47 protein-coding genes, 2 tRNA genes and 1 pseudogene (1 of these 50 running past the window's edge) are annotated in these 57671 nt (G+C 59.0%); 30 read left to right on the forward strand and 20 right to left on the reverse strand.

Going from position 1 to position 57671, the window contains the following annotated elements:
• Positions 1 to 46 precede the first annotated feature (46 nt).
• Together rplU and rpmA are read left to right on the forward strand one after the other, a co-directional pair.
• Positions 47 to 355, forward strand: coding sequence for a 50S ribosomal protein L21 (rplU, locus tag JQS30_RS03615; protein WP_213172033.1), 309 nt, complete (start codon positions 47 to 49; stop codon positions 353 to 355).
• A gap of 11 nt (positions 356 to 366) precedes the next feature.
• Positions 367 to 627 (forward strand): 50S ribosomal protein L27, encoded by a 261-nt coding sequence (gene rpmA, locus JQS30_RS03620; protein WP_213172034.1) that lies wholly within the window; start codon positions 367 to 369, stop codon positions 625 to 627.
• Positions 628 to 973: 346 nt separating this feature from the next.
• Here the strand turns inward: rpmA and JQS30_RS03625 are convergent, their stop codons facing one another.
• The 3 genes from JQS30_RS03625 to JQS30_RS03635 all read right to left on the reverse strand — a co-directional run bounded on the left by JQS30_RS03625 (position 974) and on the right by JQS30_RS03635 (position 3713).
• On the reverse strand, positions 974 to 2221 hold the full coding sequence (locus JQS30_RS03625; RefSeq protein ID WP_213172035.1) for a radical SAM family protein: 1248 nt from the start codon (positions 2219 to 2221) through the stop codon (positions 974 to 976).
• A 157-nt stretch (positions 2222 to 2378) separates the two neighbouring features.
• Positions 2379 to 2729 (reverse strand): MGMT family protein, encoded by a 351-nt coding sequence (locus tag JQS30_RS03630; RefSeq protein WP_213172036.1) that lies wholly within the window; start codon positions 2727 to 2729, stop codon positions 2379 to 2381.
• A gap of 6 nt (positions 2730 to 2735) precedes the next feature.
• Positions 2736 to 3713 (reverse strand): hypothetical protein, encoded by a 978-nt coding sequence (locus JQS30_RS03635; protein WP_213172037.1) that lies wholly within the window; start codon positions 3711 to 3713, stop codon positions 2736 to 2738.
• Between the two features lie 743 nt (positions 3714 to 4456).
• Here JQS30_RS03635 and JQS30_RS03640 point away from each other — a divergent pair.
• Entirely contained in the window at positions 4457 to 4660 is a 204-nt protein-coding gene (locus JQS30_RS03640; RefSeq protein WP_213172038.1) for a cold-shock protein, read from the forward strand.
• 129 nt (positions 4661 to 4789) lie between these two features.
• On the opposite strand, the gene JQS30_RS03645 is transcribed toward JQS30_RS03640, so the two are convergent.
• From JQS30_RS03645 to JQS30_RS03655, 3 genes are read right to left on the reverse strand one after another with little or no spacing between them, the layout of a single operon-like run.
• The gene (locus tag JQS30_RS03645) at positions 4790 to 6316 is read right to left on the reverse strand and encodes a CBS domain-containing protein (RefSeq protein WP_213172039.1); all 1527 of its coding nucleotides are present in this window, start codon (positions 6314 to 6316) and stop codon (positions 4790 to 4792) included.
• Between the two features lie 22 nt (positions 6317 to 6338).
• A complete protein-coding gene (locus JQS30_RS03650; RefSeq protein ID WP_213172040.1) occupies positions 6339 to 9554 on the reverse strand; it encodes an ATP-binding protein in 3216 nt (1071 codons plus the stop codon).
• On the reverse strand, positions 9551 to 10222 hold the full coding sequence (locus JQS30_RS03655) for a hypothetical protein (RefSeq protein WP_213172041.1): 672 nt from the start codon (positions 10220 to 10222) through the stop codon (positions 9551 to 9553). Before JQS30_RS03655 ends, JQS30_RS03650 begins: the two co-directional genes overlap by 4 nt.
• Before the next feature lie 524 nt (positions 10223 to 10746).
• Here JQS30_RS03655 and JQS30_RS03660 point away from each other — a divergent pair.
• From JQS30_RS03660 to JQS30_RS03670, 3 genes are all read left to right on the forward strand, one after another.
• A complete protein-coding gene (locus JQS30_RS03660) occupies positions 10747 to 11688 on the forward strand; it encodes a hypothetical protein (protein ID WP_213172042.1) in 942 nt (313 codons plus the stop codon).
• A gap of 593 nt (positions 11689 to 12281) precedes the next feature.
• Positions 12282 to 12869, forward strand: coding sequence for a type IV toxin-antitoxin system AbiEi family antitoxin domain-containing protein (locus JQS30_RS03665; protein ID WP_213172043.1), 588 nt, complete (start codon positions 12282 to 12284; stop codon positions 12867 to 12869).
• Positions 12869 to 13771 carry a nucleotidyl transferase AbiEii/AbiGii toxin family protein gene (locus JQS30_RS03670; protein WP_213172044.1) on the forward strand — a complete coding sequence of 301 codons (903 nt, stop codon included), beginning with the start codon at positions 12869 to 12871 and terminating at the stop codon, positions 13769 to 13771. The genes JQS30_RS03665 and JQS30_RS03670 overlap by 1 nt, the downstream gene beginning before the upstream one ends.
• Before the next feature lie 59 nt (positions 13772 to 13830).
• On the opposite strand, the gene JQS30_RS03675 is transcribed toward JQS30_RS03670, so the two are convergent.
• Positions 13831 to 13914 (reverse strand) — tRNA-Ser (locus JQS30_RS03675).
• A 439-nt stretch (positions 13915 to 14353) separates the two neighbouring features.
• On the opposite strand from JQS30_RS03675, the gene JQS30_RS03680 reads away from it, so the two are divergent.
• Both JQS30_RS03680 and JQS30_RS03685 read left to right on the forward strand, forming a co-directional pair.
• Positions 14354 to 15127, forward strand: coding sequence for a CdiA C-terminal domain-containing protein (locus tag JQS30_RS03680; RefSeq protein ID WP_213172045.1), 774 nt, complete (start codon positions 14354 to 14356; stop codon positions 15125 to 15127).
• Positions 15128 to 15130: 3 nt separating this feature from the next.
• Positions 15131 to 15607 (forward strand): hypothetical protein, encoded by a 477-nt coding sequence (locus JQS30_RS03685; RefSeq protein ID WP_213172046.1) that lies wholly within the window; start codon positions 15131 to 15133, stop codon positions 15605 to 15607.
• Positions 15608 to 15781: 174 nt separating this feature from the next.
• Here JQS30_RS03685 and JQS30_RS17635 read toward each other — a convergent pair.
• Together JQS30_RS17635 and JQS30_RS03695 are read right to left on the reverse strand one after the other, a co-directional pair.
• Positions 15782 to 16168, reverse strand: a pseudogene (locus JQS30_RS17635) (type I restriction endonuclease subunit R); the annotation flags it as partial.
• An 81-nt stretch (positions 16169 to 16249) separates the two neighbouring features.
• Positions 16250 to 16390, reverse strand: coding sequence for a hypothetical protein (locus JQS30_RS03695; RefSeq protein WP_213172048.1), 141 nt, complete (start codon positions 16388 to 16390; stop codon positions 16250 to 16252).
• A gap of 1379 nt (positions 16391 to 17769) precedes the next feature.
• Here JQS30_RS03695 and JQS30_RS03700 point away from each other — a divergent pair.
• From JQS30_RS03700 to JQS30_RS03710, 3 genes are read left to right on the forward strand one after another with little or no spacing between them, the layout of a single operon-like run.
• On the forward strand, positions 17770 to 21471 hold the full coding sequence (locus JQS30_RS03700) for a LamG-like jellyroll fold domain-containing protein (protein WP_213172049.1): 3702 nt from the start codon (positions 17770 to 17772) through the stop codon (positions 21469 to 21471).
• A 2-nt stretch (positions 21472 to 21473) separates the two neighbouring features.
• Positions 21474 to 28235: an RHS repeat domain-containing protein gene (locus JQS30_RS03705; protein ID WP_213172050.1), complete on the forward strand. Its 6762-nt coding sequence runs from the start codon at positions 21474 to 21476 to the stop codon at positions 28233 to 28235.
• Complete coding sequence (locus JQS30_RS03710; RefSeq protein WP_213172051.1) at positions 28228 to 29169, forward strand: hypothetical protein; 942 nt, start codon at positions 28228 to 28230, stop codon at positions 29167 to 29169. Before JQS30_RS03705 ends, JQS30_RS03710 begins: the two co-directional genes overlap by 8 nt.
• A gap of 435 nt (positions 29170 to 29604) precedes the next feature.
• On the opposite strand, the gene JQS30_RS03715 is transcribed toward JQS30_RS03710, so the two are convergent.
• Positions 29605 to 29850 (reverse strand): hypothetical protein, encoded by a 246-nt coding sequence (locus JQS30_RS03715; protein WP_213172052.1) that lies wholly within the window; start codon positions 29848 to 29850, stop codon positions 29605 to 29607.
• A 523-nt stretch (positions 29851 to 30373) separates the two neighbouring features.
• Here JQS30_RS03715 and imm40 point away from each other — a divergent pair.
• The 6 genes from imm40 to JQS30_RS03740 all read left to right on the forward strand — a co-directional run bounded on the left by imm40 (position 30374) and on the right by JQS30_RS03740 (position 34589).
• Positions 30374 to 30724 carry an Imm40 family immunity protein gene (imm40, locus tag JQS30_RS17905; protein WP_484555216.1) on the forward strand — a complete coding sequence of 117 codons (351 nt, stop codon included), beginning with the start codon at positions 30374 to 30376 and terminating at the stop codon, positions 30722 to 30724.
• A gap of 319 nt (positions 30725 to 31043) precedes the next feature.
• A complete protein-coding gene (locus JQS30_RS17640) occupies positions 31044 to 31352 on the forward strand; it encodes a CPCC family cysteine-rich protein (RefSeq protein WP_343076170.1) in 309 nt (102 codons plus the stop codon).
• 645 nt (positions 31353 to 31997) lie between these two features.
• The gene (locus JQS30_RS03725) at positions 31998 to 32420 is read left to right on the forward strand and encodes a hypothetical protein (protein ID WP_213172054.1); all 423 of its coding nucleotides are present in this window, start codon (positions 31998 to 32000) and stop codon (positions 32418 to 32420) included.
• A 365-nt stretch (positions 32421 to 32785) separates the two neighbouring features.
• Complete coding sequence (locus JQS30_RS03730; protein ID WP_213172055.1) at positions 32786 to 33298, forward strand: hypothetical protein; 513 nt, start codon at positions 32786 to 32788, stop codon at positions 33296 to 33298.
• Between the two features lie 59 nt (positions 33299 to 33357).
• Positions 33358 to 33666, forward strand: a complete 309-nt coding sequence (locus JQS30_RS03735; RefSeq protein ID WP_213172056.1) for a hypothetical protein — start codon at positions 33358 to 33360, stop codon at positions 33664 to 33666.
• Positions 33666 to 34589 carry an aminoglycoside phosphotransferase family protein gene (locus tag JQS30_RS03740; RefSeq protein ID WP_213172057.1) on the forward strand — a complete coding sequence of 308 codons (924 nt, stop codon included), beginning with the start codon at positions 33666 to 33668 and terminating at the stop codon, positions 34587 to 34589. The genes JQS30_RS03735 and JQS30_RS03740 overlap by 1 nt, the downstream gene beginning before the upstream one ends.
• Here JQS30_RS03740 and JQS30_RS17770 read toward each other — a convergent pair.
• Entirely contained in the window at positions 34561 to 34923 is a 363-nt protein-coding gene (locus tag JQS30_RS17770) for a helix-turn-helix domain-containing protein (protein ID WP_213172058.1), read from the reverse strand. The genes JQS30_RS03740 and JQS30_RS17770 overlap by 29 nt on opposite strands.
• 338 nt (positions 34924 to 35261) lie before the next feature.
• On the opposite strand from JQS30_RS17770, the gene JQS30_RS03750 reads away from it, so the two are divergent.
• Complete coding sequence (locus JQS30_RS03750; protein ID WP_213172059.1) at positions 35262 to 36617, forward strand: hypothetical protein; 1356 nt, start codon at positions 35262 to 35264, stop codon at positions 36615 to 36617.
• A 66-nt stretch (positions 36618 to 36683) separates the two neighbouring features.
• Positions 36684 to 38177, forward strand: coding sequence for an IMP dehydrogenase (locus JQS30_RS03755; protein ID WP_213172060.1), 1494 nt, complete (start codon positions 36684 to 36686; stop codon positions 38175 to 38177).
• A gap of 1129 nt (positions 38178 to 39306) precedes the next feature.
• On the opposite strand, the gene JQS30_RS03760 is transcribed toward JQS30_RS03755, so the two are convergent.
• From JQS30_RS03760 to JQS30_RS03770, 3 genes are all read right to left on the reverse strand, one after another.
• Positions 39307 to 39379, reverse strand: a tRNA-Trp gene (locus JQS30_RS03760).
• Between the two features lie 34 nt (positions 39380 to 39413).
• The gene (locus JQS30_RS03765; protein ID WP_246498034.1) at positions 39414 to 40823 is read right to left on the reverse strand and encodes an MFS transporter; all 1410 of its coding nucleotides are present in this window, start codon (positions 40821 to 40823) and stop codon (positions 39414 to 39416) included.
• Positions 40824 to 40950: 127 nt separating this feature from the next.
• Entirely contained in the window at positions 40951 to 42060 is a 1110-nt protein-coding gene (locus JQS30_RS03770; protein WP_213172061.1) for a flavin-containing monooxygenase, read from the reverse strand.
• A 76-nt stretch (positions 42061 to 42136) separates the two neighbouring features.
• On the opposite strand from JQS30_RS03770, the gene JQS30_RS03775 reads away from it, so the two are divergent.
• Together JQS30_RS03775 and JQS30_RS03780 are read left to right on the forward strand one after the other, a co-directional pair.
• Positions 42137 to 42505 carry an ArsR/SmtB family transcription factor gene (locus tag JQS30_RS03775; protein ID WP_213172062.1) on the forward strand — a complete coding sequence of 123 codons (369 nt, stop codon included), beginning with the start codon at positions 42137 to 42139 and terminating at the stop codon, positions 42503 to 42505.
• A gap of 150 nt (positions 42506 to 42655) precedes the next feature.
• Positions 42656 to 43588, forward strand: coding sequence for an aldo/keto reductase (locus tag JQS30_RS03780; protein WP_213172063.1), 933 nt, complete (start codon positions 42656 to 42658; stop codon positions 43586 to 43588).
• A gap of 79 nt (positions 43589 to 43667) precedes the next feature.
• On the opposite strand, the gene JQS30_RS03785 is transcribed toward JQS30_RS03780, so the two are convergent.
• The 3 genes from JQS30_RS03785 to JQS30_RS03795 form a co-directional block, all read right to left on the reverse strand.
• The gene (locus JQS30_RS03785; protein ID WP_213172064.1) at positions 43668 to 44510 is read right to left on the reverse strand and encodes a MetQ/NlpA family ABC transporter substrate-binding protein; all 843 of its coding nucleotides are present in this window, start codon (positions 44508 to 44510) and stop codon (positions 43668 to 43670) included.
• A gap of 178 nt (positions 44511 to 44688) precedes the next feature.
• Positions 44689 to 45342 (reverse strand): methionine ABC transporter permease, encoded by a 654-nt coding sequence (locus JQS30_RS03790; RefSeq protein WP_246498035.1) that lies wholly within the window; start codon positions 45340 to 45342, stop codon positions 44689 to 44691.
• Positions 45342 to 46127 (reverse strand): methionine ABC transporter ATP-binding protein, encoded by a 786-nt coding sequence (locus tag JQS30_RS03795; protein ID WP_213172065.1) that lies wholly within the window; start codon positions 46125 to 46127, stop codon positions 45342 to 45344. Before JQS30_RS03795 ends, JQS30_RS03790 begins: the two co-directional genes overlap by 1 nt.
• Before the next feature lie 244 nt (positions 46128 to 46371).
• Here JQS30_RS03795 and JQS30_RS03800 point away from each other — a divergent pair, with 244 nt between their 5' ends.
• From JQS30_RS03800 to nudC, 3 genes are all read left to right on the forward strand, one after another.
• Positions 46372 to 47682 carry a M16 family metallopeptidase gene (locus tag JQS30_RS03800; RefSeq protein WP_213172066.1) on the forward strand — a complete coding sequence of 437 codons (1311 nt, stop codon included), beginning with the start codon at positions 46372 to 46374 and terminating at the stop codon, positions 47680 to 47682.
• Positions 47683 to 47702: 20 nt separating this feature from the next.
• Positions 47703 to 49028 carry a M16 family metallopeptidase gene (locus JQS30_RS03805; protein WP_246498126.1) on the forward strand — a complete coding sequence of 442 codons (1326 nt, stop codon included), beginning with the start codon at positions 47703 to 47705 and terminating at the stop codon, positions 49026 to 49028.
• A gap of 281 nt (positions 49029 to 49309) precedes the next feature.
• Positions 49310 to 50161, forward strand: a complete 852-nt coding sequence (gene nudC, locus JQS30_RS03810; protein ID WP_213172068.1) for an NAD(+) diphosphatase — start codon at positions 49310 to 49312, stop codon at positions 50159 to 50161.
• A gap of 515 nt (positions 50162 to 50676) precedes the next feature.
• Here the strand turns inward: nudC and JQS30_RS03815 are convergent.
• Positions 50677 to 50916 carry a mycoredoxin gene (locus tag JQS30_RS03815; protein WP_213172948.1) on the reverse strand — a complete coding sequence of 80 codons (240 nt, stop codon included), beginning with the start codon at positions 50914 to 50916 and terminating at the stop codon, positions 50677 to 50679.
• A gap of 167 nt (positions 50917 to 51083) precedes the next feature.
• On the opposite strand from JQS30_RS03815, the gene JQS30_RS03820 reads away from it, so the two are divergent.
• The 4 genes from JQS30_RS03820 to JQS30_RS03835 all read left to right on the forward strand — a co-directional run bounded on the left by JQS30_RS03820 (position 51084) and on the right by JQS30_RS03835 (position 54778).
• The gene (locus JQS30_RS03820; protein WP_213172069.1) at positions 51084 to 53237 is read left to right on the forward strand and encodes an ATP-dependent DNA helicase UvrD2; all 2154 of its coding nucleotides are present in this window, start codon (positions 51084 to 51086) and stop codon (positions 53235 to 53237) included.
• Between the two features lie 216 nt (positions 53238 to 53453).
• Positions 53454 to 53879 carry a hypothetical protein gene (locus tag JQS30_RS03825; RefSeq protein WP_213172070.1) on the forward strand — a complete coding sequence of 142 codons (426 nt, stop codon included), beginning with the start codon at positions 53454 to 53456 and terminating at the stop codon, positions 53877 to 53879.
• Positions 53880 to 54152: 273 nt separating this feature from the next.
• A complete protein-coding gene (locus tag JQS30_RS17495; RefSeq protein WP_425498849.1) occupies positions 54153 to 54554 on the forward strand; it encodes a WhiB family transcriptional regulator in 402 nt (133 codons plus the stop codon).
• Positions 54554 to 54778: a hypothetical protein gene (locus tag JQS30_RS03835; protein WP_213172071.1), complete on the forward strand. Its 225-nt coding sequence runs from the start codon at positions 54554 to 54556 to the stop codon at positions 54776 to 54778. The genes JQS30_RS17495 and JQS30_RS03835 overlap by 1 nt, the downstream gene beginning before the upstream one ends.
• A 117-nt stretch (positions 54779 to 54895) precedes the next feature.
• On the opposite strand, the gene JQS30_RS03840 is transcribed toward JQS30_RS03835, so the two are convergent.
• Positions 54896 to 56224 carry an ABC1 kinase family protein gene (locus tag JQS30_RS03840; protein ID WP_213172072.1) on the reverse strand — a complete coding sequence of 443 codons (1329 nt, stop codon included), beginning with the start codon at positions 56222 to 56224 and terminating at the stop codon, positions 54896 to 54898.
• 139 nt (positions 56225 to 56363) lie between these two features.
• Here JQS30_RS03840 and JQS30_RS03845 point away from each other — a divergent pair, with 139 nt between their 5' ends.
• Positions 56364 to 56528 carry a DUF5679 domain-containing protein gene (locus JQS30_RS03845; protein ID WP_246498037.1) on the forward strand — a complete coding sequence of 55 codons (165 nt, stop codon included), beginning with the start codon at positions 56364 to 56366 and terminating at the stop codon, positions 56526 to 56528.
• Between the two features lie 431 nt (positions 56529 to 56959).
• A complete protein-coding gene (locus JQS30_RS03850; protein ID WP_213172074.1) occupies positions 56960 to 57481 on the forward strand; it encodes a M48 metallopeptidase family protein in 522 nt (173 codons plus the stop codon).
• Positions 57482 to 57600: 119 nt separating this feature from the next.
• Here JQS30_RS03850 and JQS30_RS03855 read toward each other — a convergent pair whose 3' ends face one another.
• Positions 57601 to 57671 carry the 3' portion of a zinc-dependent metalloprotease gene (locus tag JQS30_RS03855; protein WP_246498038.1) on the reverse strand. It continues 1207 nt past the right edge of the window, so the window shows 71 of its 1278 coding nt (coding positions 1208–1278); its start codon lies beyond the right edge, outside the window; it ends in the stop codon at positions 57601 to 57603.

Genomic DNA, 57671 nt, shown 5'->3' on the forward strand with positions numbered 1-57671 from the left:
GGATTGTTCCCCGCATACGGGGAGGACCCAAGGAGACCACGTCGACATGTACGCGATCGTCAAGACTGGCGGAAAGCAGTACAAGGTTGCCGAGGGCGACGTCCTCGACGTTGAGAAAATTGAGGGCGAGCCGGGCGACAGCCTGACGCTGCCTGCGGTGATGTTCGTTGACGAAGGATCTGTGGTCACCGACGCTAAGGCTTTGGCCGGCGTCACGGTGAGCGGCGAGCTTCTCGAACACACCAAGGGCCCGAAGATCAAGATTCACAAGTTCAAGAACAAGACTGGCTACCACAAGCGCCAGGGTCACCGCCAGCCGTTGACCCGCGTCAAGGTGACCGGAATCAGCAAGTAGGGGGTTGAACGATGGCAAGTAAAAAAGGTGTATCCAGCTCCCGTAACGGTCGCGATTCCAATTCCAAGCGCCTCGGTGTGAAGCGTTTCGGCGGCCAGCACGTCAACGCCGGAGAGATCCTGGTTCGTCAGCGAGGTACCAAGTACCACCCGGGCGAGCTTGTGGGCCGTGGCGGCGACGACACCCTGTTCGCGCTGTCCGAGGGCGAAGTGAAGTTCTCGCAGCGTCGTGGTCGCAAGCTCGTGAACATCGTTCCGGCCAACGCTTCCTAGCGAGGTGACCAGTTTCTCCTCAGCCAGTGGCTGACAGAGACGCTAATCGTAAATGGGAGGGTATCCCCCGCGGGGGATACCCTCCCATTTCGTATCTGGGTTGCGGCCTGCGATGGCGAGTGAGCGCCCAATAAGCTCAGGTGGCTCCAGGGACGATCGGCGCGTCGGTGGATGATGTGAACAGCCGACGAACCCCGCTGCGGACTTTAAGGCCAGCCCGATACTCACGAGACCGGTGGTCGGCCTGTTCGACACCTCATCACGACCGGCCCTGTCCGGTAAGCGGACTGCTCACAGGTTGGTCGACTCGCGTCGGGTCAGGTTTGAAAACGAACGGGCAACCCGTCTATACCCAAGGGCCAGGTAGCTTGCCGCTTGCGTGCTCTCGGTACCACAGACCCCGGTAACAACGCCATGGCTGCGGCCGTAGCTGGGTGGGCGCGAAGATCTGCTCAAGCAGACTGCGGGCCTGCAAGAAGAAGTCCAGCCGCTCCTCAGGTGCCGCCACGTGCTGCGAATCGTCCGCCGGCGTCTCGGCGGGAAGAATCGTCAACGACGGCCACACTGTGGTGTACATCGCCAGCGGCAACAGTTGATCACGCAGCTCGTCCAAGGGCTCGTATCCCACCGTGTAGGTGAAGGACGTACGATGCCCGACGTCTTTGGCCGCGGCTAGCACCTCGGCGATTTCCTCGACGTTCATTTCGGCCACTCGGATGCTTCCGGTGTCATCGGAGGCCACTCGTCCCGACACCAGCTGTGGCATGACGGTCTCTGTTGCGAAGAAGACCAGCACCTCGCCAGCGCGCTCGTACAAGTCGGCAAATCCCTCAGGGCTGCGAATGGCGGAGGTCAGCACGCCGATCGTCGCCTCGGAAGTGATGCCTTCGGCCGTCATCGCCTCGCGCAACGCCACGAGGTGCTCGATCACGAGTCCTTCGTCGCGGATGGCGGCGGCGGTCAGCATGACTTCGCGCAGTCCTTCTTCGCTGGCTGGGCTGTACTTGACGTCGTCGCCCAGTAGTTTCAGGATGCTGCGGTAGTGCTTGGGAAGTTCGTCGGTGGCCACCTCAGAGGCCAGCTGCATGGTGGCGGCAGTGCCTCCCGCACGCAGGTAGCCAGAGACGTCCTCGCCTTCATGGGCCTCGACAATGCTGGCCACTCGGGTGCCGTCGACACACAGTTCGCTCTCGCCGTGGTGAGGAGAGGAGGGATCGACGTACGCTCGCAGGCTAAAGGGGGAGGTGGGGCGGTCGGCGGGGAGCACTGTCATGAACGACAAGTCAATGTCGCCATCGGCGCTGGACTCCACAGCGCTCACTTGGGTGGTGGCTGTGGCGGTGGGCTCGGCGGCGGCCTCGTCGTGGTTTTCGGCCGGTGGCTCAGTGCCGTCTTCGTCCAGCTCTTGGGCGATGTCTTTGTCGGTTTCGATTCGCAGGCGCATTCCTCGGGGGTTGTCACCCCGTAGTCCGTAGAGGTTGAGCGCGATGAGAAGCGTTTCGCTCCAGCCTATTTCGTGCCGACGTGCTAGCCGACGCCAGCGGCGCACAGTCGACGATAGGGCAGTCGCCTCGGACTGTGACTGCTGCTCCATGGGCCTCGGTGCTTCCTAATCGGGTGTCGTAAACGTCGCCTACGAGTGAGACTATACGTCGTCGGGATATGGGTGCCATCATCCGATGGTGCCAATTGTCGTCTGGGTAATTGGTAACGGTATTCGGCCTTGTCAATATGCCGGTGTCTGGCGTAACTCAACTATGTGCCTCAAAATCGGGCTTGAGCAACTCTCTCAATTCTTCGGCGTCGAGCCGTTGCGCGGAATCGGCTACTCGATTGGTCGAAAGTCTTATCCCAGCGCAGCGCAATGCGTCGTGGACATCGGGATAAGTCGGGTTCGACCATCGAAACCCGTCGGACACCGTTCCGTTGCTGCGCAGGACCCGAAATGCGTTCGCTACGCCATACCCTTGGGCCAAAAACCGCGCGACCTGCCGGGGCCCCGTGCCGACGAGCTCGGCAAGCTCCCCATAGGAGGTCCACGTGCCCTCGGGCAACCGGTTGAGGACCTCCTCGACCTGCTCAGACCATTCGTGTTCTTGCATCAGTGCCTATTCGGAAAGATCGGACAACCGCAACTGCCACCATTCTCCCTCGGTGGTGATCAAATGCAACGTACCGCCACGTCCCGCCTGACGCAGCACACTTGCGGGAATCGGCCTCTCACCCAGGGTGATCGAACTGGTGCGGGACAGGGTGAAGCGGCCTGCCCGGAACCGGCCGATGCTGATACGGTCCGGCAGCGAGTAGCCACCCACTAGCGCGCACCGGGTTCCGTCGGTGATGAGAGCGTGGGCACCGGTGACCTCGTTGGTCCACACGCTCATGGAGCCGAAGCGAAGTCGCAGGATGGGAAACTGGTCGTATGGATATACCCATACTTCGGTACCCGAGACGTTCAGCGCGTAGCAATCGTCGATTCTGATCGCGTCGTTGGCGCTTCGGAACTGCCATTTAGGACGAAGCTGATCGTCGAACTGCACGAGCCCGCTAGAGCCGATGGGAGGATCGGGCCATCCCCATCCGTGACTCCCGTACACTCCTTCGTCGAAATAGGACACATATAGTCGCCCTGAGCTGGTGGCCTGCACGTCCTGCACCCCATCGCCGACCGTAGCTGTCAGCAGGGGCCGACCTTGGGCCGAAAACACCGTGGCGTTGCGGTCGGGATTGCCCTTGTTGTACCGGCAGCGCGCGCCAACCACCAGGTATCGGTCGCCGGGAAGGGGCTGCACGTGGGGGTTGCGCACATTGATGCGCATGGGTCCCAGGGATCGGACATTGCCATTGGGTTGGTGTCGCGTCAGCCGTACCAGAACTGGCTCGTCCAGCATCGGAACCTGTGGACTCGTGCCATGGTGCCGGTTGAGCCATCCCAGCTGTGGAGCGTCGTCGGTGCTGGCCCAGATCGCTAGGGCTTCACCTCCCGGGCCCACATCGGCGGAAATGAGCACGTCGGTGGGATGCGGGGGCCTAAGGGTGGCGAAGTGCCGCATGGAGACGGTTGCGCCAGAGGTACTGGTGGTCATGGTGTGACGATGACTGTGCTTTCGTGGGTGGCGATCGGGTGGCCTGGTGCTGTGGGGTGGTCCGTGGACGCCGGGTATGGGCGGCGGAACCGCCGTCGCGGCCGCGCGCTCTAGGGGGTCTCTCCTGCGCGGCGGGTCCGGCTGCGGCAGAAACGACGTGAGGCAACTATACGTCGGGCATCGAAACAGCCGCCGCCTCGATCCGAGAATTCAAGTGCCACAGGCGATCTGCCCGATTTTCCTTGGCGCTCTCGTCGATGGGGCCGCCTCAGTCAAGTGCGCTTGAGCGGCCACGCTCACGGCCGTGTGGATCGACGCTAGGGGCAAGGGCGTTCGCCTCTGTGCCTGCTGAGCCTAAACACAGAGTCTAGGCGGGCTCGGGCTTGCTTTGTGGCCGCCCGGCGGGTGAGACCGGGTTGTGCGTCGTCCTCCGCCAGGGAGTTCTAAGTCTCACTAGAGCCGCGCAGAGCCAGTCTGGCCCGGCCCGCGAGGGGGACGTTGAGGTAGAAGGGAGACAAAAGGGGATATGTTCCTGGGGTGCGTGTCACCTTTGTGGCCCGGTTGAGCAGGGGCGCGACAAGAACACGGCCCAGGCAGTCGCGTTCTGTACAGATATCAGGTAGAGTCGAAGTTGGCTCATGGAAGTCACCCGGCTACATAGCGGGAGCGGCAACGATTCCTTAGCAAGTGCTTTGGCGTCGCCCTGAGTTTCAAATTAAGTTCTACACAAAGTGGTAAAAGTAATGGCGCAAGGCACCGTTAAGTGGTTTAACGGCGACAAAGGCTTCGGATTCATCGCTCCCGATGGAGACGGACCGGACGTATTCGTTCACTTCTCAGCAATCTCCGGTTCGGGATTCCGCACCCTGGAAGAAAACCAGCGGGTGGAGTTCGACATCGAGCAGGGTCAGAAAGGGCCGCAAGCGGCCAACCTGGCTAAGATCTAATAAACTAGGTAGTTCGTTGTGGTTGCAGCCTACCTAGGATTCTCTCCTAGCGTTTAGCTAAGGACCTTGACTGAATTGCAAAAGCCTGGAAACGCATCGCGTTTCCAGGCTTTTTTGCGTGTGGGCGTACTATTTTGTTTCGCGTGATTTTAACCGCGCGAATCCGCCCGCCAAAGGACGAAGGAGTTCGAGAAGACCTGAAATCGCATCTTCTTGCGACTGCGGCAATGGATCAGGCGCGAAATGCATGAGTTCATTGCGGGCATCGCAAACTGTCTTGATCAGCCCCACCAGGTGATTCTTGTTTACGTTCCACCCCAGCTTCTGCCATAGGTCAGTCTTTTTGAAGATATATTCATAGCTGCCAAAACTGATGTCATCGATCTTGTTGACCGCGTCGGGATGAAGTAGGTGCGGCTTAACCTCCTCAAGGGTCAAATGCCGTTTTACGGTATTACGCAACAGGATTTCGGCTTCCTCTATGTCGATGAAGGGGCGGACGATGGCGTGAAAACGGTCGGCCAGGTCAGCGGCCGTGATGATTCCGCTAACCCCTCCCTTGTCGTTGGTGAGGAAGACGAATCCGTGTTGCACGATCACGTCGGCCTTATCCCGGACATCGGCGTCTGGCCGGACGGTCTCGGGAGTGTAGAGCGCATCGCGCAACGTGGGTTCCCGCCGCGCCAGCCGAGCCCGGCCGATGCTGTCCCAGCTGACGGCTCCGAGTAGGTGTTTCTTGTCGTTGACCACCGCGAGCTGAGAGAATCGCTTCTCCGTCATCCGCGACATGGCCAGATCGAGATTCTGCCCAAGGCGGATGGTGACAATCGGGGACGCGATGCTGCTGACCGGCTGCGTCATGCGGGGGGACGAGAGCGTTTCTTGCGATTGATCGTCACCACAACCCGATGGGGACTGCCGCGCCTTGACAATCGCGACCTCGTTCTCCAGCTTCGGCGGTTGGGCGAACGGCGGCCTAGTGCTGAGCTCGGACGTGGCGAGGCCATGGTTGATCGCAGACACTGCCGAGTCGGTGCGACGTTCGAACCCCCAGGTTCGCAAAAGCGCGCGGATGGTGACCGTCAGCGGCTTCTCAGGGGGCTGATTGAACGCCGCCTTAATCAGCAACTCTGGTGTTTGATACACCTGGTCTTGTCGGCCTGGGTCGTATCCGATGGCGACGAATTCGGCCAGACGATCGGCAATATGCGCATCCTCAACTCGCGCGACTCCCATCACACTGCGGACGGCACCACGAATGTCACTGCCGAAAGACGACACAGGAGCCTTGACGGTCAACCACTCGACCGGCCTCGCATGTCGCATTTCAGGAGGCTGTGACGCGTCATATGTGTAATCGCCGGTCACACGTCCGATCGACACTCGCGGTGGAGAACTCTGGCAGCACATGACAACCAAGTCGCCGGGCCTGATGTGGGTGTAGAAAGCCCATAGTTGAGATGCCCAGGCCGCTACGACGTCTTCGTCTCGCGAAGGTTCGTCGGCGGCCAGAGCGAAATGCAAAGCCTCGCGGCTTTCGAACCCGCGCAAGTCGCCGATGTTCTCCCATGCCACGATCGCTCGACCCATTTCCAACGAAGCTTCGACGCGCTCGGTGAGGTTAAAGCTGATCAGCCATACCGATTGTGATCCCATGTTCTCTCCCAACCTGGCGGCCTTAGCGGTCGCGTCGCGCGATATCGAGGACGGTTTCAGCGCTCGGAGCGCTCGGCGGATGGTGGCTTAGACACATGGGGGAGGAGAGCTTAAGCAAAGACGTGCCCTCGCTACCCGCATAAAACTCGCCCCGCTTCAAACGCGAGATGTCGAGTACATCGCTGGTTTTCGACCGCGCCATCTCCTTCACTGAATCGATCTGGGTAGGACTGTTGAGATAACCGAAGTATTGGGTAGCCGCGTTGCCAACCACCGTGTTGTCGATGCCTTTCGGCGCTTGGGTCGCGAAGATGAGCCCAAGGCCGTACTTGCGTGCCTGCGAAGCGAGCAGTTTGGTCGAGGCCGTGCAAGGGGTGGACTTGCCCGATGGGACGAAGGTCTGTGCCTCATCGAGCACGAAGAGCGCCCCAAGGTCTGAGGTCGCCGGATGTCGTTTCGCCCAACCGAAAACCGCTAGCTGCAGCTGATTGACGAAGTGCTGCCGCTGCTCTTCACCCGAAAGACCAACCAGATTGACCACCGACACCCGCGCACGCCGACCCGGCGCGGGACTCAGCAGTTCCGAAGGGTCCAGCGGCGTGCCGCTGCCGCCAAACAGCGGGTCGTTAATGGTCGCCGCCTGCAGATTCTGCGCCATCGCATGCGCGTGCTCCTCAGCCTTCGCCAACTCCACTACGCCCTCAGGCAGCTCGTTGAGCATGGCGATGAAAGCGCGCAGATGGCCAGAAGGATCGCGCCGGGCAAAGTGAGCCACCGCCGAACGCAAGACAGCTTCCCGCACCGCCGCGTCCTTTGTAGCGCGCCGACTGCCCGCACGCGGGGCTAGCACCTCCATAGCTGAGTCCACCGCATCGGTGAACTCATCGGAATCCGCCTCGATACCACGAAAGTCCGGCAACGGCTGCAACGCCAAAGGGCGTCCCTGTGATCGGCCCGGCGTCCACACCAGTACCTCCGTGCCGCTCAGGTACCGTTCCGCGCGGTCGCCGTCCCCAGCTAGCCAGCCCTCAGGTCGAGTCGGCCACGCCTGGCCCAACCGGGCCAGGTCATTATTGGAGTCGACCACAATTGCCGAGACTCCACGCAAAGCGCACTCCTCGATGAGCCGCCGCAACAAGACAGTCTTTCCCGAACCCGAACCGGCGAACACGGCTACATGCTTGCGTAGTGTCTCCAACGGGACCGTCATGGGCTTGCCTGATTTTTCATAACCAAGCGGGATGCCACTATCGTGGATGGCTTGTGATTCCGCCTGCTGAGTCTTAGATGAGGCGGTGCTCGCTGGGGAGGACCCGAACGGAGTCCAGTCACGTATGGCCGGGTCGCTCGGCGGGGTCGTGGGCATGGATGGGGTTTGAGGAGGATCGGCATCGGGCTCTGGCTGCGGTTCGCAAGGCGAGGCGTGGCCGGCCTCCTCACCGAAAATCTCACGGTACAGACCTGTTGCGCTGGCTGGACGGTAGCGCCTGAGCCACGTTTGCCAGCCGGGAGGTCGCTCCCTTTCCAATTGCTCGAGAGCCTTCAGCGTGCGAATATCGTTGCCCATCTCATAGTCGATAAATCGGCCCCCAGCGTGCTTGAACTGTTCCAGGGCCGCCACGACGCCGGGAGTTTGACTCCAAGCCCCAGTGGCGACAAGCAGCGCACGTCTTTTCTTCGTGCCTGGGTCAACTTTGGCGGTCGTGCGCAGGAGGTTGATGCGATTGATGATGGCCCGGCCATGGTCGTGGGCGTTGAAACCGATCGTCCAATGCAGCGGAGCGTCGGAGCCATCGTCCGCGTCAATGGAGAATTGCAGGTGCCATCCAAGAGGCTTTCTGCTTGGCTTGGCTCTCGTCAGCCGGTAGGACCCGGCTGGGAGCCCCCGTTCGCTCAGCATCGCCTCGACGCCACCGTGGAGAAGATCTGGGACGACAGAGTCTTCACTGTTCTTGTCGAGAACAGTTGAGATGTCCGCTTCGTTGCGATACCGCTGGAAGAGCGCTTCGACCGAAGCCACATCGTCTTCTGACGCGGCGTCTACCACAGGGTGCGAAGCACGTGCGGCGTGCAGAATGGAATTGAGTTCGACGACCTGGCCCGATTCGACGCACTGGTCAATATGCAGCTGCACGACTTCCAGAAGTTTGCGCGCGCCGAACTCCACCGCGTCAGCGAAGGCCTCCGATGCCACTGGCCAGGTGCTGTATGGCGGGGTGAATCCGATCGATTGGTACACCGGCGCCAGGTATGAGCGCACCATCGCGGCCGCAGCTTGCGGTGAGGGCAGAGGACCCAACTGGGAAGGCTCACGGAACCGGTGCCGCGCCGTGGCAACGGCATGCCGACGAAAGGCATCCCACATAGTCGGAAGACACGACAGGACCACGGCCGTATGACTCATGGTCTCGCGCACACTCATCAGGGCATTGCCAAAACGTGCCAGCGGGGCAGCCTCGAGGTCGGTTCCCGAACTGATTTGGCCGGTGGCTGTATGGGATTCCTCGGTCGTCTTATCGAACTGGTCGGCGCACAACAAGGTTGGACCGACCAGAGACAGCACTGTAGACAGCGCTTCGGCAAACCGGCGCGAATCCATATGCGATGGCGACATATGCCACTGCGATCGGTCGGTCACCAGATCGTCTTCGCCACGCAGGTAACTTTCGGCGACGTCGGCGATCGGGGATTCTTCGCAGTTGTAGACGGCCAGTGCCGCGAGTGTGTTCCCGGCGTCTTTCTTCACATGTGGGTGGGTGCGGCGCAGCGCGGTGACGAACTCGCCGACATGGTCGGCTCTGAGGCTTGCTCCCGACAAGACGGCCTTCGCCGTGTTCTCACTGACTTGGCATTGGTCGAGCAGCCTGCTGAGCAGAAAGTGGAGCTGGCTGTCGCCGTGTTCGTGTTGCTTGGAGAGACATTCGACCAAATACCCGCGAACCTCGTCCCAGAAATCTCGCTGTAGCCCCAGTTCCAAAATGAAAAAGAAGCCGTCGGCGCGTTGTATTCGCTGGCGGGCAATGGCCAGACAGTGTGACTTCCCCGCTCCCATATTGGCCACGATGGGCAGCCCCAGTGGGTCCTTTCTCTCAATGGACTCGCTGATGGTGCGGTCGATGGCCAGTAGCGCCTCGGCGTTGATGTCGGGCACATGCGGTACGTCGTCCCACACCCCGGAGCGGCTGACCGCCCAGCTGATACGGACCTCGCGCAGCGCGCGCAGCTGCTCTTGGCTCACAGTGGGCCTCCTATTGCTATGAGGTGTTTGTCTTCACCGCCGACAACGATGGCTGCCGCCCGGTCCTGTGGGGTGAGGGTCTTTTGATTTACCTCGGGAATGAGGTCGATTCTGCGAGCCCGGAAGAGCTGTCGCAATAGATCGTCTACTGTGCTGCGTTCGCCGGCGAGCTTGGAACGAAGCTGATGCAGTTGGACCCACGAACCGGGTGCCTCGGCCAGGCTCTCGTAGGCGGTGAAGAGCGCGGTGTCATTTGCGTGACCTGTGGTCGCTTCTGGTTCTGGGGCTGGCGTGGGGTCTGAAGGTGGGGCTGATTCGGTGTGGGCCGCCGTCGCGATATCGGCCAGATGGACGTTCATGGCTCGCATATGGGCGGCGAAGGCATTGCGCAGCGCGTAGTCGATCCGTTGTTGACGGGGTGTGCCCTTGGGTGCGGGGCTGCTCATTTCCTGTTCGACCCGGTGCCAGCCCTCATCGGTCAATTCACAGTGGAATGTTCGCCCGACTTTTCGGCTGGCGATGTAACCACTCTTTTCCAAGCGAACACGTTGCTTCCCGACAATGGTGAAACCGAACTGCTTTTCGAAGTCGGTATTGGAGATCTCGTCTCGAACGAGCATGAGCGCCAATAGCGCGTAGAAGTCGGCTCGGCTCAGTTGTGTCTGCATGGTGATCCTGTTTCACGAGGTAATAGATGGAGGCAGGGCTTTTCTTGGGGCACAAGTGATTGCCATAAATAAGGGCGGGACTGTCGGCATGGTATCGAAGAAATCGCAGGTGCGCATGGCTCGTTTGGTGAGACCCACAAAAGCACTGGGACGCACTGATGAGGGCTAATCGCATGTAGGAAGATGTCTTTCGCACGGACTCGAACACGAATACTCGCTAGTACCGCCAACGCAGACGCTCTTTTGTCAGATACTTTTCAGTGCCCAATATTTTGGGCCGGGGTAGGTGGTTTTCGGTTTACAAGGGCCAGATTTCCGCATGAGGGCAGGCGGCCCCAGGGAAGGTTGTGGCCGCATTGGCCCGGTGGCAGTAGACCGATGAGTAGCCGTGTGATCGTTCCCAGCGGGTGGACGGCCCTACCATCGCCCGGTCGCGATGACCTGAGGAGTGGTTTGGCGATTGGGTCAAAGACCCCATTGGCGAGCTGGCAGGTGTCGCGATCGACGGCCTGCTTGCACTGGTCATGCCACTTGACGATTTGTTGATGCTGGTCAGTGGAGACCCCGACTCAATGTCCGAGGCCGCAGATCCGTGGAACGAAGCCCGAGACCTGCTGGCCGTGGCCGGTCAAGAGACCGACAACATAGCGCTGACATTTCTCTCTCAGTGCAGTAGTGAAGACACCTCACGGGCGCGTGAAGTCGTGCATGGCTTGGCCGAAGCGCTGCGCTCGATGGGGAAAATCAGTAGTGGAATCGTCGGTTTGCTGCGAGCGGCGCAATTCTTGGCTACCGCCACTTACGAGATCATCAAAGACATCTTGGCCGAGCTGGCCAAGTGGCTGATCATTAAGGGGCTCATCGCCCTGGCAGCGGCATACCCGACCGCTGGCGCCCCGATTGTCAAGTTTGGTATCGGTGCCAAGATCAAAAGCTTGCATGCGTTTCTAAAGGGCTACTCAAAGTATGACAAGGCCTCGGATGCGTATATGACTTTGAAAGAGGCGCTGCTGGAAGCAATGGGCGACTCCATTACCCAGAACCTGAACGATCTGGTTCGCGCTGTGGCCAGCGGGACCGTAGGAGACCTCATCGGTGACCTCCGCAGTGCGCCAGCGAATGCTGGCGAGCAGGACAACTCGCTGAAGGTCATTGATGGCGACACATTCCGCAGTGCTGGAGAGGGTCTATCTGGCCTGGCAAGCGACATGGAACCCATCCGGGCTAAGGCGGCGGAGGTTCGGGTCATCGATGTGACGTGGCGTCTGTGCGGACTGCAATTCGCTGCCGCGTACTTTGCGTTCCAAGATCTGATGGCCACGATGTTTCGTGATACGCCAGCGGCATATCTGCGAGGTTCGGAGAATCTGCACGGAATGGCGGAGTCGTGGGAAGAGGCGGATGCGCAAGGCGCGCAAGATCTCTTGGAATGCGAAGGAATGGAAGCGCTGGGCAACCTGAGTTAACTCTGATTTGACCAGTGGGTGCGGTGGGGCCGTGGCCCCTGGCATTGGCCCGCTCATGTGAGAGGGGGGCCGCGCCAATTGGGGCCTCGCCTATCGGCACTCCACCGGCGGCATTTGCCCCAGGACCAGGACTGACGCCAGCTAGAAGACAGACCTCAATGGCCAGTCGAAACACCCCAACCCGGCGTAAATAGAACGAGTCGAACTTCACTGAGGCCTATGCAAAAGGCACTTTCAGCGTTCTCGTCGGCTCGTTTACCTGCGTAAACTTCGCCTCCTGCGGCCTTGAATTTGCACTTTTGCATAAGCCTCACTGTTGGGCTGGGGTTTTTGTCCCTGAATGCGAAACCCGACAAAAAATGGCCCTACAGGGCCGGATTCAGCCGTTTCAGCCGAACAAACCGGACATGGTCGTATGTCCACAAAGAGCAATACCTGACCAACAAAAATGCTGGTCAGGTATGTTTTTCCTGCTGATTATTGCCGGCCTTATCGATACCTATGCGAATTTGTTCCCCGGGTGAGAGCCGTGTGTGGCAACCTGGTGGCGAAAGAATCCATACCATAAATCAAAAAATGGTATGATTTTGTTCATGACTTTCCAACTGGATGAACTTCCAGCCACGTTCACGCTCCCGGAGGTCATCGCCGCAGGAGGGTCCCGACGTGCGGTGTATTCATGGCGAGATTCGGGGAAGGTCGTCCAGATCTCCCGAGGCGTGTACCGCAAAGCTGACGCGGCCGAGACCGCATACCTCGACGTCCTAGCAGCCGCTAGGCGCGCGCCGCGTGGGGTCGTTTGCCTGGTCTCAGCGTTGGCACTCCACGAGTTGACCGACGAGATCCCTCCAGCGGTGCAGCTAGCGGTGCCCAGGGGTGTCAATCCACCCAGTATTACCTATCCGCCGGTAGAGACGCACCGGTTCGATGCAGCCACTTTTGACATCGGCAAACAGCTCTTCGACGTGGCGCCTGGAGAGTCGGTGAACGTCTACTCGCCCGAGCGCGCCATCGCTGACGCGATGCGCCTTCGCCATCTGGTCGGGGAGAATGTTGCGCTCGCAGCGTTGCGGAGTTATCTCGCCGAGAAACGTGGTCAACCAGCGGAACTTATGAACGTTGCCAGGAGTCTCGGTCGCGCCTCCGTGTTGGCCGACGCGATGCGGGTGCTACTCAGCTGATGCCGACTCCCTCTCGAAACTCGACGGCTGGCCGTGTCTTCAACGATCTGCGAAACGCCGGACGACAACAGCAACGAGGCACCGACGAACTCTTGGTGGCCTACGCGCTAGAGCGCTGGCTCTACCGCGTCTCCGTCTCGTCCTATCGGGACCAGTTCATCCTCAAGGGCGGGTTGCTGCTGGCGGCCTTCGGCGCACGTAGGCCTACCCGCGATGCCGACCTGCTTGGGCGCATGGACAACGACGTCGAGCCACTCGTCGAACGAGTCGGTGAGATCGCCGGTATCGGAGTTGACGACGGTCTCGAATTCGACACCGACCAGATTCGCGCGGCAGTCATTCGTGAGGATGACCTGTACTCCGGCCTTCGGATCACGATGCCCGCCACCCTTGGAAAGGCACGGATCAAGTTGGCCTTGGACGTCAACTTCGGCGATCCGGTCACGCCGGGAGCGGTCCGCATTTCCTACCCGACCGTGCTCGAATCTCACAACTTCGAGATCCTGGCATACCCCATCGAGACCGTCCTTGCCGAGAAGGTCACCACGGCCGTGAACCTCGGGGAGATTAATACCCGGGAGAGGGATTGGGCCGACATCTGGCGACTCACCGGCGGGCACGATCTTGACGGCGGTACCCTCTCTGAGGCGCTGCGACGCACGGCCCAGTATCGGGGGATCCCGCTCAGCCCGCTTTCCCAGCGAATCGGCTCACTGGTCGACTCACGCGGAGGCAACTACCGGACCTGGCGCCGTAGGCAAGGCCCCGAAGCTGACAGCTACCCCAACGACTTCGAGACCTTGCTCGGTGGCGTCCTCCGCTTCGCGGATCCACTGCTGAGCGGCAAGGCCGCAAATTCGCGGTGGATCAGCCGAAGCCGAACATGGAAAGAGAAAGCCTGAGAAACAGAGAAGTCGAGGCGCGGCCGCCACAATGTGGCGGCCGCGCCTCGACTGATCATTTGCAGGGGCGACAGGACTCGAACCTGCAACCCTCGGTTTTGGAGACCGATGGATAACCCCTTCTGAGCAGCCAATACGCTGCACCAAACCCGCCATTGGCAAAAATCCGCCAAAAGCGCTAATGCAGTGGGGGTGGGCTAGTCCAAATAGCAGTGTGTCTGGCGTTGAGCATTCGGCATTGTCGCGGTAAAGCGTGTCGGGCGACGGCCTGTGCCTCTGATCGACCTCGGATTGTGGTGAGCCCCTGGTCCTCGGAGCCTCACTGATGATGGGTCTGCGGCTTGCGTCATTGCACCTGGGGAAGGGGTGTCGACATTCCCTATACTATTTCCGGATTCATGAGCGGGTAGGCGACCATCACGGCATTTGTGACAGCAGCGAAGTGTTCCTGCGTCACCTGCGCCTAGGCATTCGTTTCTTAATTTGGTTTCAGTGGAAGTTCTTGTGACACTTCCTGACGTTGGTAGGCGTGTCACAATCACGCCGTTCTGACCAGGTCCGAGGGGTTGCTAGCCTTTCAGAGTGAGTCAACTCGAAGAATTTTCCTCAACGGTGGACCATGGCTGTCAGCAAATCGAGGAAGTCACCGCCACCTGTGAAGGCGCGATGACTCAGGCTGAGGCAATTGCCTCAGCCTACGTCTCGTTGGGTGCTGAGACGCCAGCCTCTCAAGCAGAATCCATGCGGTCGAGAATTGAAGCCGCTGTGTCGCAGCTGGCGGCGGCAAGAAGCCAACTAGAGGAAGCCCAAAGCATCGCAATGGCCCTCAGCAGTGGTTTACTGGCCACAAAAGGTGTAACGCCCCCTACATCGACTGGGCGTTCGGCTACGCCTAACTCTTCGCCTGGGCTGTGGACGCAACCGAGTCTTGCCCCCTCTCCTGATCGATCTCCAAGGGGCGAACCCTCGGAGCTGTCAGGGGCGAGTGCGAAGAACCGTGCGATTACCCGGGAGAACGAGACGGCAAAAACTTTGGCGATGGCCGGGTACGACATCCAACAGAACCCACCGCCCAACGAGCATGGTAAAGAACCTGACTATGTCATCGAAGGTGAGTACTGGGACTGCTACGCCCCGACTTCTCACACAGAAGTCAAAGGTATACACGGGACTCTAGAGAAAAAGGCACGCAAAAAGCGGCAGGCAGAACGTATCGTTATTAACTGTGACGATAACGATGTGAGCCCGGTTCAGTTGCAGGAGCGGCTGCAACGCCTGCCTATCAAGCGATTGAAAGAAGTCAAGATCGTCAAGAATGGCACGATTATCGACGTGTACCCGGTTGAGAGGAAGTAGCTAATGTCCAGTGAATACACGTTGTACACTTCGGTGGATTCCCCCGATGTGCTTGGCGAGCGATTCGCAGATGCCCTTGAATGCCATGCAGTATTCAACGACGACCCTGATACTCTCTCCTATGCAGGAGAGTTTTTCGACTTGGATATTCTCAGCAACTTGTCCTCCTCGTTCGATGACCAGGCCGAACTCATCGATGCCACCCCCACTGCCGTTGTAATGACTCCACACAAAGGAACCGCGTGGGCAAGTGAGACGAGGATTGTCCGTCTATTTATAGATGCCGCGATTCAGTTGTGGAAAGACTTCCCGCTGAGCACCGGCATTGTCACTGACCTAGACGAGCGATGCCTCATGAGGAAACATGCTGGTTCTGGCATCGCAGTTGATCCTCTCCTGCTGAACCCCAACGAATATAATCAGACCTCAGAATTCGATGTGCTGGCTTCCTTTCCTCCACTGTCGGATTCTGACCGCTGACGATCACGATGTAGCTTCTTGGAAAAATAATGAGAGTAGGTGCCGCCGTAGTTGAGCGGAGTTGCGGCTCTATGGCGCAGTGAGGGTGTCGGTAGACGATCTTGCAGACCGTGGGCTGGTTGCTGAACAAGGGAGTGATTCAGTCATCAAAGTAAGTGCCTAAGCTGGCCTCGTTCAGGGGTTATTTGTGTGCTGGTCGTTCGCGGCTTCGTAGAAGGCGTCGGCGAGTGCTGCGATGACTGCGTTGATGGCGGGGCCGTCGCTGAAGAAGTAGTCGGCCATGGTGTTGTGGGCTTGTTGGTTGTTGGCTACTGATTCAACGACCGCTGTTTAGAAGTCTTGCGACTCCATGAATTGTTTCTTGGAGTTGACTTTGGTCTGGTTGACCAAATCGGGGTAGGTCAGCAAGGTGTCCACCAGTCCCTGTACGAACTCGCGGACCTGAGACTCGGTGAATGATTCTGCGCCGAAGAGGTCATTCATTTTGTCGATGACGACTCCGAGCGGCACGTACTTGGGGTCTTTTCGGGTGCCGGTACCGGCGGCGCTGATGCCTTTCAATTAACCGTCACCTTTTGCGCGTCGTCCGAGCAGGCACCGTGCATGTGGTAACAAACCACTGCGCTGCAAGAACACCAGCACTCATCCGACGCCCGCGTTCCGGGCGGCAGCTACGGCGACCAGCTCAGCGAATCCGTCGACTTCAGCGACATCCTCAGTTGGTTGGCCACGCGGTGGGCTGCGGGAAAACAGGCAGCGCAAGAAGCTTCTCAGAACCTCCATCGCGGTCCCAGGTTGGGTAGGTCAGGGCCTTGATGCGACAAACCACCCACCTCACAAACGTGCCGACTCTGCTCATTGGCGCTCGTCACGTCGCAGACGTTGCCTGAGGACACCCATCTCAGAACCGGTACCGCAGAGCGGCAACGCTGCGTCAACGAAGGTCGTTTCTCGATATCGGACGTCCTAAAGTGACCCTTTCGGCTTGGTCAGCCTCTGGGGTGCGAACTCCGGGACGAGTTCCCTTCTGAAGATCGTCACTGACGAATTACGCGGTTCACGACTGATACGCCGACGCCGAACCATTGAGGGATGTTGGGCTGAGGTTCCTTAGCCTGTCACACAGCGACAGACTCTTCTTTCTGGCTCTTGGTTATCCGGTGGCTCAACGCCCAAGAGCGTGCATTGAGCAAGTGGTCTTCGCGCTGGTAAGGGCTGGGGTCTCATCGCAAGCCAGTGGCAAGCTGGAAGGTGAGAACTTTATTGGCTCTGGGGTGGAGTCTGGTTCGGCGGTCGCAGGCACGACCTCCTGGCCTATCTGTGTCTGTCCTGTCTGGATTTGGCCAGAGCCTTCATATGGAGTCTTAAGGGACTACTGGGTTTCGGCCTTGGTCTCGTCGAATCATGCGACCTATCACTCCCCGGAGTGCTCGAGGTCACATAGAATTTTCGGTGGGATCTGATGCGAGCCGATTAGCAAGCGGGTGTCCTGCAATTGGGCTCTTGTGGGTTGTGGTTGCTGGTGGTTTTCACGTCACTGGACGGTGTATTGCTTTGCGGCTGTTAGTCCGTTTTGGATAGTAATGGAAGCCTGTTCGGTGTTGACAGACTTTTGTGTCCCAGCTAGCTTCTATCCCTGGCGAAGGCCTTTGTTTAAGGTTGTTGCTATTTCCGTGCCCCACATATAAATTCATTCAGGAGCCCCTGTGTTGCGTCTGCCCGGCCGCAAGCGATCTGTCGTGCCCTATTCTCGTGCTTGGCTTATCCAAGCGATGTGCTTTGCGTTGATCCTTCCCCTGGCTATCGGTGTTTCCGCGACAGCCTCGGCTGACTCGGCGACCAATTCAGCCAATGATTCGGATCAGTGTCCGGTCGATGATGCTGATGCGGTAGCGGCCTTGGAAGCCCAAGCAATTGAGCTTGCTGAAGCTTGTGGTTTCGAGGTGGAAATCGAATCGTCGCGGGATTTCAATTCCAGGGCCTATGCCCAGCCTCACGGAACCATTCGCTCAGACATTTCTGCACTGCCTCGTTGGGCGGTTACAGAGTCGGGGGAGTGGGCTGACATCGACACGGATCTCGTGTCTGGTGCGGACGGGTCTATTCGTGCGGTGGCGACGGTTTCAGAAATTGAGGTGTCGGCTGGGGGCGATGCGCCTTTTGTGACTGCTACGAGTCCTGAGGGTGGCTCACTGGCTTTGCGGTGGCCCGATTCGTTGCCCCAACCGGTTGTAGAAGGTTCATCTGCCACGTATGCCGACGTCTATCCGGACGTCGATTTGGTTGTTACTGCTAAACCAGATGGGTTTTTCTATGTGTTGGTGGTGCACACCCCCGAGGCAGCCTCGCTTCCTGAACTAGCCAACGTAGAGGTCGGCGTTGAGTCTGTCGAGCTTGATGTGAGTCAGGAACCGGAAACAAACGTGGTTGTGGCCCGTGATGACGAAGGCGACGTGGCGTTTGAATCGGGACAGGCTCTGATGTGGGATTCCTCGTCGATCGAGCATGAGTCCAAAACTGTTGAGGCCGAGGGGCTCCTCGGTGCTTTTGTGGACGTCACCGATGGAACTGACCCCATGGGAGCCGACCAGATTGCTCCGGGGCGGGTCAGCGAAATGGCTATGAGCTTGTCTGAGGAGACGTTGAGCGTTGTTCCTGATGCCGATTTGCTTTCCGACTCCGAGGCTGTCTATCCCATCTACATCGACCCACCGTTTCGGGGGGCACGAATGGGGTGGACGAATGTATTCCGTGAACAACCGAACTCTTCGCCGTCATGGTGGAACGACGGCGGTATGCGTGTGGGCTATCAAGGCTGGGAGTGCAGCGGAGACCCTACATGCGGGAGGTGGCGGTCTGTGGTCCGATTCAACACCGAGGGAATTCGCAACAAGCAAATTATCTCGGCCTCGGTGAAGGTGCGTCAGACTCATAGCGGTAACTGTTCGGGGACGACCCCGCTTCGGATCTGGCAGGTTCACGCCATCGATTCGAGTTCGACGTGGAACAGCGTCTCATGGCAGCACGGATCGTCATTGCAAACCCGTGACGTTGGGTCCTCCAACTCCAACTGTGGTGGCAGCAACCGTGTGGTCAATTTCAACGGTAGTGGCGTTCGCCAGCAGGTTCAACGGCATGCCAGCCATCCATATAACACCATTAGCTTCGGATTTCGCTCAGGCTCCGAGGGCGATCGAATGCAGTACCGACGACTAGGTGTCAATAGCAGCTATCCGCGCCTGGATGTGGAATACAACTCGTACCCGACGAGGCCTACCAGGCAGAACACGCATGGTCGTGGTTGTGCATCGTCCTCGCCTGGGCCGTGGATTAACACCCGATCCCCAAGTTTGCGGGGACGCCCTCACGACCCCGATGGGCGTGTGGGGTACCAGATCCGTGTCTATCCGCCCAACAGCACTTCTTCCATTCGGTCCTATACATCTGCGTCGCGCACTCTGGCCACCGGTGTTGACCGTAGTTGGAACGTCTCTAGTGATCTATCCGATGGTAACTATCGCTGGCGGATGCGCTCTCGTGACAACTACACAGGCAGCAATAACCAGTGGTCCAATTGGGCGTCCTTTTGCTACTTCAGGGTAGATACAACCCCACCGACGGCACCCGACATCACCAAGGATGGCCATGAATTCCTGGTTCCCGAACACGCCAACGTGGCACTGAATGTGGAGAGTAGTGATGAGGGCTCGGGTGTAGCTGCCTTTGAGTACTCGTGGAATTCCGATACCTATGACCAATCCGTTACGTCCTCAGGTATGGCTCAAATCACTCTTCACCGGGTCCCAGCGGGACGACACACAGTATACGTACGGGCGTTGGACCACGCGGGAAACTATTCGAACTCACAATCGTATTCGTTCTACGCTGGGCGATTCGGTACGGCTACTCCTACCGGTGCGTGGCAAATCGACGGGGATTGGTGGGACCAAACGGGAAACGGACACCACGTGAGTCCTCTTTCGGAGGCTGGGGTGGAGTTTACTGAGGATCGCCATGGTCGCGTTGACTCGGCTGCCACATTCGATGGCGAGGCTTGCGCTGGAACGGCCTCCGAGGTTGTTCGCACCGATGCGGCATATTCCCTGGCGATGTGGGCACGAGTTGATGACTTGGATACTGATCAGGTCTTTCTCTCTCAAGCTGGGGCGAACCGTTCGGAGTTCACCCTTGGTTACGACAGCCACAGTCAACGCTGGAATTTCCGCTTGGCTGAGGCAGATGTATCTGACCCCGCCACATTTGCGCAGGTGTCCTCAAGCCAGCCGGTGCAGGCGGGCCGGTGGTATCACGTGATGGTCACGGTCGATCCTGAAGTTGAGTATCTGCGCCTTCACATCGATGGTGAGTTCGACTCTGATGCGGACTATAACTTTGAGAACTGGCGGGCCCCAGTCGGTCAACGCGGAGGCGTTGGTATTGGTTGTGCTCTCCATGCTGGAGCCGATGGTCCATCGATGTCAGACTTTGTCACCGGTGCGATTGACCAAGTAGTGATCTGGCAAGGAGTAGCCAGCGACAGACTCTTCGACGAGGCTGCTGTTGAGGTGCCAGGGTCATTGCAGGCGGTGCGCTGGGAGTTCCGTGACTCAGGTCAGGACAGTTCGGGATTTGGTCGCGATGTCGACATTCCCGATCAGGCGACGGTGGGGGCAGATCCTTTTGAGCGTCCGCGTGGTTCGATGGAACTTTCAGGCGATAGCTGTGCTTCCTACCCTGAGCCTACGGTTGTGACAGACCGGTCGTTCGTTATTTCTGCATGGGTCAGACCAGATGACCTGGACAGCAACGCGACAGCGGTTTCTATTGCTGGTGATGACAATACTGCGGCCCGTTTGCGTTATCTCTCTGAGGAGGGACAATTCCAGTTCGCAATGTTGAGCGCTGATGCACCCTCTGGAGCAGGTGCGGACTGGATTACTGTTTTGGGCGATACGGAGATTGAGGCAAAGCGGTGGTACCACCTCACCGGAGTATATGACCGCCTCAACGGACATATACGCCTTTATGTTGACGGAGAAGCGCAGGGGTCACGTGAGGCCAGTGCGGACTTTTGGATCGCAGGCGGTCCGACACTGGTTGGTTGTGCCGGACGTGAGTCTGACAGTCACCGGTGGGAACACTGGAGCGGTGGAATCCACGATGTCCAATTGTGGAGTGGCTCTGATGTCCGTTTCGCAGAGGTTATGGGTGCCACGCCAGTTGAACTGCAGGCGTGGTGGGCACTCGATGGCGGTGGCGAAGACTGGACCGACAACGGCCGCCATTTGCAGGTTGAGGGCGACCATGAGTGGGTCGATGGCTGGGATGCCACCCCTGGGGGCGCTATCCGGTTTGAACGCGACGGTGCCGCCTGCGTTGAGTATGCGGATTTCGCGCCATCGAGCTCATTCACCTTCACCACATGGGTTCGGCTTGATCAAATTAGTTTTAGTAGTGGAAACTCAGGCCCGGGCACAGTTGTTCAATACACCGATGGTGATGAGGCCTCCTTCCACCTCTGGCACGGCGGAATGTTGCCATATTGGACATGGTCGATCGACACCGTCAATGGTCCTAACAATGGTAGTCACCCGGCTGACCGGGCAGGTATTGACGAAGAGTGGATCTTTCTTGCGGTGGCAAGCGACCATCAAGATGGGGCGCGGTTCTTCATCAATGGGCAGCATGTTGCCACGTTCGATACTCCGAAGCTGCCCATGGAGGGCTCGCTGTGTATCGGCGGCGGGGTAGGCGACTACGGTATGCCACTTCAAGGCGAGTTGGACGATGTCATCGTCTGGTCCGGTGTCGTTCCCGACCAGACCATCATGAACATGTATGACCCAAACCTGGTGGTGAACTAACCGTGCGTAACCCCCTCAGTTCCACTGTGCCTTTGGACGGCCGTTCGGGCCTTTTGCAGCCCAAGTATTCCCTGGGCGATCGGCTGCGAGAGAGCATGACTGTGTTCTCCGCAGCGTTGGTTGCCGTCGTGCTGATTGTGGTTTTCCCTTTGCCGTTCCTTACCGATGAGGGTGAGCGTTCTGCCCCGACGGTGCCGTCAGTACCTGTCGAAGACATCGGGGCCATAAGCCCTGACATGGCCGATACGGATTCCTGGCAGGGAGCGGATGCTGCCGCATGGCCGAGCGAGGAGGCGTTTTCGCTGCGAAGTGAGAATGGGTCCCAGTCCCGTTCGCACCGTTTCTCTACCTTGAATAGGCAACAGGCGACCGATGCCGGTTTCGCAGGCCCAGTCGTGGTGGCCCAGGGGCTACAAGGTGACGACGAGTTGACCTTCGAGGTCGACTATTCGGGATTTGCTCAATTGTATGGCGGTGGTTGGGCTGACCGGCTGACCGTAAGTGCCCTCATCGATTGCCAGATGGTCCGCGACCACCGTTCGGACTGTGAGCCAGTATCTGAGGTTAGTGTTTCGAAAGACCGTGTGGGCCAATCGTTGACCGCCACGGTGGGCCAGGGTTGGGGCAGCGCGGACAACCACGACGTGACGTTTGCGGTATCCGCGGCTGATTCTGGAGAGAGCGGATCATGGACCGCTACCGACCTCGCACCGTCGGGCACTTGGTCCCACGGTGGGTCCTCGGGAGGTTTCACTCATTCGTATGCGACCAGAACTCCTCCCTCTATTGGCCCGGTCCCCGAGGTTGGGCTCAGCTACAGCAGCCAATCACATGATGGCCGGACATCGGGCTCCAATAACCAGGCATCATGGATTGGCGATGGCTGGAACTACGATCCTGGCTTTATCGAACGTACCTATACGCCATGTGCGCGCGATGATGAGGACGGCAACAACGCCGACCACCCGTCAGGAGATCTGTGTTGGGACGGTGACTCACCTTCGTTGACTTTGTCTCTCAACGGTGGAGCACAGAGCCTGGTGCTTGACGATGCCACGGGGCAGTGGCGTACGGCCAGTGATGCGAATTGGCGCATCCAACATCGTGGTTCGCCTGCAAGCTCCGGCAGCGGAACAACCGAACGGTGGATCGTGACGCTGCCAGACGGCACGAGATATTTCTTCGCCGGGGAGGCCTCGTCCTCTTCTTCGCGGTGGACGGTGCCAGTGTATGGAAATCATTCTGGCGAACCGTGTTACCAGTCGAATGACTTCGAAGGATCGCGGTGTAATCAAGCTTATCGGTGGATGCTCGATAAGATTATCGATGTTCACGGAAACATGGCCCGGTTCTATTACGACACCGAAACCGGACACTATGCTGCAGCGGCTGACCAGGACAACCGTGTGTCCTATACGCGTTCCGGGTGGCCAACAAAAATCGAATACGGACTGCGAAGCGACGATTCTTCCATCAAACCGACCGGACGTGTCCTCTTCGATATCACTGATCGCTGCCTGGAAGACTGCTACGACTCATCGGATGAGCCTAAGCCCGAATCCTGGCCCGACACACCATGGGACTTGGCGTGCGAGGGCACACCGTGTGAACAGTTTAGCCCTAGTTTCTTCAGTACGAAAAAGCTGGAAAAGATCTCGACCCAGGTACGTACCGGCAGCAGCTTCACCAACGTTGATTCATGGGAACTTCGTCATGAGTTCAAGGATTACGGTGATGACTCTCAGGTTGTCCTGTGGTTGGCGGGTATTACCCATACGGGCCACTTCGGCGGTACCGCCTCAGTACCTGAGGTCACGTTTAGCTCTGAGTGGCTAGCCAACCGGGTCGAGACCGACGCGGGTATACCGTCGATCTGGCGACCGCGTATTAAGGGGATTCTCTCCGAGACGGGAGGTCTCACCGAGGTATCCTATTCGGATCGTGAATGCACACGAACCAATCTGCCTCAGTCCGATCACAACAACACGAAGCGCTGTTATCCGGTGTGGTGGACACCGCCGGGGTTGGACGAACCCGAAAAGGACTGGTTCCACAAGTACGTCATCGACTCGGTGATCGCTACCGATACCGTTGGTGGATCGCCAGAGGTCTACACCTTCTATGAATACTCCACCGACGGTGGCGGCACCGATGTCCTCTGGGCATGGGATGACAGCGAATTCAGCGACGAGGATCATCGCACCTACAACCAGTGGCGCGGATACACCCAGGTAGCCACCGTTATTGGTGACCCCTTCTACAACAACCAGTTGCGGTCCCACACCCGTCACTACCGAGGAATGGACGGCCAACCGCTACCCAACGGCGGAAAGCGAAGTGTGTCGGTCACCGACTCAGAAGGAAACTCCGTGACCGACCACCGGGCGCTAGCGGGCCAAGTGTGGGAGACGGCCTCCTATGATGGCAACTCCATAGTGTCATCGAAGACCACACGATTTTGGACCAACAAGACCGCCACCCGTAGCCACGAGGGCGGCGACATCGAAGCGTGGATGGTAGCCCCGTCTCGCGAAGACAGCCGGCAACGCCTCAACAGCAACACTTGGCAACGAGCCCAATCGCGCACCGACTACGACCAATATGGCCGCCCCACGACCTCCCATGACATCGGCGACCTCGCCGCTGATGACCAACGTTGCACCCGGACCTGGTACGCCACCAACACCAGCGCATGGATATTTGAGAGCATTCGCCGCACCGAGACCGTGGCAGTCGCTTGTGGGGCCACGGTCAGTAGGCCTGATGATGTCCTGGCGGACTCCCGAATCTACTACGACGGCAACACCAGCCTGACCGCCTCACCAACCCGGGGACTACCCACCCGTGTGGATACTTTGGTGGATTGGGACGACGGACCCCAGTTCATCACCGAGGCCACCACCATCTATGACAGTCAGGGCCGCCCCATTGAGGCAACCGATGCCACGGGAGCAACAACCACCAGCCAGTACGTGCCCAGTACCGGAGGGCCAGTAACCCAAACCACCGTGACGAACCCACTGGGGCACACCTCACGAACTGAACTCCATGTCGCTTGGGGCCAACCCCAACGCACCATCGACCACAACGGGGGCGTCACCGAAGCTGCATACGACCCACTCGGTCGTGTCACCGACGTATGGCTGCCAAACCGCAACCGCGGCAACCAAACCCCCAATAAGTCCTTCGAATACCTTATTCGTGGCAATGGCGCTACCGCCGTGACAACGAAGACGATGGTGGCGGGGGAACACTATGTCACCAGCATCGAACTCTACGACGGCATGCTGCGCCCACGGCAAACACAGGTTCAAACTCACGGGGGACGCCTCGTCACTCAAACCCAGTACGACTCACGTGGGCTCGTCGTGGTCGATTCAGGGGCCACCTTCAACAATGAATCCGGCCCCACGACCAACCTGGTAGCCGTCGAACGCACCAACGATATCTCTCGTACCGAACTCGAATACGACCTCGCGGGCCGCGTCACCGATGAAATCTTTCTCATCAAAGATGTCGAACAGTGGCGCACGAGAATGCAATACGGTGGTCATAGTTCGGCATGGATGGTGCGAATGACCCCTCCGGAAGGGGCCACTCCGACCGCCGAACTCACCGACGCACGCGGCAACCTCATCGAACTACGCGAATACCAAGGCAGTACCCCCAGCGGCCAATATGACGCCACTACCTACACATACACCCCGGCCGGTCACCTTGAGACAGTCACCGACTCCGAGTCAAACACCTGGTCGTTCGAATACGACATAGCAGGCCGCAATACCGCAACCGACGACCCAGACGCCGGAAGGTCAACCCACACCTACAACGACGCCGGACAAGTACTGACCTCAAAGGACGCTCGCGGCATAGAGCTGCACTACACCTACGATCAGCTCAACCGACAAACAGAAATGTGGGAAGGGCCCGTCCAGACAGGCCAACTCCTGGCCGAGTGGACCTTCGACACCGCCACCAACGGCATCGGCCTACCAGCAACCGCAACGACATGGATAGACGGCGAAGCATGGGTCGAAGAAATCGGCCGATACGACGAGGCCGGCCGCGTCATGCAAAACCACTGGCACCTTCCTGATACAGCAGGAGCGCTAGCGGGCAGCCACTGGAGAGCCACCACCTATCACGTCGATGGGTCAATCAACACCACCCGCAGCAGCGGTATAGGACAACTTCGCCCCGAGACGATGATCTATGGCTACAACGAACTGGGCCAACCCACCCGCACAGCCGGAACCGGCCCAGACTTCGGAGCCGGAAAAGTCTATGTCGACGCCGTCGAATACTCCCCCTATGGACAGCTGCTTCAAAGAACGCTGGGCGACCCCAACGACATCGGCGGAAGCACAGGCCAAGTCACACAAACGTGGGAATTCGAAGAAGGAACCCATCGGCGAGCCGCTTTCTGGCTGGACAAAGACTCACCGGGCGAATACGACGGAACCAGACACTCGGTAGCAGCGCTTACCTACGAGTACGACCAATCGGGCAACGTTCTCTCCGTTGCCGATGACGCCACCCACGTATCGATGAGCCCTGAACGACAGTGCTTTCAATACGACCACCTGCAACGCATCACCGCCGCATGGAGCCAATCAGGTATTGGCGACTGCCTGGCCAGCCCGACATCAGCAGACATCGGTGGACCGGCTCCATACTGGTCGAGCTACACCTACGACTCCACCGGGAACCGCACCAGCGAAACCCAATGGGGACCAAACGGCGAGACCATCCACGAATATGCCTTCCCCAACGATGGGGCGCAACCACACACATTGCAAGAAGTCCTCCGCACCGGAGCTGATGAAGGGCGCTCGGTATACACCTACGACGATTCGGGTAACACCACCTCGATCGACCGAGACGGTGACCTGACCATCCTCGCCTGGGGGCCAACCGGGCGAGTCGAAAAAGCCGAGAACGGCGAAGAAACAACCCGATTCATCGACACCATCGCCGGTGAACGACTCATGCGCATCGACCCCGACGGGTCAAGTACCGCATGGCTTGCCGAATACGAAGTCAACATCAAAAGTGACGGGGCCCTATCGGTCACTCGCTACTACCACCACGCAGGTGACGTGATCGCCACCCGAGCCGACCGAGGCGACATTGTCTGGATGGCCGGTGACCACCATGGCACCGCCCTGTGGTCGATCAACGGCTTCAGCATGATCGCCCAAACCCGGCGTATGGACCCCTTCGGAAACCAACGCGGCGACACACCCACCGCCTGGCCCGACCAACGTGGATTCATCGGCGGAATCGACAACGAACACCTCGGACTCACCACAATCGGGGCACGCGAATACGAACCAGCCACCGGGCGATTCATCTCCGTAGACCCCATCGCCACGTTCTGGAACCCCCAACAGCTCAACGGCTATGCCTATGCGGACAACTCACCGATCACCAAGTCCGACCCGACAGGACTATGCGCCGAATGCATATACTTCGCCAACCCCGATGGCGGAACCATCTTCCTGGCCCCCACCGCACCACGCAAGAGCGGACCGGGACCAAAACCACCAGCACCAAGCTGCATGGAAGAATTTTGCCCAACCGTTGATACATCGGGCAGCCAATGGACAAACTGGCAATGGGGAGACCAAAAAGGCTGCAGCACAGTAGGCCAAGATGTCAGCCAATTCGGCGAATGCCTCCCACCAGTGCCAGTAGACGCGCAAGAAGACGACTTCCTCTTCGCTTTGTACTGTGGTCAGTACGGTATGCCAACCGACCAGTGCGAGTGGATGGCAAACCACTACTTCAACCTGTCCTTTAGCAAGGTCGGAGAGATTGCCGATGAGATCATCTCTGACCTGATTGGCATTACCGATATTAAGGAATGTGCCAGTGGTGACTGGAGTTCGTGTGCTTGGGCAGCTCTCAACGTCATCCCCATCGGTAGGCTAGCCGGATACATCGGCAAAGCCGTCAGTGCTGTGCCTTGGCCATGGGTCAACCGTGCCTGTCGCAGCTTTGTGGCTGGCACTCTGGTGCTCATGGCTGATGGCTCGGTGAAACCCATCGAGCTGGTGAAATCCGGCCATGAGGTTCTGGCTGCCGATGTGCTGACCGGGCAGACCGAGCCCGCAGTTGTCTCTGAGGTTCACGAAACCCCCGAATCGGTTCGCAACCTCGTTACCATCACCACGGGTTCACCTGATGCCGAGACTGTATCCGAGGAGATCACAGCTACGGCCGGTCACGCCTTCTGGGCCATAGACGACCCCGCGGACGCGGAGGCGACTGATGGCTATTGGGCACCGGCGCGCGACCTCGCAGCCGGGGCGTGGATCAAGACCTCTTCGGGGTCTTGGACACAAGCGGCCCAGGTAGAGCATCATGAGACCACAACCACTACCCACAGCCTCACCGTCGAATCACTCCACACCTTCTACGTCGTCAGTGGCGAGAACAACCTCCTCAACCACAACTGTAAACCAGCCAATACCATCAGGGAGGACTTGAGAAATCTTGGTAATGGGAACAGTAAAGGTACTAAACTTGCTAAAACTGAAGACGAGCTTAGAGGGCTCTTCAATAGGTGGGTGGGTGACGATGCCGTAAACATAACTCCTGACAGTATGGGCGCCGGCGATTCAATGTGGAGACTGTCTGATGGCACCCAAATTAAGTGGCGGTCAGGTTCCACAAGTGGAGGTGCCACCATCGAATATCTGCTAGGTGATTCTACATCGAAGAAAAGCAAGTGGAAGAGAGTGCATATTGAGGGTGGATGATCAGTTTGATCTGAAAATCCAATATGGAATACTGGAAACTGCGGTTGTTGATTGGGTTGCTTCGTCGGAAGCTGTCGGGATCGTCTCGTACATCGCGGCTTTGTCGCGTTGGGGTGCCTACATCCGTGTACGAGAGCCGGTGAGTTCTTACATCCGTGATTGTGGGAATGCGGATTCGACGTACTCCATGCTGGATGTATGGTCAGCTCAGCAAGCATTCCGTGTGGTTAAGAAGATGCTGGTTGAGGGGCTGGTCAGGATTGGTGATGGCACCCCGTTCAAAGAATGGAATGGAGACGTAGAGCAGCACCTGTCCCGAATAGATACGATTATTGATGAACTGCCAGAAGGGGCGGAACACCTATCATGGTTCTATTTGGATATCACTCCTCGTGGATTTCAATGTTATCTCAGGCACTTCGTTCGGGTCGCAGCGAAGATTATTGTTCGACAAGGAGCCCACAGGGCTTTGAGCATTTGGGATGTGGAGTTTGCTGTCCGAAACGTAATAGGTGAATATACTGAAGAGGAAGAAGCAAGAGTCGAAGGACTGGACGAAGGGATAATATATAAGCAGATTTTCAACAATATGAGGCTGGATGAGAATTCGGTTCAAGCCGCAGTCTCAAGAGCAAATGATGGCTGGTGGCTAAAGAATAGAGTAGAGACAGTAAGTCGAGTGATTGAATGCCTAAACTTTATGAGCCTTGAACGGCTACTGGAATTGTCGATACAAGGAAATCGCATTGATGTAATTGATGCAGCTGAAGTCCGCAGCAATAGTGAAGCTGTGCAGTGGCTTGAAGAAATGGGTCGGCATCTCTCAATTGTAGTATCGGATAAAGGAAAGAATCTATCCGAGATCTTCAAAATAGAGCCAAATGAAGTATTCTATAGTTACATGTTTTCAGAGTACAAAAGTGAACTTAAATAAGTCTTGTGGAATAGATCCGGTAGCTTCTGGACTTGTGGGAAGAACGCGGTCACTTCGTTGCGCATCTGGTTGATATCGTTTACGGTCTGGTCGCCTAGACTCTGTTAGGCCAGCGTCAACAAGGCATGGCGTCCCTCGCCCAGCTGCCTCCAACGCGACCGGATTACCTCCCGGCGGGAACGGATGAGACAAGCAACAACGGCAAGGGTTCGACTCGACAACGGCAACGCAGCCTGATAGAAAAGCACCTGAAGCTCCTGGAAGCGACTTGTTTCGACGCCTGTTGTTCTACCAGGAGCCTTTCCAATGCCCCACAACAGGACCACCTACCAACCTAGCTACCCACCACACGCTCACGATGAAATTAGCTCACTGAGTCCGCTGGTGGACCGAAGCGCCCTTTGCGGTCGTCTCCTGTTATTTGCGGTGGCGTCGCTACACATCGCGGTAGGAGTAACCGTAGCTTTCGTTCTTGCCGTACTTTATGTCCTCTAGGGCAACGCTGTACCCAAACTCGACTGCTGCTTTGATTAGCTCAATGGTGTGTGGACAGGGGCGTTTGGCAGCGTCATTGGCAATCGCAGCGGCTTCGTCAGCAGCGATTCCCGACAGCCTGAAGAGAGTGGAGGGATCTGCTTTTTTAATGGCATCGGAGATAGCTGTTAGTACGGTGTCGTCCATTCGCCGGTTCCTTTGGCGGTAGTTTCGAAAACAGTGGCGCAACCCTAATATTGGACGAGAATATCGGTGCGCCGCGAGGCAAAGTCTGGTATCCGACAAGCTAGGTACGGTTAGTTTACGCTTCGGGACTGTACAGCTTGACAATCGCGTGTCCGTGCGCGCAGGCTCTCAGTAGCGGTCTATTGTCCACAAGCGGCGTATATCGGCTGCGCTCCCGGCCACGTCTGGATCTTTGTCCGGGCTGTGGACGCAACCGGGTCTTACCCCATCTCCTGATCGATCTCCAAGGGGTGAGCCCGCGAAGCTGTCAGAGGCGAGCGCGAAAAACCGTGCGATCACACGGGAGAACGAGACGGCAAAAACCTTGGCGAAGGCCGGGTACGACATCCAACAGAACCCACCGCCCAACGAGCTAAAGGGATGTATCACTGGATCATCGAAACTGATAACAGTATAAAACACAGGCTATTTGATCCGAGGCTAAAGAACTGGTAAGCATATGGCATCATTTATTCAGGGAATAATGCATAAAAAAATCCCTCGAAGCTATCGTGAGGAATCGTTTGATTTGAGTGACATAGCGGGCGTGGCATATTATTGTTATCCGGCTGTGTACGCTAGGTCAATACTTTGTCACCTGGTGGAGCAGGGGTTCTCAGTCGCGGGAGGGGACGTATGGATCCGTGACGACAGCGGCTTCTATCCTGGATATGATAATTGGTCTATCGAAACTGAGGAGGACTATACCTCGAAGGAACGTATTCTAAGTCGCGCAGATCCCTGCTTCGATAGGGCGCAGCAGGTAGAGAAAGCGTATGTCACTTTTGTTGTTAAGGGGCCAGGGAACTGGCATTCAGAGCTCGTGGACGTTTAAGCTGTAATATAGTCGTGATTTGCCGCAGGGCCTTATGGTGAGCGATTCCCATGTTATGGGTGTGTGGTGATTATCTCGCGACGCTTAGTGACGCCCTGGAGTGATAGTAAAACAAGATGGATCCACCAAATATTTTCTGGATCCTGTGACAGGGGAGTTTAGTATTTCCAGAGACAAAAGGTTTGTGATGTACTTTATCTCAGATTCACCGGTTCCGTATTTCAATGATCGGCGCAGAATGGAAATCTAATTGGACACCACTATCAAGTTCCCGTGTCCGTGTTGTGGTTACATCATCCATGACGACGTAGGTAGCGATGTGATTTGCCTAGTTTGCTGGTGGCAGGATGACCCAGTACAGCTTAGATGGCCTACTCTAAGAGGCGGGGCAAACAAGCCCTCACTTGTTGAAGCGCAGAAAAACTATCGCAGTTTTGGTGCATATTGTCAGAAACCGAAAATTATATCGTTGGCAAGATCTTATGAAAAAACTGAAGAAAAGGAGGAGGGTTTCAGAAATATTGACTTGGAACGGGACAACTTTGAATCCGAATTCGAAACGACTTCCCCTTGGCCTAATGACTGGTCGACTCTTTACTGGTGGAGAACCACCTATTGGCGTTTGTGAGTATTTACCTTATTTCCTTCGGGATGGGTAATACTTGAAGAACCATAGACTCGTGACTACTTTTGATGGGTCAGTTAATGGTTTCGATGTTGTATCGGACGTGTGGGCTTTGGAAGTAGCCTTGGACTATGGCCGGTAGGTTCTGGACTTGTCGGAAGAACGCGGTCACCTCGTTGCGCATCTGGTTGATATCGTTTATGGTCTGGTCGCCTAGACTTTGTTAGGCCAGCGTCAACAAGGCATGGCGTCCCTCGCCCAGCTGCCTCCGACGCGACCGGATTACCTCCCGGCTGGAACGGATGAGGTCAGCGACAACAGTAAGGGTTCGACTCGACAACGGCAACGCAGCCTGATAGAAAAGCACCTGAAGCTCCTGGAAGCGACTTGATTAGACACTTGTTGTTCTACTAGGGGCTTTTCCCTTGTTCACAACAGGACCGCACACCTAGTCCCAAGCCTGAACACTCAATCAGGGTGAAGATCCTCAATGAAGAACCCGTTGAAGACTAACGACAAGTTGAGTGATAGCCGCATGGCATTTATGAGTCGCGATGGCTCTACTGTCGTGATTCATGATCCTATGCATAATAATCTAGGTACGGTATTTAAGCCGGACAACATGGAATCTTTCTGGGAGGGACTTACGTGAGTCAGCAAATGAAAACTGGTGATACGGATTCTATTATAGACAGCCTCACTGACGAGGAAACTCAATTCTTGATTGCCGGTTTGCGTCAGTGGCAAGGTGCTGCCGTCTGCACTGAAGAATTGGCAGCAGCGCTGGAGTACTCGACGACAGACGAACTATTGAGTCATCGAGTTAGATTGATTGCCCAGATTAAAGCAAGGCGTGAGCTTGAGCTTCTTGACTGGGCGCGGGTGCTTTTCACCGTAGAGACGGTTTTCATTAGTCATATCTTTGGTGCCGGATACAGTTGGGGCACTGTTTCTGGGTTTCGAGATGGCGAGGCATTGATCCTGATGCGTTCTATTCAGCGCAAGGCTCGTCGGTGCAGGTCTGTAGTTGGAGATACGCTCGGCACCTTGCGGCTAAAAAACTCCCTATAAGTAGGCTGATGCGGGGCCGCCGATAGCTACTGGGCTCCGCGCGCGACCTCGCAGCCGGGGTGTGAGTTGAGACCTCGCACTGGTTCTAGGTGCATTCCTCTGGATAGTACGTCATAAAGTGACAACCACCACCACCTACACTCTGACCGTCGGATTATTGAGGCGTTTTCATTCTGGGTGAGTGTTGGGGTCGAGCTGAGGTTCGTGGTCCTGTTGTGGGGCAAGGGAAAGGCTCCTGAAGCGACTTGTTTCGACGCTTGTTGTTCACCAGGAGCTTTTCCTATGCCCCACAAGGGGCCACAAACCATCGCCACACTTACGATGAAATAAGCTCAATCTATGATTTCAGGAGGAAAAATTTGGATATGACAAGCAAGGATACGTATCTGTTGCTTTTCGGGAGGCTAGTGGCTGACGGCAGTCTTTCGGAAAGTGACCGAAGCTTCCTAGCGGCTGCCGTGAGTGGTGCAGAGGCATTTAAGAAATATTGTGGAACCGGTACAGAACCTGAAGTTTCAGAACGTGTCTACGAGCTGACTTTGTTGGTTTCAGAGTTGTTTCTATCACGAGCTATTACGGGGACCCAGTTCGAATGGTTGTACTTGGATATACGGCGTGATTTGTTTTGGAATCTTCCCTATAACGCGGCTATCGAGCTATATGAGTCGATATTGTCTGATGTCGACGTGTATTACTCAGGCGATGATGGGCTTCAGGAAGGTGAAATCGGTTTTGAGGAGATGTGTGATGTCGTGCGTAGTCTTGTTTTCCAGGTCAAAGTGCGGATGAGTATGCCCAAGCCTTCCATTGGTGATTTATCGTTAGAGGGGGCGGCGATGCTGGCTGGCTCTTGCTCTGACGCAGCTGGGCACAGGTGATTAGGACCGTTTGGTATTGAGCTGTCTGACCAGAGGGCCGATAGCCGTGCTGTGAGCGGATGTGGTTGGCAATAGTTGAGAGTCTTATTCGGCCCGGTAAAGCGGCCCAAGCGGCCCTGGACCGTTTCGAGGCTGACTACGCTCGATCTAGCGCACTCAACCAGATCGGGCTTTGTAGTGCGTACTTTCTGGCCGGAGACATTGACGCGGCATTGTCCATCGGCGAACAGATCCCAGCAGAAGTCAATGGCATAACCTCACATCGCCTGCGCGATCGCGTCACTTCACTGACCCGCGACGCTGTCAAGCACCAATCGAAGCGGGCTGTTGAGCAGTTCAGCCACGAAATGAAGGCTGTGGGCTCGTAGTGCAAATTCCAGAAGAATCGCTCACAGCTATCTGTTCGCACATTGACCTCGACATCAGTGGTGCGGCACTGATGCACTGTTCCAACAACGCACTGTTTTATCTGCCTGCTGAAGGGGTCGTGGTGCGTATCCTCCGCAGCCGCACCATGACCGATCGGCCCGCTAAGGTCGCCCGCCTGGGCCAGTGGTTGAACCATCTGGGAGAAACAGCCCCGGCCATTAGATTGTGGCCCGAGGTACCTCAGCCGGTCGTGGTTGGCGACCATTATGCGACCATCTGGTTCTACGAGTCGCCCAGCGAGCCACAACCCACAGCATCAGACCTGGGCCGGACGCTAAAACGCTGGCACAGTCTTAGGCCACCCTCCGGACTGGTTCCCAGCTGGGACCCGGTAACACCGGCACGGCAGCGCATCGCCGATGCAACGAGACTCACCTCCTCGGTGAAGCGTTACCTCATCGACTGGTGCGATCGTCTTCAGCCACATGTTGAAGAGCTCAACCGTGGCCACATATGCCTCATTCACGGGGATGCTCACGTGGGCAACCTCATCCGCACCCGTGATGGCAACGTCGTGTTGTGCGACTTCGACTCCACCTCAATGGGGCCGTTCCAAGTCGACCTCGCTGCCGCCGCAGCTGCCGCGACCTGGTTCCATGATGAACGGACACACCGTCTCTTGGCCACGGCATATGGGTACGAGGTCACCGCCGACCCATTGTGGGACCTCTTCCGCAGCACGCGCGAGTTGGCCTTCGTCGTCGGAGGCGCACCACACCTGGATAATCCCGCAATTGCCGAGGAATTCGCTCTCCGGCTCGAGTCAGTCCAAACCGGCAACAACCACACACCCTGGACGCCATACGCTGACCTGCACTCCACGTTAGACCTCGTCACACTTGTAACAGAATCCTTTTGTTGAGAAAAGCGATGTGCTGCGCGCCAGTTGTGGCTCCTGCTAGTTGGGGAACGTCGTCGATCAGCCAACCATGAGCGGCGCGAATCGGATCGGTCGTCGAGTCCGTTGCATTCGGATGAATCGTGGCGTCATTGCTGGTCGAAATGACAGTGGATAGTTGATCAAGGCTCAGCTCTAGTTCTGAGGCCAAGTCACGTCGAGTGCTTGGATATAGCGAACATGTCCCAGCTTCCCACCGGCCCACTGTCCTGGCAGAAACGTGAAGTGCGTCAGCTAGGGACTCTTGTGTGTGTCCTGCACGGGACCCAGCCTCGCTTAGTTTAATTCGGCGAACCATTTCACGACCTTCTACCTATGCGTCGATGCAGTTTAAGCACCATTTAGCGCAGCTTGTCGCCAAGTTGTCTGGTAGTTGTCGGGGCGATGTCGTGGTGTGGATTCAGTCGTGGTGAAACCCTTGATCAGGCGTCCAGTATCGATGCTGATTTTGCGAGTGAGTTTTCGATCAGGGCGATCAGGTCCGGAGTGGCATAGCTGCTGCCAGAGACCGGATTTAGGACTTGAACTTGGTCTTCGTGGGCTTTTACAGAATTGTGGAGCATTATGGGTCTTGATGGTGATCGGGCTGTGCAAGTGAGGTTGCCTGTGCATCGGACTATGTTGGCGGTGCGGGATATGGCCGACCAGGTATGGCGGTCAGGTCCGATGACCCTCTCAGGGGTTGAGTACGCCAAGGTGCTGCAAGCTTTGCGGCAGTCTTCGGCGGTCTTTGTAGCCAGGGCGATTGCGCAGACGGAGAAGCGGGCGCGCACGCTGTTCGATGTCGCGGTTCCCACGCCGCAGCAGTGTATTAAGGCTGTGTTTTCTCACCGTGCTTTCGGACGCATCAAGGGCAAGATTGTGCGTGATGAGGCGGCAATGGCGATGGTCGACCGGGCGGTCGAATCAGCGGGCGAGAACGTGCGTCTGTTCTGTACTGGGTTTCCGATGAAGGTGTTCAACCCTTTGGAGACCGGCTGCCGGGGCGATGCGGTCGATCTGGGGGATGTGTCGGTGTTGCTTCGCTACGCCGAACTGGCTCAGGTCTTGAGTCACTTCGGCCGCAGCATCAATAAGTCGTTCACTGTCACGGTCATCTCCGATGGTGCGATGAACGCTGAGGTGTTCAAGACCAGGGCTCTTGTGTGCGAGTCGTATGTGTCCAGGTTGGGTGACATGATCGCTCGGCTTGGTATTGAGGCGTTGGTGTCGGTGCAAGAGTTCTATTCGATGCTCACCACCATGGGGGAGGGTCATCGGGCCCGGTATGACCAGGCCGTGCAGCGTAGTAAAGATGTCTGCCATGCCGCATTTGGTTTGCTCTTGGATCGCGATGACGTGCAGCAGTCGATGAAGCAGGCGTTGGAGTGCGAGTACGAGCTGTTTGGTACCTCGGACTTCGCCGATTTGTTTCACTCCACGATCGGAAGCGTTCGCTATCCGGAGATTGAGCATCTGGCCAGATCGTTCGATGTCAGTTTCGAGGCCGCTTACACCCTGATGGTGGGTAGCGTCCTGTGGGGACAACGAATTGAGGACACGCGAACATACGAGGCGATCATGCACGGCCTGCCTCGACCGGCACGGGCGAACTTCCGGTACCGAGCCACGATGGTGCAAGCGGAGGTGACCGAATCCGCATGGGATTCCACTATTGAGTACGTTGCGGTCATGAATGCGGCCCGGTCTACCGATATTCTCAACCTGATGGTTCCGGGCGGGATCAGGGTGACCACACGCCCAAAACCAGGTCAAATCGGTATCCACACATCCGACCAGAGCGCACCGTCGCTATTCTCCTACCATTCGGTGCCCGTGATCGTGCCGCGTGACAAGGGAAAATGCGTCAAAGTCGACTTCGAATTGCGGCTGCACGCGGTGACCGGAGGCTACCGTCCGGTGCTGCTACACGGCACTGACATTGTCGGCTATGTCCACCCTGAGATCCCGTACGGCCCGCTTGACCAGATGCCGTGGAAACGCGGCTGCTAGCGCGCGACCGGGCACCAACATTGAACTTCAACTCATCCACAAACGTATCCACAAGGGAGCTATGCGGTGGCGCATATCATCAATGAGGTCTCACGTACGTTCAACGAGTTCCTGCTACTACCGGGCCGCACACGCAAGGACTGCTCGGTGCAGTCAGTGGAGGTGTCCACTCCGCTAGCGCGCCATCGCCTCGGTGAACCCTCACCGCTCATACTTGGCACCCCGGTCACCTCAGCGATCATGCAATCGGTTAGCTCGCACGATCTGGCCATCGCACTGGCCCGCGCCGGAGGCCTGTCGTTTCTGTACCACAACCAACCCATCGAGGACCAGGCCGCGGCCGTACGTAGGGTCAAGACTTTCAAGAGTGGGTTTGTCACCAGCGACACCAACGTTCGGCCCACCGATGCTCTCCGGGACCTGGTGGAGCTTATGGAACGCACTGGACATTCCACCGCCGCTGTCACCGAGGACGGTACCGCCACCGGGACCTTGCTGGGCATGGTCAGCAAACGCGATTTCCACCCCCAGCGTCATGACCTTGACGCACCGGTCAGTAGCAGGATGCGACCCATCGACTCCGTACCATCGGCCAAAGGCGACATCACCCTCACCGAGGCCAACGACCGGCTGTTCGATGAACACTTGGACGTCCTGCCCGTCCTCGATCACGAGGGACACCTGCACCGGCTGATCTTCCGATCCGACTATGAGGACAACAAACGATTCCCTCACCAACTCGTCGATGCCTCCAAACGCCTGCGCGTGGGCGCGGGCGTGAACACACACGACTACAAAGACCGCATCCCCGCCCTCGTGGACGCAGACGTTGACGTGCTGTGTTTCGACTCCTCAGACGGGTACTCCGACTACCAAGCCGACGCACTCGCCTGGGCCAAACAACACTACCCCCACACACCTATCGGTGGGGGCAACGTAGTCGACGCCGAAGGATTCGACTTCCTCGCCCAGGCCGGAGCCGACTTCGTCAAAGTCGGCGTCGGAGGAGGATCAATCTGCATCACCCGCGACCAAAAAGGAATCGGCAGAGGACAAGCCAGCGCCGTGCTCGATACCGTCGCAGCCCGCGACCGATACGCCCAACAAACCGGCATCTACGTGCCGATTTGCTCCGATGGCGGCCTCGTGCATGACTACCACATCACGCTAGCGTTGGCTATGGGCGCTGACTTTGTCATGATGGGCCGCTACTTTGCCCGTTTCGACCAGGCACCGGGCGCGAAGATCCCCACCAAGGAGGGATTCGTTAAAGAATACTGGGGCGAAGGATCAGCCAGGGCAAGGAACTGGCAGCGTTACGGGCAAGCCACGAAGATGCTCTTCGAAGAAGGCGTCGACGGATACGTTCCCTACGCCGGAGACCTCCACGAGGGCCTGGCCAGCACCCTAGCGAAGATCAAAGCCACTATGGTCTCATGCGGAGCATCCAACATCCCCGCTTTCCAAACCGGAGCCCGACTCACGCTCGTATCCGAGCAAAGCTTCCAAGAAAGCCACGCCAACGTCACCATCCGCGAAACCACCGGCACCACCCACTGAAGGCGCTAGTTCTCGCCTCGATCACCCGCAGCCAGTCGCACACGATGCTGACGATTGGATACCCATCTAACGCGCTAGGTCTCGCTGAGAGCGCGATTGTCTCCTCGGCTGTGCTTTCTAGGCACGATTCACCTGATGCACTTTCGGTTGAGGGAACAGTGTGCCTGGTTGCGGTTGTTGCGGCTCCTAGAGAGGGTCGCGCATAGGCTAGGTCGTGACGGCAACTGTTTGTGGACCGCGTTTGGGCCTACAAATGTGGCTATCCATCGAGTCGTTACTGCTGATGAGATCGGGCAGCCACGTAAGGCGATCGCGTTGGCTCGGGCTCATTCGCTTGTGGGGCAGGTTGATGAGGCCGTTGCGGTCTTGACCGTGGCTGAAGCTGGGACCACAGAGCAAATTCGAAACCATTGCATGCGTAGGCAACTGGTCGGCACGTGGCTTGATGCGCATGGGCACAACTACAAGGTAGTGTCGCTTGCGCAACGGATGCACGTGAGTCCGCGTAGATACGCACATGGGGAGTTGCGACAGTGCCAGTTCAGGCAACGCATGATGAGTCCGGTCGCTTTGCTCGGGCGAGGGCTGCCTCTGGTGCTCTGATTCGAAACTAGGCCGGTGAGGTGCTCATCCTGCCAGTCCCGGTGGCTAGCCGAAGGGGTTCCGGCTGCCCGGGTCGCACAGTGGGCAGGGCACTCGGTGGACACGCTCTTGCGTGTCTACGCCCGATGCCTCGATGGCACCGAAGAGGCCGCAATTAGACGAATCACCAACTAGACAACGACAAAACGACAAAAAGGCGGGGCCGCAGCAATTGCGGCCCCGCCCTTTCACTTCTATGGGCAAAGTTTCGGGCGCGACCAGTACCGCGAATCCAGCACAAAAGCGGCCTCAAGATCCCGCCAGAACGCCATAAAACAGACAAATCACAACATGATGAATATCACTGTCGGACCGGGGGTTTTTGTCCCTGAATGCGAAACCCGGCAAAAATCCGACAAAAAATGGCCCTACAGGGCCGGATTCAGTCGTTTCAGCCGGACAAACCGGACGCAGCCGTATGTCCACAAAGAACAATACCTGACCAACAAAAATGCTGGTCAGGTATGTTTTTCCTGCTAGATTATTGCAGGGGCGACAGGACTCGAACCTGCAACCCTCGGTTTTGGAGACCGATGCGCTGCCAATTGCGCCACGCCCCTTTATCACCACATGTGTTCTGCGGCTGAAGCTATCTTACGTGCCGTTGGTTTCGGGCCGCAACCGGGTATGGCGGGTGCGGCCCAGCCGGCCGAGACGACCTAAGCCGAGCGCCGACTCTTGCCCGCTTTGGCCACCCCGAGCTGGAAACCGAGCGAAATTAAGTCGGGAACCTCTTCCCGCAGAACCGATGCGAAGGGGAGCGTTTTGATCGCTTTCGAAGGCTGATGCCAGCTGGCCGGGGGCTGTTCGGCGCGCGAAATACGTGGCGAGTACGGCCAGGAACGCCGCAGCGATGCCTACAACTCCGAGCCACCCAAAAAGCGCCGAGTATCCGTTCAGCCACGAGGCGATGACCGTCCCCGCCCAGGGCGAAATGGAGATGGCCAAGGTGGATGGCAGGCTGAAAATCCCATACCGGAGCCCAAAGCCACTGGTTCCCCAACGGTCGGCCACCGCAGTGGCCTCCAACAATGTAAAGGCGCCTCTGAGCGCACCGGTGAGGAGAACCAGCGCCATGACCGCGCTGACTGGCGAACTGACAAAGCCGATCGCGGATGTGGCGATCCCTCCGGCGATGAGAACGCCCGCCGTACGGCCGGTGACGCTGGTGTGTTTCACCAGGGTTCCGTAACCCAAACGTCCCAGCACTTGGCCGAAACCGGACAGGCCCAAGGCCCATGCCGCGACCGTCACACTCATGCCTTGCTCTTGCAAAAGCGGCACGAGACAAATGAGGGCCGTGAATATCGCGAAGGCTCCAAGGGCGAAGCTGGCGGCTAGGATGATGAACTGCGGCGTGCGAGGAAGTCGATCACGGTGCGCTTGGCCACGGGACGGGGCAGGTGGGGGCTGCCACGGGGACCGCAGGCAGATCGCGTGGAGGGGAATCGTGATGGCGGCCAAGGTCAAAGCCAGGACGAGATAGGTTTCGCGCCATGTCAGGTGCTGCATCAATGCCGCAGTGACAGGGGCGAAGACGGTGCTGGCCAACCCTCCCGCGAGCATCAAAATCGTCAATGCCTTGACCCGACCCGCGCCGAACCACGCCGTCACCGCCGCTACAGCTGGCTTATAGAAGATCCCAGCTTGAGCCACGCCGCAGCCTATCCATGCCATCGCGAACCACGCTGGTGACCCGGCGAACGACACGACCGCCAGGGATGCCACCGCCAGGACGGAACCGGTGGTCATGACTGGCCGGGGTCCCCAGCGGTCGAGAAGCCTTCCGACGGGGACCCCGGCCAGAGCTGACGTCGCCAATCCAGCTGAGAAGGACCCCATGATCGCCGGGTATGACCATCCGGTGTCGGTGGCAATGGCGGTGGCCAACACCGGGAAGGCATAGAAGACGATCCCCCAACTGGTGATCTGCGATAGGCACAGGGCGATCAGCGCCTGTCGATGCGGATGGGCGGTGGTGGCCCTACGGCGGGTTGGTAGCACTGGGGTCCTCAGAAGTCGGTCTCGGGCGCTGCTGGTGGTCAAAGGGGTGGGGAAACGAGTAGCAGCCGCGCACGGACTGGAAGTCCGTGCGCGGTCTTTGCCGAGGTGGGCGAGCCAATGTTGTGAATTAGCCCAGTGGCACTTGGATGGCTGTGGGAAGCGACCACTCTTGGCGTACCCACGCGGCGATAGGTTTCACCACGTGATGGGCATCGTGCATGACTCCGCGCACGGTATTGGAGGCGAAGGACCGCTGTGCCTCGATTCCCAGGTACCCAAGCCCGGGGTGAGCCAGCGAGAGCCCCGCCGAGTGACGCGGATGATCGTTCTCATCGAGCGCGCCCAAGCCTCGCAAATAGCCCAGGTTGGGGCGGTAGCCAGTGGCCAGGATGACGGTGTCGACGGGCTCCCGGGTGCCGTCGGGCCACACGATCGAATCCCCTTCAAAATGAGTGAACATGTGCCGCACATCCAACAGGCCGGAGTCAAAGGCCTCTTGGTAGTTGCCGATGTCGATGGTCAACCCCTGCGAGAGCAAGGACACCAGCCAGGCGGCAGGGAAGTGGTCGAGGCCGTCGACCAGCCTGTGGTGCAGGTCGTCGCCGTCTTGCCGTTGCGGTACCAGCGATATGGGTTGTCGGCTGGCAATGGTGGTTGTGGCATGGTGAGCCAGCTCGACCCCGACTTGCACGGCGGAGTTGCCTCCCCCGACGACGATGACGCGTTGGCCGGCGAACGGGGTGGGCTCTCGGTAGTCGGACACGTGGATGATCTGGCCTGGAAAGTCAGCGCTGCCGGGGAAGGTGGGAACGTGTGGATTGTTGAAGCTGCCGCTGGCGGCGATGAGTCCCGGGGCGCGCAGCTGGTCTCCTTTGTGGGTGTGAACGATGAAGGCACCGTCCTCTTGCGTCACTGAGGTGACCTTGACCGAGGTGTGGATGTCGGCGGCCAAGGACTGGGCGAATTTTTCCAGGTAGTCGGCGATTTCGTCGCGGGTGGGGTACCCGTCGGGGTCGCCTTCGAGGGGGTGCCCGGGGATGGAGCTAAAGCGTCGGGGCGAGAAGGCTCGCAGGCTGTCGTAGTACCTGGGCCAGGACCCGACGGCCCGGTGGGTGGCTTCGAGGATGAGGGGGCGCAGCCCTACTTCTTCGGCGGCCTTGGCGGCGGTGAGGCCAGATTGGCCGCCGCCAACAATGATGAGGTCGTGATCGTGCGATCGGTGGTGTGAAAGGTTCATGAGCCGATCATATCGTCATTTAAGAAAATGACGATATGAAAAAGTGGTGAGCCGCGCCATAGTGCATCATGGAAAGATGAACAGTGATGACAACAAGTTCAGCCCCCACCTGCAACGGTTTATGAAAGCCCTCGCCAGCCAAACCAGGCAAGACGTCATGTTTCTGTTCAATGACCGCGAAGAGCTCACTGTCACCGATGTGGCCAACCGCCTTTCCCTAGCCCAATCCGCCGCATCGGTTCACCTTTCCACCTTGCGCGAAGCGGGCATCCTCACCAGCCGCCGGGAGTGGAAAGCCGTCTACTATCAAGTGAATCCGGACGGCATCTTCAACAACCTCGACGAGCTGCGCGACTACCTCATGGCCTGTTGCCCACCGGATGCGGCGCAACCTGAAGACGAAACCCAACCCGCCCAGGCCCACGACTGCGGTTGTCACAGCTAATACGATCTGGCAACAGATGCGCGAATCACGTCGCGACAACCCTGCCTTGGCTCACCAGGCGGAACCACTCGATGCCAGTACCCGGGGAAGCCACCACAAGGCGCAGCCTTGATAGCGCGTACGTCACCTTTTGCCAACCAGGAGGCACCGATGAAGACCTTCCTCATGCCAGGCACTCACATTCAGGCACCCAACATTGTGCTTGGTTTGATGCGTATTCAGGACAAGAGCGACGAAGAGGTTCGGACCCTGGTGAGGACGGCCATCGACGCGGGCATCACGTTCCTCGACCACGCCGACATCTACGGCGACAAAGTCCACGGATGCGAACGACGTTTCGCCGAGGCAATGCGGCTGAGTGCCTCCGAACGCGACCGGCTGACCATCCAGACCAAGACCGGCATCGTCAAGGAGGGGCCATACTTCGACTTCTCCTATGAACACATCATGGAGTCGGTGCACGATTCGTTGCAGGCGTTGCAAACCGACTACCTCGACATCCTCTTGCTACACCGGCCTGACGCCCTGGTCGAACCCGAAGAGGTGGCGCGCGCTTTCGACGAACTGGCCACTGCGGGGAAAGTTCGTGCCTTCGGCGTCTCCAACCACACCCCGCGCCAAATCGAGCTACTGCGCCGATGGGTGCGACAGCCGCTAGTGGCCAACCAAGTCCAACTGTCGATCACTCACGCCCCATTGCTGGCGCACGGTATCGCGGCGAATATGCAGGGACTTGACCAGTCGATCAGCCGTGACGATGGACTCATCGACTATTGCCGCCTGCACGAGATCACCATCCAAGCGTGGTCCCCATTCCAGTCGGGGCTTATCGACGGGCCCTTCCTCGGCTCGGACCGATACCCCGAACTCAATAACGTCATCGACCGGCTCGCGGCGAAGTACGAGGTGTCGCCGTTGGCCATCGCCACCGGCTGGATCACCCGCCATCCTGCCCAGATGCAGGTCGTCATCGGCACCACCTCCCCTCAGCGCGTCACAGCGGCCGCGGCGGGTTCGCAGGTGAGGCTAACCAGGCCCGAGTGGTACGAACTATTCCGCGCCGCCGGTTACACCGTTCCTTAGCGCCGTGACCCCACGAACGCAAAAGGGGCCTTGAAACCTGAGGTGACAACAGATTCCAAGGCCCCTAGTCGGACCGGGTTTAGCTCGCCGGCAGGATCGAACCGTCCGACCAGTTCTCCTCGATGAACTGCTTGACCTCATCGGAGGTCAGCAACTGCGCCAGGGTCACAATGCGCTCATCATCCTCGTTGCCGTCCAACACAACCAGCAAGTTGGCATAGGGGTTGTCGTCACCCTCCTCCAAGAACAGCGCGTCTTCGGCCGGGCTGAGGTCGGCCTCGATCGCGTAGTTGCCGTTGATGACGGCCGCGTCGACGTCGTCCAACGCGCGCGGCAGTTGGGCGGCCTCGATCGGCTCAATGTCGAGGTCAAACGGGTTCTCCGTGATGTCGTCGACGGTGGCGGTGGAACCGGCGTCCTCGGCCAGCTCCAGTAGCCCCGCCGACTCCAGCAGCGCCAACGCCCGGCCCCCGTTGGAAGCATCCGAGGGGATGGCGATCTGGTCGCCTTCGGAGATGTCGGCGACCGCGTCGTACTCGGCCGAGAACAGGCCCAGCGGTTCGATGTGGACTGCGGCGACGCCGATCAGATCCGTGTCGTTTTCGGCGTTGAAGTCCTCTAGATAGGGCTGGTGCTGGAAGAAGTTGGCGTTGATGTCGCCATCTTGGACGGCCGTGTTCGGAGTGATGTAATCGGTAAACGGGCGAATGTCCAGTTCCAGCCCGGCATCGGCCGCGAGGTTCTCCTGCACGAACTCCAAAATCTCCACGTGCGGGCGCGGGCTGGCTCCAACAATGAGCGGGTCGCTTTCGTCCTCAGACGCCGCGCCGCCTCCATTTCCGCAGGCAGCCAAGGCCAGCAGCGTGCTGGCGGTGATGGCTCCGGTGGTGAGAAGACGTCGAGAACTAAATGGGTTTCGCATGGTTTTTCTCCTTGTGAAGGTGATTATCGGGTTTGGTTTCACGTTGACGCCGAGGGCGCGAGAACGCCCCTGGTCCTCGTGCCCGTGCGCGTCAGGTCACGGTGTGTAGTGTAGTTGGCTGGTTTGAGTGAACGGTGATTGCGCGCATGTGGCCAATGGGCCGTCAGTGGTGGAGTTCCTAGCGGCGGTCCAGCACCCGGGAGGAACGGTCCCCCAGAGCCTGGAACAGCTGCACCAAGATGATGAGAATCGCGATGGTGGCGATCATGTACTCGGTTTGGTATCGCAGGTAGCCGTAGGTGTAGGCCAGGTTGCCCAGGCCGCCCCCGCCGATGGCTCCGGCCATGGCCGAATAGCTTGTGATCGCCACGACGGTGACGGTGAACCCACGGATCAGACCAGGAGTGGCCTCCGGCAAGACCACCCGCCACACGGTCGCCCCGACGGTGGCGCCCATGGCGCGCGAGGCCTCGGTCAAGCCCGGCTGTACTTCCAATAGCGCCGCCTCCACTAGGCGGGCGTAGAAGGGAATGGCGGCCACAGCCAAGGGCACGATCGCCGCAGTGGTGCCGATGGTGGTGCCCACCAGCGCCCGAGTGAAAGGCAGAATCGCCACCATCAGAATGATGAATGGGGCCGATCGTCCCAGGTTGACGATGATGCCGACCGGCCAGTTCACCACCCGCAGCGGTTTGAGGCCCGATGGCGAGGTCACGTAGAGCAACACCCCGAGCGCCACCCCACCCAGAAGCGTCCACAAACTGGCCATACCGACCATGTAGAGCGTTTCGTTGGTCGCGTCGATGAGGTTGCCGCGCATGATCGGATCCATTAGGCGACCCCCTCGACAGCGGCTTCGTCGATCGCCTCGACGCGGTCCTCACCCAATAGCCGCGAGGCAAGGCGGCGTGCGCTGGAGCCCAGGCGGCTATGCGGGTCGGCCAGGAGCGACCTAGTCTGGCCCTGTTCGACGAACCGGCCCGCCTCCATGACAGCGGCGTGGTGGCAGATTCGGGTGATGACCTCTAGCTCGTGGGTGATCAACAGGATCGTCAGGTTTAGGGTCTGGTTGAGCTCGGCGAGCAAGTCCAGAATCTCGTCGGTGGTGTCGGTGTCTAGTGCGCTGGTCGCTTCGTCAGATAGCAGCACCTTAGGTTCCGAGGCCAGAGCGCGAGCGATCGCGACCCGCTGACGTTGGCCCCCGGAGAGCTGTCCGGGGTAGGCGCGGGCCTTATCGGCTAGCCCTACGAGGTCGAGCAGTTCCATAGCGCGGGCCTGGCGCTGATGGCGCCCGACGCGAGCCAAGCGCAGCGGTAGCGCCACGTTAGAGACGACATTGCGGTTGTTGAGCAAGTTGAAGTGCTGAAAGATCATGCCGATGTCCGAACGGGTGCGCCTCAGGGCGCGGGCCGAAAGGGTCGTCACGTCCGCTCCGTTGACGTATACCGCGCCTTCGTCGGGGCGTTCCAGCAAATTGACGGTGCGCAGGAGGGTCGACTTTCCGGCGCCGGATCGTCCCAGAATGCCGAAAATGTCGCCCTCGGGCACATGGAGGTCCACCGCGTCCAAGGCAATGGTGGAACCGAAAGATTTAGAGACACCGCTGAGGTGGATCATGAAGAAGTCTGTCGCTTTCGAACGAGAAATCGCACATTAAAGAAAGCCGCTTTGGGGCGCGGCGAAAGAAGAGACCGTGGGCCCTCAGACAGACATTCGGCAGCACATGGCGACGCGGACGGCCATGCCGTCACGAAGCGTCGAGTGCTGCAAGATGTTCACGTCTTTCAGTGAACCATTCACTGGCACTTAAGCCAAGTATCTGTGAGCAACACCGCAAGCGGGACTGAGCTAGGGTGCAGGCATGACGGATTCTCCTGCGACGATTCCGGTCGCTGCATTCGAAGTCGAGCAGTACCGCATGCCCAACGGTCTGCGGGTGGTACTGAGTCCCGACCGTAGCGTCCCCGTCATCGGGGTGGCGGTGGTATACGACGTCGGGATTCGTTCCGAGCCCGAACGCCGGACCGGCTTTGCTCACCTCTTTGAACACATGATGTTCCAGGGCTCGGCCAATGTGGGCAAGACCGAGCACATGAAGCTGGTGCAGGGCGCAGGCGGCATGTTCAACGGCTCCACTCACATTGACTACACCGACTACTACGACGTCATGCCATCCAACGGGTTGGAATTGGCGCTGTTCCTCGAAGCCGACCGGATGGCCGGTCCAGCCATTACCGAAGAAAACCTTCTCAATCAAGTCAGTGTCGTAAAGGAAGAGATCCGAGTCAATGTCCAAAATCGCCCCTACGGCGGTTTCCCGTGGATCACCTTCCCGCAAGTGATGTTTGACACTTTCCCGAATGCGCATGACGGCTATGGATCATTTGCCGACTTGGACGCGGCTACGACCACCGATGCCCAACAGTTCTTCGACACCTTTTATCCGGCCAGTAACGCCGTTCTCAGCCTCGTGGGCGACTTCGACCCGGCCGAGGCGACACGCCTGATCGACAAGCACTTCTCCCATATCGATTATCGCCCCAAGCCACAGCATCCGGCTTTCGACGAACCGGACCTGACCGTTGAGCGCCGTTCCTCCTATACCGACAAGCGCGCCACTCTTCCGGCGGTAGCGGTTGGTTGGCGTATCCCCGATCCCGGTATCGACCTCGACGCGGCCCTGCCCTATATCGTCTTGGGCGACTTGCTCACCGACGGCGACGCATCCCGCCTCAAACAGCGCATGGTGCACACCGACCGCAATGTCACTGCCGTTGGTTCCTATGTGGGCCTGATGGGAGAACCGTTCGCCACTCGTGGACCCACCCCATTCCTCGTGCGGGCGTTTCTTCCACCGGACACCAGCACCGACACCATCTTGGCCTCGCTACAAGAGGAGCTCGGACGTATCGCCGAGGATGGCCTCAGTCTTGGGGAACTGCGCCGTGTGCAGGCCAAGATCGCCACGAGAGAATTGCGCCAGGACGACTCGATCCCGGGCCGCGCCCAACGCCTGGCCACAACCTCCACCTTCCACGGCGACGCCTCCGAGGCCAACACCTTCGCCCGCCGCATTGCTCGAGTCACCGCCGAGGACATTCGAGCCGCAGCGGCCACCTTTACCGAGAACCGCCGCGCCGTCTTGGAAGTCATTCCCGGAGGCCGTTCATGAAGGAGACCAGCGTGACCACCATGATCCCCCAGCTGGCACCCGAAACACCGCTGGTTCTGCCCGAAGCCGTCTGTCGGGTGCTCCCCGGAGGCATCAGCACGACCGTCGTACGCCGAGCCTCGGTGCCGATCGCCGAGATGCGCCTATCGATTCCCATGACCCACATCGAACCGGCGCTGGCGGACCTCTTGGCCTCCACGATCACCAATGGCACCAAGCGTTCGTCGCTGCGTGGCATCGCCGAACGGCTCCAAAGCATCGGCGGATCTTTGCACGCGGGTAGTAGCCCCGATCAACTGTCCATCTCCGGCTTTTGTCTGGCCAGCCAGCTGCCCGCCTGGCTCGATATCCTTGGCGAACTTCTCACCGAGGCGACGTTTCCCGCCGATCCCTTCCATGTGGAACAAGAACGTATCAGCGACTCGATTTCGGTGGCTGAGCAGCAACCGGACTATCTGGTCAATCGGAGGCTAAACCACCGGCTGTGGGAGGGGCATCCGTATGCCCACCAACACCCCTCGGCCGGTGAGATCAAGGCTGTCACCCGGGATGACGTCGAGAAGCTGTACCGCGAACGAGTCCACCCCGACCGGGCTCGTCTGGTCGTGGTCGGCGACATCGACGAGGCGACGATCTTCGATCTTCTCACCGACAAGCTGGGAGCGTGGGTTGAGAACGTCACCGATGAGGTCGTCGTCTCCGACCCCATGCCGCCGTTGCCGCAGTTCGCGCCCAGCGGTATCGAGATCGTTGACCGGCCCGGCTCCGTCCAATCGGCGATTAGGGTGGTGTTTCCCGCTATCGACCGACGTCATCCCGACAATGCCGCTCAGCACTTGGCCAACCTCATCTATGGCGGGTACTTCTCGTCGCGGCTCGTGCTCAACCTGCGCGAGGAGAAAGGCTATGGATACACCCCGCGCTCGATCATCGATCATTCACCCGCTGGTACCTACCAGCTCATTCACGCCGATGTCGCCACCGAGGTCACGTCGCTGGCGTTGCGTGAGGTACACCATGAGCTGCGGCGTATGGCCGAGGAGACGGTGGGGGAGGACGAACTGGCCAAAACCCGCCAATACGCGCTGGGCGCGTTGAAGATCGGTACGTCCGCCAACTCCAGTTTGGCGTCGTTCATCTCTAGTCTGGCCTCGTGTGGACTGACGCTTGACTATCTAGCTAGCCACACCGAGCGACTCCTAGCCGTTACCCCGGCCGATGTGCGGCGGGTGGCCCGCGAACGCCTTAACTTGGACCGCTCTGTCACCGTCATCCTGGGGGAAGCCGAGTCGATCGAAGCGCCGTTGCGCGCTCTGGGAGATGTGACGGTTGCACAGAGCATCTGACCGAGTCTGCCGACACCTGCAGGTGACCTCACTGGAGTCTCACTGGTGAGGCCACTCGTTTGGGGGCGACAATAGGAGGATGCGCGCGGTATGGCCCGCTCGGTGTCTACCGGCACGGGGGGACCTGTGCCGGGCGGCGGTAGCCGCCGGTGGAGCGGGCTGCCCTGGGGCCGGTCTCGACGGCTCGACCGGTAACAGTGTCGCGGTGGCTACACCTGAGGCGCTCACTATGGCAGCGCACTGAAGCAAGCGCTCTCACTTTCGAACCTGAAGGAACAACGGTGATCCCACGTCTGTCTCGCAGCAACGTTGACCGCAACGCGTTGCACCGCGGTGATCCGGTCTGGTTGGCTGAGGCCTGGCAGCGTTCTCATATCGTCCAAGTCGATCCCGCCCGGAATGCGGTGGCTGCCACGGCCTCCGGGCTGAGGCTCATCCGCGCCTCGGATGACCTGCCCGCTCGTCGCATCTTCCTGGGGGGCGACGAAGAGCCCTTCTTCGCCGTCATCACTGATCTTCCCGAGGGGTTGCATCTGCGCCAAGCCCATCGGGGTTGGACCGATCGCGACCTAGGCTTGGCGGCGCAGGCGTTGGCGATGGCGCAGTGGCACGAGAATCACCGCTTTGACCCTAAAACGGGCGCGAAACTGGAGCCGGGTTTGGCCGGATGGGAACTTCGAGCCGATTCCGGTGTCGTGTACCCGCGTACCGACCCGGCGATCATCGTGCTGATTGACGATGGGCAGGACTCGGTTTTGCTGGCGCGTAACGTACGGGCCAAAGAGGGTCGGTATGCCTGCGTCGCGGGTTTTGTGGAGCCGGGGGAGTCGGCGGAAGCGGCGGTCCACCGCGAGGTCGCCGAGGAGACGGGCCTGGCTTTGGACCGGGTGGAATATGTGACCAGCCAGCCGTGGCCGTTTCCGTCGCAGTTGATGTTGGCGTTTTCGGCGACGGCCGATCCCGGCCAGGAGATTGTTTTGCAACCCGATGAGTTGGCTGACGCACGCTGGTTTACTGAGGCTGAGGCGCGCGAGCATGTGCGCGGTCGTCCCGATGTCGGTTGGCGGGGGCTAACAGATGTGTCGGTGGCGCGTTTCCTTATCGACCGTTGGCTGGCGGGCCGTTCCTCCTAGCCACGGGCGGGGCGCGCAAGAGCTTGCAGGCGTTGCAGCCAAGGGTGGGCTAGGTGCTTGCGAGGCTGAGATCAGTGGACATTTACTGGTCCGATCACCCGATCATGCGGCCGCTTCTGGAGGGGAAACCAGGTTGAGGGCATAAGAATCGCCCCGGCACCGAAGTGCCGGGGCGGACGCTCGGCGGCCACCCCTCGAAGCCGCCGAGCTAGCTTGATGCATCAAGTAGAACTTAGTCTACAACCTCATGCTCTTAATTGCGACCACCAGGGCCGAGTGTGGCGTGTATCAATATTCCCAGATCAATCACGGTTTATCCGGTATAGACAGCCGTGTCGCGCCAGCGATGACGGTGAGTTATATCAGAAATTTTCTCAGTGATCAAAATTGGTTGATCGAGGGGGCAAAAGGGTGCTTTCGTGGCGAAGGGAACGTCCACGCGGAGTCAATGTCGGCAAGCGACCGCGCTCGGCGGTCCCGCGAACAAGACCGCGAGAAAAATTTCTCCAATATTGCTACGCCAACGAGGCAAGCCGTTCCTTCACCTGAGCGACCGTCGGGTTCGTCAACGACGAATCATCGGAGAAACGCAGCGTCGGCACCGTCTGGTTGCCCTCGTTGGCCTCCAGGACCCACTTCGCGGCGTCCTCATCGTGTTCGATGTTGACTTCCTCGAAATCAATGCCCTCTTTGGCCAGCAAGGTCTTCAATTGGCGGCAGTAACCGCACCAGGTTGTGGAATACATGGTGATCATGTCCGCCTCAACGACCAGCGCGCATCGGGTATTCCGACCCGAGCCACGGATGCGGGCTTCATCACGTCGGCGGGCCGAAGACATTCGCACAGACCAGGGCACTGAGGAGGCGGTGAACCCGCACAAGCCTCCGGGGCGACGTCGGTCTTCTCTGCGACAATGAACCGGTGACTTCTCGCGCCGACAACCTCGAAGCCCTCATCTCCCACTTGGACGCCGAGCAACGGCAGGCAGTCTGCGCCGAACCCGGCCCCGTGTGCATCCTGGCTGGAGCCGGAACCGGGAAGACCCGCGCCGTCACTCACCGCATCGCCTGGCGTGTCCTGCGCGGCGACCTGCGCGGCCAGCACGTCACCGCCGTGACCTTTACCGCCCGCGCCGCCGGCGAACTACGCGACAGACTGCGCACCCTTGGCGTCAGCGGCGTCAACGCCCGCACCTTTCACTCTGCGGCCCTGCGCCAACTGCGATACTTCGGCCCCCGACACTTCGCCGGCGATGTCCCCGAACTCATGAGCTCGACCGTGAAATTCGTCGGCATCGCCGCGGCCCGCGCGGGAGTGCGCACCGACCGGGCCAAAAACTTCGACCTCGCCACTGAACTGGAATGGGCCGCCTCCTCACTCATCTCGCCCGACACCTATCTGCAAGACATCGCCAAGCTCGGACACGAAGCCCCCATGGACGCCGCGGACGTGGCCAAGGTCTATGCCGCCTACGTCGAAGGCAAACGACGTTCCGGCGTCATGGACTTCTCCGATGTCTTGGCCCACACCGCCGAACTCATCGAGAACGACGATGCCACCGCGGAACGAATCCGCAACCAGTACCGCTTTTTCGTCGTCGACGAGTACCAGGACGTCACCCCGCTGCAACAACGCCTGCTCGACGCGTGGCTGGGCGAACGCGACGACCTTACTGTGGTCGGCGATGCCAGCCAGACCATCTATTCCTTCACCGGAGCCACCTCTAGCTACCTCTTGGGCTTCACCCGCCGCTTTCCCAAAGCCCAGTTGATCCGCCTCGTCCGCGACTACCGCTCCACCCCGCAAGTGGTCGAGGTCGCCAACCGCGTCATCGGCGCCTCACAGGGGCGGGAGGCAAAACTACGGCTGGAACTGATCGGCCAGCGGGCCAACGGCCCCGAAGTCTGTGCCGAGACCTTTGCCGACGAATCCGAGGAAGCCGACGCGGTAGCCCGGCGCTGCGCCAAAATGGTCGCCGACGGAATCTCCCCGTCTGAGATCGCCATTCTCTACCGCACCAATGCCCAGTCACAGGCCTATGAAGAGGCGCTGGCGGCTCTGGGGGTGCCCTCGGTGGTGCAGGGGGCCGAGCGGTTCTTCGAACGAGCCGAGGTGCGGCAGGCCATGACGGCCATGCGTTCGGCTGTCAATCATCCCGAGATCATCGAGGCCCCGCTGAACGAGGCGGTGCTGATGTCGTTGGAGGCGATGGGCTGGCGTCCCCATGCCGTTCCCGCAGGCGGGGCGCAGCGCGAGAAGTATGAGGCCGTGGCGGCGCTGGTGCGTTTGTCCGAGACCTTCCAGGTACAGGCGGAACGGGCGGGTCAGACCGCGAGTTTGGAGAGTTTCTGCGTTGAACTGACGCGCCGCGCCGCAAGTCAACATGTGCCAACGCTGGAGGGAGTCACCTTGGCGAGTCTGCACTCGGCCAAGGGCCTGGAGTGGGACGCGGTGTTTTTGGTCGGGATGGCCGAGGGCACTCTGCCGACCACGTACGCCAGGACCACGGAGGCTTTGGAGGAGGAACGGCGCCTGCTCTATGTCGGTATTACCCGCGCCCGAGTCTGGTTGCAGTTGTCGCTGGGTCTGGCCCGGAATCCGGGTGGGCGGGCGCGGCGAGTCAGTAGATTTCTCGCGCAATTGAATCTGGCGGGGTTTCCAAAGGCGGAGGCACTGCCCGATAAGCCCGCGTCGAAAAAGCGCGCTAAGGCGCGACCGGTGTTGTGCTCGGGTTGTGAAGCGCCACTGACCGAAGCGCGGAGCCGAAAACTAGGGCGGTGCGAAGATTGTCCTTCCACGATGGACGAAGAGCTTTTTGACCGGCTTTCGCAATGGCGTTTGCAAGTGGCCAAGGCGACGGGAAAACCAGCCTTTACGATCTTTACCGATGTGACGCTGATCGCAATTTCGGAGCATTCTCCGCGTACCGATACAGCTCTTTTCGCGCTCCATGGCATTGGCAAGTTCAAGATGGACAATTTTGGTGAGGCCGTGTTGTGCCTGGTGAAGAACGGAACCGTCGAAGAGGCGCTAGCGCTCACCCCCGGGCTCAGTCCAGATGATGAGACGCCGTGAAGGGGCGCCGTGAAAAAATTCTTCAAAATGCCGAGAAATTAAGTTGCACGGGTATCAAGCGAGGCGTAATCTGGCGAATGTCAGGGACGCGCAAGCGTTGTCTGCCCATCGTGGCCAGTCCTCATCGGAGTAAAATCCGGCAAGGCGCGCACGTGTGAGCAAAGCTGACAAAACTGTCCGACTAGCATTCGATGCTTCGAAAGGAGGCGAGTAGCAATGACTTCCATCATCACAGACACAAGCGGTCTGCGGACTTCCCAGTCCGTTGACAGCCGTTATGTCGCCATGCTGCCTGCCTCCATCACCGCATCGGGGATTCCAGCTTCGGAATCCCGTTCTCGTGCGCTAACCGCGCCGACGGGCGTTGGCATGGCTGCTAAGCCATGCGGCACCGTGCTGGTCGAAAAAGTCTACGACGTTGATCTGCGTAGCACTGGTCAGGCTTCCTGCGCAGCAGTGCGTCTTCTGCCGATCGCTGGTGTCTTCGCGGGCACGGGTGTGGCTGGAGTCGAGCTGGTTCAAGGCGTCACCGGAGTCGACGGGACCAAAGTGTCTCACCCAGTGCGTACGAATGATCGTAAGGCAGTCAACAGCGGGATTCCGCCTCGAAAAGGTCCACCAGATTGGGTTAACTCACGTTAACCCACTCGAACCTTTCGAGGCCGCGACTCCCGCCCCAGGGATCGCGGCCTTTCTGTTTGTGTGGACCGTTCTCTTGGAGAACATCCTCAGACGATGCGTTTGTTAACCCGAACGTGTGCGGCTAGCTCGCTTGGCCGTCGATCTCACACATGAAGCACGGAATCGGCCGTGCATCACCAAGGCCTTGAGTCTTTTAGCAGTTCAGGGCCGAAATTTCGAAAAAGATGGATGTAGTTAGTGAACAGCCCAGTTCGTTACCGAGACCGAAGCGCGATGAACAGCAGTGAGATGAACAGTGAGGTGAACGGGTTGACTCCCTCAAGTCCGGCAGTTGCCGGCAAGGCTGTAGCAGCAGCCGCAGAAACGGGCGCGGAACTGCCGTGTCATTCCTATGACGCGGACCTGTGGTTTTCGGAACGACCCACCGAGCTTGAATTCGCTAAGTCGCTGTGCGCCGACTGCCCGATCAAGGTCGCTTGCCTAGCCGGTGCGCTGGAGCGGCGTGAGCCTTGGGGCGTATGGGGCGGAGAGATTTTCGAACAGGGCGTGATGGTGGCGCGCAAGCGTCCACGTGGCCGTCCACGCAAGAACGCAATCGCGGCCGAAGAGGCCGCACAAGCCGACCTCGAAGAGCGTTCGGCCAAACTATTCGACACCGTTGGGGTGAAGGCGTAATGACCATTGATCAACACATCGACGCATACGTTGCCCGTGAGTCGGACAACAGCACTCAGCCCGAAGTCTGGACTGAGGAGCCCCCGAACCGCCACCGAATGTGGCAGTGGATCACGCGCATGCGGATGCACAGTTTGCGGGCCGCGCAGCGTCGCGAACACACAGAGGAATTCAAGAATGCTGAATTCGCACTCATGATGCGCTCCCGGCTGTTAAGGCCATAACAGAGCGTTGGCAAAGCGGGACTGTCCCGAAGGACAGTCCCGCTTTCGTATGCGCCTACGGCCAATCGGCAGGTCGCACTTTGCCTTAGAAGCTGGAGGCGACCGGGGTGACGCCGACTAGCTGTCGGGCTCCTCTTGGACAGAGAAACCGGGCAGCCATTCTTCCATGATGCTGTGCCAGTTGGCTTGGGCGCCCAGTTGACACAGGACCCCGATGGACCCCATCGTCACCCGGTGAATCAGCAGGTACGACGGCGGCAACGAGAGTTTGCGGCCCAGCTGAGCCGCCTCCGAGGAGGCATGAGTCAGCCGCATTGACTCTTGTCGCAGCCATTGGCGGGAAAACTGGAATTCCCTGTCTTGCAATGGCTCCAACATTGGCAACAAATAGTCCAAAATGGCCTGGCCGTCGATTTCCAAGTCCTCGGGAATAAATCCTTCGCGGCGCAGCCCCGCTATGACCGCGTCCGCGTCGCCCTCCAGCGTGAGGCGAGTCAGTTCCCCAACGGGGCGCGGCATGCCTTCGGGCAGCCGAGCGACAGCCCCGAAATCATAGACGATCAGGCGATCGTCATCGGAGATCTGGAAATTGCCCGGGTGCGGGTCCGAATGCAACATTCCCGCTAGCGCGGGGGCGGAGAAGTGCAACGTGGTGAGCAGGTATCCAGCGCGGTCGCGCTGCTGGGGTGTGCCCTCGGAGATGATCGTCGCTAGTGGGGTACCACTGACCCATTCGGTGACGATCATGCGTTCGGTGTGAGTGATGACCTGGGGTACAAGGATTTCCGCGTTGCCGTCATAGACGTGCGCGAATTGGCTTTGCGCCTCGGCTTCGAGTCCGTAGTCGAGTTCTTCCATGAGGCGTTCGCTCAACTCGCCAATGAGGCCCCTGATATCGAATCCGGGTTGCATGATTTTGAACAGGGGTGCGAATCGCGACAGCTGCTTGAGGTCGGAGCGCAGCGCGTCGCCAGCGCCGGGGTATTGGATTTTGACGGCGACTTCTCGCCCGTCGTGCCAGGTGGCCCGATGGACTTGTCCAATGCTGGCGGCTGCGGCTGGCTCTTCGGAGAATTCCTCGAAGTAGGTTCTCCATTCGGGGCCCAACTCGGCTTCCATGACGCGGTGGACGGCGGCTACGGGCATGGGGGGTGCGGAGTTTTGCAGTTTGGTGAGGGCTTCGCGGTAGGGGCCGGCGACGGTTTCGGGTAGTGCGGCTTCGAAGATCGACAGGGCTTGCCCGATCTTCATGGCTCCACCTTTGAGCTGGCCGAGAACGGAGAAGAGTTGTTCGGCGGTGCGTTGCTGGGTCTTTTCCCCGATGATCTCGTCGGCCAGGCCGGTGAGGCGCTTTCCGACCCCGAGCGTGGCTCGGCCAGCGAAGCTTAGCGGAAGGGATGCCAACTTCGCAGTCCGGGAGAATGCGCGCTTCGGAATATCACTCACGTCTCTATCTTTCCACGGAGGAAGGGGGTGGTGGAGCTTTGGCTGCGGCGCGTTACGCGTCGGACACGTGATTTGTGTGGCATTCTGGGGCGGCTGGCGGTCTATGACCGCTAAGCACGGGAAAATACTAGGGGGAAATGTGAGCCAGAGCACGCAAACCTATAACGGATACTGCGTCAAGTGCCGCGAGAAGCGCGACTTCGAGGGCAACGTCGTGGAGTCGGACTCCGGCCGTCGCATGGCCAAGGGCACGTGCCCGGAGTGCGGAACGAAGATGAACCGCATCCTCGGAAAGGCTGGTTAGGGGCCGTCCGGCCGTTTGGTCGTGCGCCGCGTGTTCGCTGATGAGCTGGTAGGTCGGTCTCGACGCCCATCAAGATTAAGCATCGCCCGAGGCACACGATTGGTCCCTCTCGCCGCTTCTCAATGCCTGACCCGCAGCGGCACGCTAGTACGACTGTGGCCCAAAGGTCGAGTTTTGGGTCCCCGGCGGAGGGGCACACGCCCAGTTCGGCCCTTTCGCTCGGGTGGCTGTGACCGGTGCGAACGGTTGGCACACGCCTCATGGGGAAGCCGGCGGGCCGATATCGACCCGAGGGCGTTTTGTAGCCGGTGGCGAGCGCCAGGGCGTTAATGGGGCATCGCGACGGGATGTTTTCGACAAAACCGCCATAATAGACGCAAAAATCGATAAGTTGAGATGCGATTGTTATCTGGAGCTATTAACGTACGGTCATGGCGCGTAAAGCGAACCCCCCTGTGGAAGTGCGACGTAGTCCACGCCGCCGCGCCACCGTGTCTGCCTACAAGGACGGTGGTCGAGTCGTAGTTTTGATTCCGGACGCCTTCAGCTCAACTGAAGAGGCCGAATGGATCGAACGCATGGTCAGGCGCCTGCAACGGCGCGAAGACCAGACGGGCCGCTCCGATGACGCGGCGTTGAAGGCCCGCGGGGTCGCATTGGCCAAGAAGTACTTTTCAGATTTCCCCATCATGGCTCGCCCGGCCAGCGTGCGGTGGGTTGACAATCAGCGATCCCGCTGGGGTTCGTGTACTCCCGAGGACGGCACGATCCGCCTCAGCCGCCGCCTATCGCAAATGCCCAGTTGGGTCATTGACTACGTGCTCGTGCACGAGCTTGTGCACCTGGTTGAGGTCAACCACAGCAAACGTTTCTGGTCCTTGGTGCGCCGCTATCCCAAAGCCGAGCGAGCCCGTGGCTACCTAGATGGCATCGCCGACGCCGACGTTCTTTGAGGAAGCGCGCCAAGACTAGTCCTCGCAGCCAACAGCCCAAAACCAGCTGCGACCCGGAAAACCGGGTCGCAGCTGGTTTTGGTTTTAGTGGCTAGTTCGTCGGCGCGGGCTCCTGCGCGCTAGGAACCGGGCCGTTCCTCGCCGTCCTCGTCGTCAGCCGGTGGGTCATTGACCGCCAGTTGGTCGAAGA

It is taken from the genome of Natronoglycomyces albus (genome assembly GCF_016925535.1).
GTDB lineage: Bacteria > Actinomycetota > Actinomycetes > Mycobacteriales > Micromonosporaceae > Natronoglycomyces > Natronoglycomyces albus.

What these genes read in the sequence shown, in the direction of transcription:
- JQS30_RS03630 (WP_213172036.1), bottom strand. Translation starts at nt 2,729, where the DNA reads ATGCAAGAACACGAATGGTCTGAGCAGGTCGAGGAGGTCCTCAACCGG.
- JQS30_RS03685 (WP_213172046.1), top strand. Translation starts at nt 15,131, where the DNA reads ATGTCCAGTGAATACACGTTGTACACTTCGGTGGATTCCCCCGATGTG.
- JQS30_RS03645 (WP_213172039.1), bottom strand. Translation starts at nt 6,316, where the DNA reads ATGGGATCACAATCGGTATGGCTGATCAGCTTTAACCTCACCGAGCGC.
- JQS30_RS03795 (WP_213172065.1), bottom strand. Translation starts at nt 46,127, where the DNA reads ATGATCCACCTCAGCGGTGTCTCTAAATCTTTCGGTTCCACCATTGCC.
- JQS30_RS03785 (WP_213172064.1), bottom strand. Translation starts at nt 44,510, where the DNA reads ATGCGAAACCCATTTAGTTCTCGACGTCTTCTCACCACCGGAGCCATC.
- rplU (WP_213172033.1), top strand. Translation starts at nt 47, where the DNA reads ATGTACGCGATCGTCAAGACTGGCGGAAAGCAGTACAAGGTTGCCGAG.
- JQS30_RS03715 (WP_213172052.1), bottom strand. Translation starts at nt 29,850, where the DNA reads ATGGACGACACCGTACTAACAGCTATCTCCGATGCCATTAAAAAAGCA.
- JQS30_RS03730 (WP_213172055.1), top strand. Translation starts at nt 32,786, where the DNA reads ATGACAAGCAAGGATACGTATCTGTTGCTTTTCGGGAGGCTAGTGGCT.
- JQS30_RS17495 (WP_425498849.1), top strand. Translation starts at nt 54,153, where the DNA reads ATGAACAGCAGTGAGATGAACAGTGAGGTGAACGGGTTGACTCCCTCA.
- JQS30_RS03635 (WP_213172037.1), bottom strand. Translation starts at nt 3,713, where the DNA reads ATGACCACCAGTACCTCTGGCGCAACCGTCTCCATGCGGCACTTCGCC.
- JQS30_RS03625 (WP_213172035.1), bottom strand. Translation starts at nt 2,221, where the DNA reads ATGGAGCAGCAGTCACAGTCCGAGGCGACTGCCCTATCGTCGACTGTG.
- JQS30_RS03670 (WP_213172044.1), top strand. Translation starts at nt 12,869, where the DNA reads ATGCCGACTCCCTCTCGAAACTCGACGGCTGGCCGTGTCTTCAACGAT.
- JQS30_RS03665 (WP_213172043.1), top strand. Translation starts at nt 12,282, where the DNA reads ATGACTTTCCAACTGGATGAACTTCCAGCCACGTTCACGCTCCCGGAG.
- JQS30_RS03850 (WP_213172074.1), top strand. Translation starts at nt 56,960, where the DNA reads ATGGCGCGTAAAGCGAACCCCCCTGTGGAAGTGCGACGTAGTCCACGC.
- JQS30_RS03775 (WP_213172062.1), top strand. Translation starts at nt 42,137, where the DNA reads ATGAACAGTGATGACAACAAGTTCAGCCCCCACCTGCAACGGTTTATG.
- JQS30_RS03780 (WP_213172063.1), top strand. Translation starts at nt 42,656, where the DNA reads ATGAAGACCTTCCTCATGCCAGGCACTCACATTCAGGCACCCAACATT.
- JQS30_RS03735 (WP_213172056.1), top strand. Translation starts at nt 33,358, where the DNA reads ATGTGGTTGGCAATAGTTGAGAGTCTTATTCGGCCCGGTAAAGCGGCC.
- JQS30_RS03695 (WP_213172048.1), bottom strand. Translation starts at nt 16,390, where the DNA reads ATGGAGGTTCTGAGAAGCTTCTTGCGCTGCCTGTTTTCCCGCAGCCCA.
- JQS30_RS03655 (WP_213172041.1), bottom strand. Translation starts at nt 10,222, where the DNA reads ATGCAGACACAACTGAGCCGAGCCGACTTCTACGCGCTATTGGCGCTC.
- JQS30_RS03640 (WP_213172038.1), top strand. Translation starts at nt 4,457, where the DNA reads ATGGCGCAAGGCACCGTTAAGTGGTTTAACGGCGACAAAGGCTTCGGA.
- JQS30_RS03805 (WP_246498126.1), top strand. Translation starts at nt 47,703, where the DNA reads ATGATCCCCCAGCTGGCACCCGAAACACCGCTGGTTCTGCCCGAAGCC.
- JQS30_RS03825 (WP_213172070.1), top strand. Translation starts at nt 53,454, where the DNA reads ATGACTTCCATCATCACAGACACAAGCGGTCTGCGGACTTCCCAGTCC.
- JQS30_RS03750 (WP_213172059.1), top strand. Translation starts at nt 35,262, where the DNA reads ATGGCCGACCAGGTATGGCGGTCAGGTCCGATGACCCTCTCAGGGGTT.
- JQS30_RS17770 (WP_213172058.1), bottom strand. Translation starts at nt 34,923, where the DNA reads ATGGTTCGCCGAATTAAACTAAGCGAGGCTGGGTCCCGTGCAGGACAC.
- JQS30_RS03800 (WP_213172066.1), top strand. Translation starts at nt 46,372, where the DNA reads ATGACGGATTCTCCTGCGACGATTCCGGTCGCTGCATTCGAAGTCGAG.
- JQS30_RS03835 (WP_213172071.1), top strand. Translation starts at nt 54,554, where the DNA reads ATGACCATTGATCAACACATCGACGCATACGTTGCCCGTGAGTCGGAC.
- JQS30_RS03790 (WP_246498035.1), bottom strand. Translation starts at nt 45,342, where the DNA reads ATGGATCCGATCATGCGCGGCAACCTCATCGACGCGACCAACGAAACG.
- JQS30_RS03815 (WP_213172948.1), bottom strand. Translation starts at nt 50,916, where the DNA reads ATGATCACCATGTATTCCACAACCTGGTGCGGTTACTGCCGCCAATTG.
- JQS30_RS03660 (WP_213172042.1), top strand. Translation starts at nt 10,747, where the DNA reads ATGCCACTTGACGATTTGTTGATGCTGGTCAGTGGAGACCCCGACTCA.
- rpmA (WP_213172034.1), top strand. Translation starts at nt 367, where the DNA reads ATGGCAAGTAAAAAAGGTGTATCCAGCTCCCGTAACGGTCGCGATTCC.
- imm40 (WP_484555216.1), top strand. Translation starts at nt 30,374, where the DNA reads ATGCATAAAAAAATCCCTCGAAGCTATCGTGAGGAATCGTTTGATTTG.
- JQS30_RS03770 (WP_213172061.1), bottom strand. Translation starts at nt 42,060, where the DNA reads ATGAACCTTTCACACCACCGATCGCACGATCACGACCTCATCATTGTT.